Raw genomic sequence first — 57,671 nt, 5'->3', positions numbered from 1 at the left:
ACGTACCTCAAATATCAACGCTTATTAATTATTATGATAAAGATGGCAATAATGAATTAACTGAAATTGATGGTCAATTGAGCTGGACTGTACCAGAAGAAGTTAATAACACGGAAAAGAATAAGCTATTTTTAATCGTTGGATTTGAGCATATATTAGGTGGGTTTGATCATATATTATTTATTGTTTGTTTATTAATAATAGTTCAATCCAAAAAGAAATTGATTCAAACCATTACTGGATTCACCATTGCACACTCCATAACATTACTCTTAGTCAGTACCGGCGTCATAAAACCGGCGATAGAGCCTATTGAGCTTATCGTTGCAATGAGTGTGCTGTTATTAGCGTATGAAATAGCGACGAATGAGAATAGTTTGACTCACCGCTACCCTATTACCATCTCTATTTTTTGTGGGTTATTACACGGCATAGGGTTTTCATCAGTGCTATCTGGAGTTAATACTACTGATTTAATTAACCTATCTAGTATTTTGTTTTTCAATCTAGGTATAGAGCTTGGTCAACTATTAATTGTTTCATTGTGGCTAACAATGGCATTTATAGCGAAAAAACTGTCTTTCGATAAAAGTGAAATGTTTAAAGCAAAAATTATATCTGTTTATTTAACAGGGGGCCTGTCTCTATTTTGGGTCTTAGATCGTCTTTTTATTTGGCTCAACGCTCGAGCCATTCATTTATTTGTTTAATTTACATAATAGGAAATAGCATGAATAAGTCGCTTATCTATAGCGCAATAGTCGCTTTACCGCTTCTAGCAGGCTGTAACTCTTCATCTGATGATACGCCAGATGAACCATCTGATGGTATTTTTGGCCGTGAAGGTAGCATCATTGAATTTTTAGCAACACCATACCTGCAAAACCCAGCAACAGACGGTATGACAGTTATGCTGGAGCCAACAGTTGAAGGTGGTCGTTCACCTGAATCAACCGTTTTCTACCGTGAACAAGGGAATACTGGCCCATATACGCCAGTAACCTCTATGGGGTCTGAGTTCGATGAACTTGGACTCGTACAGCGTGCACGTATTAACGGGCTAAAAAGTGATACCAAATACGATTACTTTGTTCGTACATCATACGGTGACTCTAAAGTATATAACTTCCGTACTTGGCCAACAGATGCAGATATTAACAACAACAATGAGTATACCTTTGTTGCAATGTCTGACACCCATGCAAGTGATCGTGATCGGTTTGGTGAAGGGTTAACTGGCCTTAGAGATATCTACGAACACGGCATTATTAAACATGAGTGTTTAGACGATATAACCACATGTAATGATTTAGTTGCAGGTATCATCGTTGCCGGTGATCTTGTGTACGCATCTAACGCGCGCAAAGCATACCGTGACTTTTTCAATTCTTCACATGAATTGGCCGCTTATATCCCGGTACTTCCAACACCGGGTAACCATGAGCACGATGGCGGAAACATCGAAGCATACGATATTTACCTAGATTGGCCAGAACAGATGGGCTGGCACAAAGCTCGCTATACGTATTCGCTGGACTTTTTGAACCTACGCCTCTTCTTCTTCGATAGCTTTGTTAAAACAGACGGCGGCCAAGAGTATCAATATGACTGGACCATGGAAGAGCTAGAAAAAACAACTAATGACGCTAGCATTGACTACGTACTGGGTGTTACTCATGCGCCATGTAAATCTTCAATGTGGCTATCCGGTGAGTCATGGAAGTCTTGTGACTTCGTTGGTCTACTACATGATTATTCTGAGCAGTCAGGAAAAATTTCAGGCCATATGTTTGGCCACACGCATGCATATACTCGTGGTAACGATAAAAATGTACCACACGTCGCGCTGAACGTTGCAACGTCTGTGGGCCGAATTGACCACTTCGCCGAGTTTGCTCAGAAAGATTATGATAGCGTGGCTGTGTCTAACGACAGCAATGGCTACAACATCTTTACGCTAAAGGCGGCGGGTGAAAAGCAAATGACCATGACGCGCCGTACTGGTGGTAGCTTCTACCGCGGTATCGACCTTAGCTTCCCTGTCTATGAAACCCAAGTTTATAAAATGAACAATGGCCCAGATCAGCCTATATTCGAGCGCTTTGAGTTCACAGGGCCGGGGGTCATTAGCTTAGCCGCAACTGATTTCCAAGGCCTTGACGGCACAGAGCACTACGAAACCCACTGGCAGGTATCTACCTCTCCAGAGTTTGAAGATGATGTGTCAGATATTTGGGGGAACACTACTCGAGCCTATAACTGGTGGTATAACGAAACAGATTTCTTAGATGAAGATGGCAACCGCATTCACAATGAATGTAACCCGTATGCAGATAAGGATGAAGAGTGTGAAGGACTCCTGCATACATTCGCCGTCGACACACAAGAAGGCGTCGATATTACTCAATATGAAACAACCACGACCACCGCTCCAGGTAGCACTATCTATGCGCGTGTACGTTACCGTGACAACAATCTAAACTGGTCTGAATGGTCGACAAGCGAGTCGTTATTTTACGCTGGGGTTGCGACAGATAACGTAGTTATCAATGGCGATGCAGAAGCCGGTGATGAAGACAGTTGGACTCATCGCGCAAAAACAGATACTGGTGCTGAAAACGCGCTTCGTTCTTTACCACTCGGCGCTTGTGGAATTCCTGATGCCCGTGGCGAGCGTGTGTTTCAGCTAGGCAACTTAGGGGGAGAAGACTGTAACGGCTATGGATATGGCTTTGGTGGTGTGGCGTATCAAGACGTCAATGTCTTCGATGCCCTCGAAGACTATACCGGTAATGAGCCACTTTATGCGACGTACTCAGCCTATATGATGAACTGGGGCAGCGCCAACGATGATCCTATCTGGCTATATGTGGCATTCCTTGATGAAGGTGGAAACATTATTGGTGAGAGTGAGCATATTAAAGCTAACTCACCAAAAGTACTGACTAAGTACATGGGGAGCACCCTAGCACCAGAAGGTACGCATTCAGTCCGCGTTGTACTTGAATCTGACCACCAGTCAGGCACGGATACAGATGCGCAATTTGATGACGTTGAGCTAATTCTGAGTATGCCAAAGTAACTTAGATAAACGGAAGCGCTTTTGGTTATTAGCCTCAAGCGCTTCTTCTATCAAACACGGTTATATAAAACCGAGATTCATAACGTCATATGTAAGATTGGAAAGGGTTTCCCCATATCATCTAACGGTGAACGTGACGCAACCGTAAAGCCCATATGTTGGTAGAAACCAACGGCTTGTGGGTTTTGTTCATTCACATCAACCGCTTTGGCATCAAGTTCAGCTAAAGCATATTGCAATAGCACTTTGCCGACACCTTGTCCTCTTACTTCATTGAGTACAAACAACATTTCAATTTTTTGTTCATGCACACCAATAAAGCCAGTAATAGCCCCTGCATCATTTTTAATGCAACGAAGCGATACCGCAGGAAAAGCTTGTTCAATGATAATCGGTTTAAAAAACGCAATATCCTCATCAGTGATGAAGTCATGGGTTGCTCGGACTGAATTTTCCCAAACAATTAGCATTTCTGCATAATCGCTAGGAAGCACATTTTCTACAATCATAATAATCTCTAATGATAATAAGTTGCTGTATGTGCAGCCGCGAACAGGGATTATATCGAAATAAGGCTGATTATGGCAGCCTTAGAATTGCTCCAATTGCTCGTTTTATGGGGTGACATAAAATTTAGCTTTATTCTTTTTTCTTGAAAACCCAAGACCGGCTAACCCAAGTCCAAATAATGCAAATGAGGCTGGCTCTGGTACATAACTGGCATTAAGAGAAATATCGTCAACAAGATAATGCCCTCCAAAGCCTAGTTTGAGCTGATCAATGCCTCCTGATTGAGCTCCATAGTATTCATAACTGCCATTTAAACCGGTAGTCACACTCCACACTAAACTCCCATCATTATACCCTTCTAGTACTCCCGTTAATGTATCAGGGCCACCTGACTCTTTTGCCGTTCCCCATTTTTTAGCCCACAAACCATCGAAGGTAAAATCCGCATTATTCTCATCAGTGATTGTAACAACAGTGCCATAGCCCGAATTAAAAAAACTAAACTCCCCGCTATGTGCTCCATAATTCCAAGGCGAGCCATCAAGATCAATCCACCTAGTATTATTCGAAAAATCAAATCCTTTATAATTAGCCACATAACCATGTCTATTTTGAATACTGCCGCCGGGGATATCATCAAATGTTAAAAAAGTGGCATTCGCTTGGCTGGCCAAAAAAAGTAAGGTAAGTGAGCATATAGTTTTCTTCATATCGTATGACCTAAAATGAAATATATTTAAGTTAATTAAGAACAGCAAAAAGCAAACCAACAATTAAGACCTTGATTTTTAAGCAAATTCAATATCGTATAGGACGTAAAATGCAAACCAACATGCAACAAATACACACCAAGTTGCACATTGCTAATAAAATAATCATTTTCGATTCATAAAACTTACTGTGAGAGTTTTGTGATAAATCTACGATTGATTTATGAAAACAGTGAGAGAGCTCTGCAACATTTGTCCGCCATAGTAATTACATGGTTCATTACTAAACGGATAGAACAATGAAAAAGACCTTAGCTTCAATCGCTGTTGCCAGCGCATTCCTAGGCTCAATCGCTGTAAGCAGTGTCTCCGCTGCCGAAATTGATGTCACTATTACCAATGCAACCAAAAACATTTACTTCACCCCTTTATTGGTGGCGGCACACAGTAGCGATGTTTATTTATTCCGCTCGGGTGAAAGCGCATCTCCAGAAGTTGAAGCCATGGCGGAAGGTGGTGATATCTCAGGCCTATCATCCGTAGCAACCAATGCTGGCGCTATCGTTGCCGAAGACCCAGCTGGCGGCATTCTTGATCCTGGCGTCTCAGCCACTGCCAGTATAAATACGGGTGATGCTGACCGCCTTTCAATCAGCGCAATGCTACTCCCAACCAATGATGGTTTTGTTGGCCTAGATAGCTGGGCGATCCCATCAGAGCCGGGGACTTATACGATATCGCTTAACAGTTACGACGCAGGGACAGAAGCCAATGATGAGCTTGCTGCTAGCATGCCGAACCCGCCTTTCATTAATTTCGGCACGGGGGGGACTGGTGTCGAAACTGTTGTGACCAACGACAAAGTACACATTCATCCCGGTAACTTAGGCGATAGTGACCCCATAGGCGGTCTCAGTGACATCAACAGTGCCACTTATCGTTGGTTAAACCCTGTGGCGATTGTCACTGTGACGGTTAAGTAAGGAGGCGATATGAAATACCGTTTATTACTGATAGCGACCAGTGCCACCTTACTTGCTGGCTGCCCTATTCTTGATGATGACGATGACACACCACCAGCAGACACCTTGGTGAGTTACACCGTTGAAGTAAAAAACCTTACGCCTAATCAGCCTCTGTCACCACTTGCGGTACTTGCACACAATGCAGATTATCAGTTATTCGAAATCGGCCAGCCTGCATCAGCCGCTCTTGAGCTTCTGGCAGAAAGTGGCGACAACAGTGAAGTGCTTAACGATGGTAGTGTAGCTTATAGCTTTTCTGGCGCAGGAGTGATCCTTCCCTCCTCTAGTGACACCGTCACCATTACGGTTGACCCACAGGAAGCACAGTACCTTTCAATTAGCAGTATGCTAGTCAATACCAATGATGGCTTTGTCGGTGAAACCCAAATTTCATTGGCTAATTTAGGTATTGGAGACAACATGAGCATCAATATGGCGGTTTGGGATTCAGGCACCGAAGCCAATGATGAAGCAGCTGCAACTATCCCCGGCCCAGCCGCGGGTGGTGAAGGGTTTAACAGCAATCGTGATGACAACGATAGGGTGTCATTTCATGCGGGAGTGATCAGCCAAGATGACGGGTTAGAAAGCTCTGTTTTAACGGCAAGCCACCGCTTTCTCAACCCCGGTGCGCGGTTAACCATTACTCGTACAGAGTAGAATTAATTGCTCATCAAAATGAAAGAAATATCAGTACATCCGGTCGTTAGCTAGGGAGTGTGTAATTTAGCTTATCAATGATCGGGATGTACTGATGACAACACAAACAAAACAGGTTGATCCTGCCATGATCCTCATTGTGGAAGACGATAATGATTTAGCCGATCTCATCTCCATGCACTTGAGCTTTCAAGGGCATGAAGTCACTCGCGTTATAACGCTGGAGCAAGCAAGGTGCTCTATCGAAAATAGTAAAACGGCAGAAAACCCGTTTGACCTCTTGGTACTCGATAGAGGGCTTGAAGATGGGGATGGCCTAACACTGTGCCAAGAACTCCGCCAACAAGATAACTGGCTACCAGTACTGATGCTCACTGCTCGCGATACCGAAAAAGATAAAGTTGATGGCCTTGAGTCTGGTGCAGACGATTACCTCACCAAACCGTTTAGCGTATTGGAGTTCCAAGCTCGGGTACGATCTATTCTAAGACGTAAAGTCCACCCTCTGCAGCCCCATAACAATGATAACACTGAAAGTAAGCAATCACTTACCATTCAAGCGAATGAAGAAAAGATTCTTTCTTTTGAAGGATTAACTATCCGGCCTCAGTCACATCAGGTCGAGCTGGGTGACCAACCTATCTCCCTGACAGCTACCGAGTTTACCTTACTCCATTTTCTTGCGAGTAAACCTGGTCGCGTTTACAGCAAAGACGAACTGTTAGACCGAGTATGGCAAACCAACTTCAGCGGTTATCATCATACGGTTTGCAGCACCATCAATCGACTACGAACCAAATTAGAGCTCCCTTACACCCAACATAAATACATCCACACGGTATGGGGCGTTGGCTATAAATTCCAAGCTCGGCCAAGTGCAGCATAAGGAGCAGCTATGAACTTTAAACACCGATTACTGTTATTAACAGGCTTTTGGTTTTTTATTTCTGCGCTATTGCTTGGCAGCTTGTTTGCCTACCAGCAACAATTGGTCGAACAGCGAACTCAACAGACCCTGCATAAAGAACTAGCAGCCCATATGCGAGATGATAGCCCACTAATGCAAGGCACCGACTATAACCCCGTCGCATTGAAGTCTATCTTCCATACCTTGATGTTACTTGGGCCAGACTTTGAGATTTATTTTCTCGACCAACAAGGCAATATTCGCGCTCACGCGGCCCCTGAAGGAAAAGTATTTCTCGACAATGTCAGCCTTTCACCCATTCAGCGTTTTCTCGATAATCAACGCTTTCCAGTTCTCGGGGATGACCCACGTAACCCAAACATTCAGAAAGTCTTTTCCGTCGCGCCGATCACCGAATTTGGTTCAATCGTTGGATACTTATACGTTGTTATAGGCAGTGAACAACGTGCACTGCTTGCCGCACAAGAACAGCTCCCTCCCCTACTCTATTTCACGGGTCTCTCGTTACTGCTGATCATTGGCTTTAGTCTTCTTACTTACCGATTGGTTAAACGCACTTTGCTCAAGCCCATTGAACATGTCACCGGCGATCTCCAAGCTCAAGCAGGTAATGATTTCCGCCTCAAGCCTGACTTTGTTAATCAAGTACCGGAGTTAAAACCTGCTGCCAAGCAACTCTATTTAATGGCACAACACATTCAGCAGCAGTTTTTACAACTACAACAAGAAGAGGCAAAACGCCGCGAATTGCTCATGCAATTAAGCCATGATCTTAAAACCCCGCTTTCAAGTATTTTGGGGTACCTCGAGACATGGAAGATTCAAAACCAAGGCCACGACCCACTCATCGATACTGCACATAGAAACGCAGAGAAATTGGCCAATCAGTTAAGCGAGCAACTTGCCTTAGCGCGAAACCAGCAGCAAGCGCCGCAACCTAAATTTGAACAAGTAAAGTTATATGATGTTATTCGGGAAACACAGGAAAGCCTTGCGCCAGAAGCCAATAAAAAAGGGCTCTTATTCGCCCTTTCTACGCCACAACAAGAAATTGTATATGGTGATCGGCAGTTGCTAATGCGCCTGTTTGCCAACCTATTTGAAAATGCTATTCGTCATGCACCAAGTAACAGCCGTATCTCATTAGACGTTACTCACCATCAGTCTAATTTAACCATCACGCTACGAAATGACATCGATCCCAACGCCCCATCAGGTTCGATGGGGCTAGGTACCAAGATCATTCACTCCATTCTTATGCTTCACCATAGCCAACTAGTCACAGAGCAAGATGACACGCACTTCTTGCAGCAATTTCACTTACCTGCAACCTCTAGCTAAAGCAGTGGCTTTACTCTTCCAATAGCAAGCTGCCCAAACGACGGGCAGCAGCATCATCAACCACAGGCTGTATAGAGATATCCATTTCTGAATTCCAAGCCAGCGCATAGGCAGTCACGGCTTCAGCGTTATCTGACTCTATAATTGCAACGCCACTCCCGCTGACTAAATCATGCCATCGCCCAAGCATTGTCATCTCATCGCCCATCATCTCTTTATCCATCCCTTCGTTCATCTGGGCGAAATGTGCTAATACTGGGTGTAATCTGCCTTCATGAAACTGCCAAGATACTAGGAATAACATGCTATATACCTCGCTAATAAACTCACGGTTAAATCGGATCATTTAAGAACACAATGAATCGCTTAGAGTATAGGTAATTAAACGATCCCTAGCTGCTGGAGCATGCCCATTTGATCCCACTGCTCCCAGCGTTCAACCACTTGTCCATCAACCACGGTATCTAATATTAGTCCATCGAATTGGGCTTGGTTTCCTGTTGGCTCGTTATCCCCAAGCATGCCACTATGCGTCCCTTTTGCCGACCACCGTGTCGCCACTTGATTTCCCGCGACTATTTGATCTTCAACCGTAAGCTTCAGGTCTGGAAATGCTGTTAGCAGCCCACTCACCAGTCCTTTAAATTCCTCAACCGAAAGACTGGGGGCTGGTGCCCCAGCGATATGAATAACGCAGTTAGGTGAAAAAGCTTCATCTGCCCCTGAAACATCCCCACGGTTCAATCCATCAATCCAAACTTGTTCATACTTGGTGACGACTAAGCTCATGTTTACCTCCCCATAAAGTAATGGCTATACGTTAAATAGGTAGATGGTAAGAATAACGGAACCACAGTGTATACGGTTCACGACACTCTAAAGGTATAGACGATGAACTGGAGATGCGGGCAGATAACAGTTATTTAATCTGCCAAGTGACGTCAAGATAAACACCTGAGGAACGCAATCACTTGGATGTAGAACGCTTCGATTTCTTCCGCTTACGCATTTTATACAACGTGAGGATAAGCACCGAACTAATAACAACGGTTAATACGACGAATATGTAAATCAAATTGTTACTTACTGTATAGTATTTAAAAGTATGAACAATCGCGATAAACGCTACAAGATACATCGCGATAACAGAAAACAGTTTATAGAATTCAAACTCACTGACCTTCCTAAGCATCATTTACCCCCTGTCGACTACAAGATAATGATTTACTAAAGTATGGTATTGCTTATATGACCTTGCTTGCTCCGTACAGAATAATCTATATGCAATAAATATTTTGCGCCTCAAGTAGATAGAATACAATTTAGAACAAACCGTTATATTTCAACACAGTGTGAATAGGTATTGCACATATTTACATCTATTTCTAAACGTAAAATTTAAAGTACAATTAGACAACAGCCATAACAGATTACATTGGTGCCCCTTCAAATGAAGGTTAAAGGAAGAAACCATGGATTATATGTATGATTACGTCATTGTTGGTGGGGGAATCGTTGGAATTTCAACCGCTTGGCAACTTAAACAACGGTGTCCTGATAAGTCAGTACTCGTGGTTGAAAAAGAAGATAACCTTGCAGCGCATCAAACAGGCCATAACAGCGGAGTTATCCATGCGGGCGTTTACTATGCGCCTGGCAGCTTGAAGGCGGATTTTTGTAAAGCTGGTGTAGAAGCGACACTCTCGTTTTGTAAACAACATCGTATTCCGGTTGAAAACTGCGGCAAACTTTTAGTCGCAACAAATGAAATCGAGCTTGAAAGAATGCATGCGCTATTTGAACGTTGTCAGCGCAATGGCATTGACGTTGAACGGCTTGATCAAGCCGCACTGCAAGCCAAAGAACCCAACATCACCGGTTTAGGGGCAATCTTAGTATCTGCTACCAGCATTGTGGACTACAAACTAGTCACGGAGAAAATGGCCGAATCTTTTCTTTCTGTGGGGGGGGAAATTGCTAAGCGAACTGAAGTTACTGCAATGACGGAAAATGCTGAAAGCATTGCTATTCATTGTAAAAGTGATGGCCAGCCTGTCCATTTATCAGCGCGTTATGTCATTAGCTGCTCAGGACTAATGGCAGATCGCTTGACGAGAATGCTGGGAATCAAAACAGATTTCCAAATCATTCCATACCGCGGTGAGTATTATCGCCTTAAACCCCAGCATAACCAGATTGTAAATCATTTGATTTACCCTATCCCCGATCCTGAACTGCCATTTTTAGGTGTTCACTTAACGCGAATGATCGATGGTTCTGTAACTGTTGGCCCCAACGCTGTTCAGGGCTGGAAACGTGAAGGTTATGGTTCTCTTAATTTCAGTCTGCAAGACACTGCCGACATGCTGACCTTCAAAGGGTTCTGGAAGGTAACAGCGAATAACTTAAAAACCGGTTTAATCGAGACTAAAAACTCATGGTGGAAACCTGGTTACCTGAAACTAGTCAATAAATACTGCCCACAATTAACAGCAAAAGACTTAACACCCTACCCAGCAGGAGTTCGGGCACAAGCTGTTTTGAATGACGGTACGCTGGTTCACGATTTTTTATTCGCTGAGAGCCCACGTAGCTTGCATGTTTGCAACGCACCTTCTCCGGCTGCTACCTCAGCAATCCCCATCGGTCACTATATCTGTGACAAAGTCATCGCATCGGGGACAAAAGAAAGCTGTTGTAAAACACGACGAGAAGAAATACAGATACCAGACACAATAAGCTCGTAATTTATCTGGTCTATCTTATTTCCCCTCAACAAAAACTTGCCACCTTACAGATAGGTTCTAAGGTGGTATTTTTTGCTTATGGCCAAGTCATGTTCAAAGTCTTGCTTTGATTGATAACCTAATGCCTGCCATGCCGATTGATAGTCTGTACTAAAATCAACGACTAGTCTCGCAACCCATTGTCTGCGGGTATTTACACTCATTTGCTTAATCGTTGCAATTACTGTTTTCATAACGGTTACCTCTTGCGTTGGAATACCGTCACTATAAGTAAGCAGCGATGGCAAACTAACAGTAAGCCACCAACTAGTAATACTTTTCCATCAACCGCTATTCTTCAATACTAAAATCAGTACTATATCGCTACATAATAATAGTTTTTTATCACCATCAAGAGACTCAAATGGCCATGATGCAAAGCCATATAGAAAAAGTGCCACAACGACAAGGTATGTCCTGGCGATACAAAAAAATCGATGGCGAATTTAAGCCTAGTGACTGGCACCATCATCAAGAATTTGAGCTGGTTATCAACCGTAATATTTCAGGCAAAGTCAGTATTGGCCATTACCATGGTGAATTTTCGCATAACAGCATGATGCTAATTGCGCCCAATTTACCACACGCATTTGAAACAACCACGGTCCATAATCCGCAACACGAAACACATATCATCTGGTTTAAGAAAGAATGGATAGCAAACATGATGTTCGCCTGTCCAGAGCTAAGAAAATTAGATGTCGTATTAAAACGCGCAGAAAAAGGTCTGAGCTTTTCACCACAAGCCGCAGATTTAGCCGTCGAATTGCTAAAAGGTTTAGTCCAACACACTGCCATTTGTCAGCTAGGTGTTCTATTGCAAGTACTTGACGTTATTGCTTCGGACAAAGAAACCACAACGTTACTTTCATATTCGCCACAGCCGTCTATGACAGATAAATCCAGCAATAAAGAAAAAGTTGAAAGGCTCAGTCAATATATCGAAGCGCATTACCACCTACCTCTTACTCTCGCCAGTCTCGCTGATCACATGAATACCAGCGAAAGTACCATTCACCGCTGGTTCGATCTTCATTTCAGAGAGAGCTTTAGCCAACACCTTAAAAAAGTCAGGCTGAACCATGCTGCAGAGCTGTTACAAAGCACAAACCAGCCGGTTTCTCTAATTTGTGAAAATGTAGGGTACCGAAACCAAGCTAACTTCAACCGACAATTTAAGCAGTACAAATTGATGACACCCAGAGAGTTTCGTAGCACCCACAAAGCAACACTCAAAATATAAAACTAAGCCAAATAGCCAAATAAAAAAGTAGACTCATTCAATATGGGTTGATTTTTTAGGCATAGTACAAAGATTTTTATGGATAGATTGTCAATAATGAACTCGCCCAGTTGTGGTCGTGAGATTGAACTGGGTCACCACGATAAAGATAGTTACACGTAGTTTCTTATGAAACAGAACCTGATAGATTTTCTATCAGGTTTTTTTGTCTGAATAAAAATAAAGCTACTTCACCCAATGTGAGGCGATTTTTTTAGGACTATACCTCACCATTCAATTGATAAAACTATTACTATGGATTCCGGCAGCTAATCTCATAACTGTCGATCCTTTTGCTTTTTTAGTTTCAATGAAACTTCAGCCTGATGGGTTTTCCATCAGGCTTTTTTATGTAAAATCAAACAGATACTGAACTATCGATGTCTTGTCTGTTAACCTTCTAAATTGACATAAACCCAAAGCGACACCTCCTACGTAGCAATGAACAGTTAGTGGGAATCATCAAACTAAGTTGCATATACCTAGATGCTTATTGCAGAGAGGTAACTATCAATTTTTTAGGTCAACATTGCAGTCAGTAATTGATAGATCCATTATTATAGACTGGTCATTTCAGACAATCGGAAGCATAACAGTTACTCCCTTCCATAAAATAACAACTGCTCCTACTGACTAATGTTTATTTCGGCCCTGATGTCCTAGCCTCAGGGCTTTTTATATGCATGGAAATAACCACCTACACCTTGCCCATTTTCAGAAGAACATCAGTATTGATCTTGACGTTATCTTTTTGGAACAAAATCTCAACTTATAATAAAAAAATCTTTTATTATGACTACGTCAGAATAGACATTTTTGGGAGTGTTGGTCGCACCCCAGATTATAATAATTTAGTTCCGAGCTAATGTAGTTGCAGCCCTGATTTCCTCCTTTCAGGGCTTTTTTTCTCTTTTAAATCCATACTACCCAAAATGTGGCATCTAATTAGGCAGATTTGTTAGGTTTTCAGGTAGTCTAAAAAGACGAGCAGTGGCAATACGAGCAATTTAAATTCATATGCTGGAGCTAAAAATACACAACGCCTAATATAGGGAAAGGCAACTTAATTCAATGGTGTTGCTTTTTTTGGGACAAACTATCAGTTTTATATCTAATTGGGGACTAATCTTGCTCTGGTAAACTTCTATAACTTATGTGTTGAAAAAGCAGACTATGGCACAAAACCTGATAGATTTTCTATCAGGTTTTTTTATGTCTGAAAAAGGGGGTTAACGCAAAAGCTGTTTCATAACCTCGATAAACGGGTTGCAATTTTAGAGAGCAATCAAGGAGAGACACCATGTCGAAATCAAAAGTTGGATTAAAAAGAAATGAGACGTTAAAAATAGGCTATCGGTTTGCCAAAGGAGGCAAAATTGTTAAGGCCAAGAACACGACCACCCGAAAAAAGAAAAAGTAAGCATGTTGATAGCGCATATAGTTAGACACAAAACCAAAGCAATCAAATGAAGTTGATTTTTTGGGATAATACATCAGTTTCATATGTTAAAGGGTGCTATTTTTATCTTTCCATAATTAGTCGTAACTATGTACTGGAAAAGCAGGTTGGTACAAACCCTGATAGGTTTTCTATCAGGGTTTTTTTATGCTTTAAAATCGTACTTTAAGTTTTCTCGCTGGACATTAAAGGGTCACAATAATTAATACCGATGATTAAACCGTTGTTTTTAATGCCTTATGTTTTTCATTTAAAGCACCTTTCGGGGCGTCTGATTTTAAACAAAAAGGAATTTAGAAATTAGCTGTCATACCTAAGTACCAGCTACGAGGTTCAATAGAGTAACCTCGCTGGGTGACATCAACTTCGTCAAGCTGCTCATCGGTGATATTGCGAACACCTGCACGTAAACGCCAATCAGCATTAATCAGGTAGTTCATACCTAAATCAGCGGTGGTGTATGATGGACGGTAGATATCGTCAGATTCTGAAATCAGTGCTTCGCCATTATAGTTAACACGTACAAACGTATCTAACCCGTCAGTCGCGTACCAAGTCATACGTACGTTTGCTTGGTGATCTGGGCGATCTTCTAGCGCTGAGCCTGTCGTCTTATCTTCTGTATCTAGGTAGGTGTAGGCACCATTCACTAACAATGTTGGCATCAGTTCATAATGCGCTGTTAATTCAAGCCCCTGAGTCATCGCTTTGTTGATATTTTTGTAGGTGAAAATGTCTCTACCATCGGGTGCAATACCCACAGCGTTATCTCGATCTTGAGCGATTAAGTTTTTAATCTCGTTACGGAATAGACCAGCTTCAATTCCCCACGTCGACTCATTATAAATGGCTGATACTTCATAGCTCACACTAGTTTCTGGATCAAGATCTGGGTTACCAACAACCTGGCAATCACCTTTACAGCTATTAATAATATTTTCTTCAGAAGTCTGCAATAACGTTGGTGCATTAAACGCTGAGCCTACGCCCCCTTTCAACGTTAGTTTATCAGTTACTGAGTTAACCAAATAAGCACGCGGGCTCCAATGGCTACCATATGACTCGTGAAAATCTAAACGAGTACCGTAAGTTAATGTATTCGAATCATTAATTTCCCACTGATCCTGAACAAACAATGCTTGCTCATGAACATCCGCTTTGCCCGTTTTTGTCAGGCTTTCAGGGTTGTTAAGTTCTGAGTAACTCCACTCCCCCCCAACGGTTAGAATATGATCGCCGACATAGGTCGTCGCATGCCCGTATGCCTGCTGGTTCGTTTCATCAACATCAGAAACACCATTATCAATTTCTGCTGCATCTACACTACTTACCGCATCACGATTATAACGTAACTGAGCTTCACCCCAGTTAAAGGCACCATTATAAGTTAGTGCCTGCATATCACGTTTAACGCGAGTATCTGACTCTGTTAGGCCCGCCGTAGATTCAAGCACACCTTCACGATCGTCATCATTGTACGAGAAGTCAAACGCAAGATCATGATCATCATTGATATACCAAAGGAGGCTACTGCTTAGTGCCAATGTATCACGCTCTTCTAACGTGGTCGCCTGCGAGCGATCGTACTCATTACCTTTATTATCTTCTGCTGTACCAGAGAAAGCATTGTATGCATCACGCCCACTCTTGTTGACTGAAAACGACAGGTATAACTCATCATCAATCAACGCACCAGAGGTGTTAAAACCGGTTGAGTATTCACCACCATTGTCAGCATCCCGGTAGCTGTAATCACCACTAACTTGTGACTGCCACTCATTGGTTGGCTGCTTTGTGATCACGTTGATCACACCACCTAGCGCTTCAGATCCATACAATGCAGACATTGGGCCGCGGATAACTTCAATACGCTCAATACTCTCTTTTGGAATAGTCGATAAATCAAAATCATTTCCACGGAAAATGGCATTAGACGAGCTAAGTTTGCGGCCATTTACCAAGATCATCGTAAACTTCGAATCCATACCTCGGATAGAAATCATTTCACGCCCCGCTCGACCACCATCCATCTGGCTGTCGACACCAGCAACATTTCTCACGAGATCATTCAAAGCTAAACTCGGTTCAGAAAGAATGTCTTCTTCGGTGATCACTGCAATAGAAGCCGGTGCTTTAGCCTGCACCATTTCGGTACGAGTTGCAGTGATAACCATCTGCTCATCAGTCGTGATTTCATTTGACTCGGCAACAACGGATGATGAAAACAACGCAGTGATAACTGCTAGGCTAATAGATGAGAGCGCAATTTTGTTATTTGATGGCATGGTATGTTTTCCATAACGCAAAGGGTAATGATAATTCTTATTATTAGCATCCTCTTGCACGACATCTAGGTCAACAATATTATCTATACACCTTCCGCATACCGACTATTCAATTTATTAATATAGATATTTATCCGGCACTTAATAATTAACACTACCGTTTTTTACCTTTTGAAACATATTCCAGTTTGCTTTTTATTTTATTTATAAATGGATTTAAATTGTTCTCTAACCCAAATACACATTTCATCGGTATGGTGTCTTTGGTGCCAATATAAGTAAATTTCTTTTAAATCTGGCTTTATTTCCGGAATAGCATCACGAAGTACAATATCCCGACCTTTTGCTAAATCAGTCGCAATTTGAGCTGGAAGCAAAAATATGACATCACTGACCTCGCTAAAGTTCGCAGCGGCAGTACAACAGTTTAATTTTATCGGTGAGTGTAACGACTCCCCACGCTTTAAATGGCCGTTTGCTTTTAGCCTTTTCTCTATTCGGTTTTGAGTAAAACCCATAATGGAAACGCTACCTAAACTCGATTTTAAAAAGTTCTCTAGTGTTATTTCTTCGTTAGCTAACGGGTGGTTGGCACTCATCAGCAACTTAAAGTCGAGTTCTGCAATTGCTAGCCGATACAATTGGTGGGAACTAGAGGTCGGCGTAAAAGCAGAGATAACAAAGTGAACATCCCCAGCCTCCAAAGGCTCAAAGTGATCACCAGAAGAACTATCGACACTTAGCGTCATATTGGGCGCCATCGAACGTAAATGAGAAAAGAACGGCGGCAACAACCAATTGATTTCCGGCAATAAGCCGAAAAACTTAATCATTTTATCACTTTCCAAAGGATTAAATTGCTTACCTTGAAATAGGCGTTCAACCCCATCAAGTACATGATCTAATTCAACCTTTAACGCCTGAGCTCTTTCCGTTAAGTTATAGCCAGTTGGCGTTCGAATTAATAGCTCATCATTAAACATATTCCTCAAGCGCTGCAAAGAGCGGCTCACCGAAGGTTGGCTTATACCTAAGCATTCAGCTGTTTGAGAAACATGTCTTTCATTAAGCAATACCCTTAAAACAGTCAATAAGTTTAAATCTAAATCACGAATATTCATTATCTGTATAGCGACTATAGCCAATATGTATTTGAGGGCGTGGAGTATATATCCTATTTTTTATCCCCTCAATTTGTACGTAAATATAATTTACTGAACACGGTATCGAGTAAAGAACGTAAATTTCCTGATGCTTTTTCAATTTTCATGCGTAATATCAATAAAAACAATTCTCATTTGTGATTAGATTGCATTTATCAGCTTTTAATCAGCTTCCAATTTACAAGGTTAGTTATGACACGCTTTTCCACGGCTTTAAAATCAGCACTGATCATGGGTGCATTATCATTCAATGTACCGGCAATGGCAGAAACCGTTTCCGTTGAACACCCTCTTGGCACTGCGTCTTTTGAACAAACACCACAACGTGTTGTTGTTGTTGGCGGCCATGGCAGCCTTGATACTCTAAATCGCCTAGGTGTTGAACCTGTCGGTACAGTAACGACAATGCTGCCTGACTACCTTGCTGATTACAGTGAAAAAGCCACCTCAATTGGTAGCATGAAAGAAGCTAACTTCGAGCAAATTTTCACCCTTAAGCCAGATGTCATTATTGCTGAAAGCCGCATGGTTGATGCTTACCCAACCCTTTCATCGATCGCGCCAACAGTAATGCACGTGGTTGAGAATGGTAACTACTGGGAAGATACTAAGAGCAACTGGCGTATGCTTGGCAAGATTTTCGATAAAAACACAGAAGCCGAAGCACTTATCAAAGAAACTGAAGCACAATTCGCCGAAGTTCGTGAGTTAGTACAAGCTGAAGGCCTGAAAACACTGGCTGTAATGAATAGCGGTAATAATATATCCATGTTCGGTGAAACAAGTCGTTTCTCTGTACTATTTGACGAGTTTGGTTTCGAGCCAGCACGTACATCTGATACTCAGAATCCACACGGTAACCTCATTTCATTTGAATTCATTGCTGATGCAGCACCCGATGTACTCTTCATTCTTGACCGTGAAAGTGCAATTGGCCAAAGTTCAGGCAAAGCACAGCAGCTATTTGATAACCCATTGGTTCAAAGCACACCTGCGTACAAGAACAACCGTATTGTCTTTCTTAACCCGAGCGCATGGTATCTGACCATTGCTGGCGTTAATGCAACAGAAATCATGATTGAAGATGCTAGAAAAGCCGTAACTTCAACTCAATAACTTCCTAATAGCCCGGTTTAGCCGGGCTTATCTATGATTATCATGCGTAATAATAAATTACTTTTGGCTGTTATCGCCCTACTCCCCTTAGCTGCTGTCTCCCTGTTTATCGGTGTTGCCAATATCAGTTTAAATAGCCTGCTAGCTGGTGATGAACACACCCTTTCAATTCTTTTTAACAGTAGACTGCCACGACTTCTTGCAATCTGCTTAGCGGGTGCAGGGTTAAGTGTCGCAGGCTTGATCATGCAGCAAGTCTGCCAAAACCGCTTTGCTTCCCCTTCAACAACAGGCACCATCGACTGTGCCATGCTGGGGTACGTACTGGGCATTGTCTTCTTTGCTGGTGCCAACCAATGGGTCAGCTTAGGCGTTATCCTCATTTTTGCATTGGCAGGTACACTGCTATTTGTTCAGTTTTTACAACGGCTTCAGTTTAAGAATGCTGTTTTGGTACCACTTATCGGTATTATGTACGGTAATGTCGTCTCTGCAATGACAACCTTCATTGCCTACCGGTATGATCTGGTTCAATCCATGTCAGCCTGGACAGTCGCCAACTTTGCCTCTGTTCTACAGGGCAACTACGAGTTTTTATACCTTGCCCTACCCGCTTGTATTATCGCGTACTATTACGCGAGCCAATTCAGCGCAGCAAGTGTCGGTGAAAGTTTTGCCAAAAATATCGGCTTAGACTTTAAGAAAATCGTCTTTATCGGCGTATTGATTGTCGCGATTTTATCTTCAACTGTCGTAATGATTGTTGGGGTTATTCCATTTCTTGGACTCATTGTTCCTAACCTCGTTGCAATCTTCATGGGCGACAACATGCGCCGTAATCTACCTTGGACTGCGTACTGGGGCATGGTGTTGGTACTGGCATGCGATATCCTTGGTCGCTTGATTATCTTCCCTTATGAAATGCCAATCTCGATGATCATCAGTATTTTCGGTGGTGCTGTCTTTATTACCCTTGTTCTTAAGGATAAAACGAATGCGTGACAGTATTAAAGTTTCCCTACTTGCCATACTGGGATTACTCATTACTGGCTACTTTATCGGCCAAGGGCTTAATGCCCAGAACTACCAGTTTTTCCTCTCATTACGTTTACCAAAAGTAATGGCGATCATACTGGCAGCCATTGCAATCTCGACGTCATCGCTGGTATTCCAAACTATTACCAATAACCGTATATTAACGCCGTCTATACTGGGTTTTGATTCACTCTACGTGATGATTCAGGTCATTATTGTGGTGATGTTCGGCAGCATGAGCGTGTGGTTTGCCGATCCGAAGGTAAACTTCCTGCTTACGACAATTGCCATGAGTGCCTTCGCTATGGGGTTGTTCTCGCTTTACTTTCGTCGTGCCAATAGCAACGTATTCACTTTGTTATTGATTGGTATTGTTTGTGGCAGCCTATTTAGCAGTGTTACCAACTTCTTCACGATGATCCTTGATCCAAATGAATTCGCCAACCTGCAAAACACCATGTTCGCGAGCTTCAATAACGTGAATGGTGAATTAGTCTACTGGTCGATCATTCCGCTGGGTATCTGCCTAGCGTACTTATACACTTTATCCAACAAACTCGATGTTTTTTGGTTAGGTACAGACAACGCCAAAAGCTTGGGTGTTGATACCCAAAAAGTCACTATGCAAGTCATGATGGTGATCACTGTAATGGTCTCGATCTCAACTGCATTGGTTGGCCCAGTACTGTTCTTTGGCTTGATCGTCGTTAGCCTGACCCGCCAACTCTTCCGCAGCTATCACCATCGCTTCTTGATGTTAGCATCAAGCACAATGTCTGTTGTGCTACTGGTTGGCGGTCAATGGCTTATTGAAACAGTCTTCGCTTTCGATACAACCATCAGTGTCATCATCAACTTTGTTGGTGGTAGCTACTTCCTTTATCTTCTAATGCGTAACAAGTTTTGATTTATCATGATTAAATTAACAGGCTTATCTAAAAAATATAACGACACCTTGGTGGTTAGCGAGGCGAGTGCCCTGTTCCCATTAGGAGAAGTCACATCCATTATCGGCCCGAATGGTGCAGGTAAAAGTACCCTGCTTTCGATGGCGAGCCGACTGACAGAAAGTGATGCTGGTGAAGTACTTATCGCTGATAAGCCGCTCTCACAGTGGGATACTCAAGAGCTATCAAAACGCTTGGCAGTATTGCGTCAATCTAACAATATCAATATGCGTTTCACTATTCGTGAATTAGTTGCTTTTGGCCGTTTCCCGCACAGTAAAGGCCGACTGACAGATGAAGACAATCGTGTGATTGATCAAGCACTGGCGCATTTAGATATCACTCATATCCAAGATAAGTTTTTGGATCAGTTAAGTGGCGGCCAACGCCAAATGGCGTTCATTGCCATGGTCGTTGCACAAGATACTGATTACATCTTCCTTGATGAACCTTTAAATAACTTGGATATCAAACACTCAGTAGAAATCATGCAAACTATTCGCCGCCTTGCTCATGAGATGAACAAAGCCGTTGTAATTGTAATCCACGATATTAACTTTGCTTCTTGTTATTCAGATAACATCGTTGCGATGCGTAAAGGTGAAGTGATTAAAAGTGGCAAAGTGGATGATGTGATCCAAAAAGCCATTATGGAAGATATCTACAGCATTGAGTTCAACATCCAAGAGGTGAATGGTAGCCGTATCTGCATGTATTACGGCGGTTAGTCACTATCGAAATGAGGCTTGGTTTGTTGTAGTAAAGCGCCAAGCCTCATGTAAGATCGATCACGCAACTTGCACAGGTGGTTCCGATTTAAACCCGCGATGAATATTGATGCTAGTGATCAAAGCAAATACTCCAATTACTACACCTAAATGCCACGCTTGAGATAAACCCAACTTAAGTAATGCCATACTCATTAATGATGAGATAATCATTTGTCCACCACCCGCTAGTGCAGCAACGGTGCCCGCTTTATTTTTAAATGGCATCATCAGTTTTGATTGCGCACAAGGTAGCGCAATACCATTTCCCATCGCCATTAAGAACTGCCCTATCATCACGAAAAGCGGATCTAATGGCATCATAATCAGCCAAATAGCCGACAACACATGTATGGCTGGAGCACTCGCTAACATGCGGTGAATGCCTATTTTAGGCCTCACTTTGTTGCACAAAAAACTACCCAATAACATGCCACAAGCTGGGATCAGGGCCCATAAAGCGTACTCATCAGATTCCATCCCGATTTGATTTTGCATAACAAATGGCATCAATGAAATCGCGGTCACCACCAAACTGAAGTTCAGCCAACTGACAGATGCAAAGCTCAAAAAATACGATGAACTCAGCAGAGACTTATAGTCACCCAATACCTTTTTAATTGATGGTACTGCTGACTTGTTCAGCATGGTTTCACCGAAAGAAAAATACAAAATCATCCAAATGATGCCAATGTACGAAAGTAAAACAATGAATACCGCTAACCATCCAAAATAATGGTTAATAAACCCGCCGATTACTGGAGCAAAGATAGGGGTAAAAGAGGCCACCATCGTGATGTATGACAACGCATGGGGAAGCTGTCCCCCTGAATACGAGTCACGTACCGACGCCCTTGCAAGCACAGCACAACAACCTGTCCCTATACCCTGAATAAACCGCCCAAAGACTAGCCATTCAAAGCTGCTGCTACCCAATACCGTCACGGTCAGGCCAACCAAAGCCAGAATAAGGCCCGATAGCAAGATAGTTCGACGCCCAAGCGCATCTGAAAGCGGGCCGTAAAGAAACTGGGATGGCCCAAAACCCAATAAATACACGGCAATCAATAGCTGGGCTTCATCAATCGATATAGAGAATGATTCCGAAATCATCGGTAGCGATGGGAACACTAACCCCATGCTCAACTGCCCAATACTAATGATCAAACAAGCAAGCAGTATTGGCCTCCAATTTAACCGCTCATTCATGATTTAGAGCCAGTTGATGCATTTACTTTTAAGCTTTCTGCATCTTGACGCTTAATGACTTTATGGCCATCTTCCGTCACGCCTTCTTTCCAATAGCTACTGAAATAACAATTTTTTCTGGCTACGCCTTTATCAGAATTCACATAGCTTCTAAGTTCACGCATCATGCTAAATTCACACGCGCACCACACTGAAACATCACCTTCAAGCCACTCCAACGCTTTCACGTTTTGTGCGAGTGAAATGTCACTATCGGCTACAGAATTGACCACCAGCTTCATACCTTCTGGCACTGGAAGTATTTGCATGTCATCCGTTGTCGTTACATTCACCACAACATAACCTTTCGCTTGTTTTGGCAATGCACTAAGTTTGGCCTTCAGGGCTGTCAGCGATGTCATATCACCAATCATCAAAAACCATTCACCTTGCTCTAAATAGCTTTGAATCGGCTTTGGCCCATCAATCGTTATAATGTCACCTTCCGCAGCAGTTTGAGCCCAGCGAGCAGCATACCCACCAGCATCAGGGTTTAGTGGTGCTTGGTTGTCACTATCATGGCGAACTAAATCAAGAGTAATTGATTGATTCTGCTGGTCGAAACTGCCCACCGTAAAGGTACGTAATACGGCCTTTTCACCTTCAGCTAACAAGCTAAGGTTGGTCTCTCCTTTCGCTGTAAACATCAATTTGACATACTGGCCAGCACTATCAGCAGGAAAGAGACTGATATCATTCCCCCCCAAAGTGATACGCTGCATGTTAGGAGTTACTGTTGTATTTGATAACACTGTAAGTGTTTTAGGTTGCGGCTTCTTATTCATTATTTAATCTCTTCTATTTATTTTCATCGCCATCAGCCTGATGATGCTTATGCCGACGACGTAACTCTCCGGCCTCACCCATTTCAGACAATTTAGCTTTTACACGTTTCACCGTAGACACGCTCGTTTGTGCGCCTTCTGCCGCTTCTTGTAAGGTTTTACCTTCGAGCAACAATGAAGCAATCAAGCGATGTAATTCTTTATTTGCTCTACGCCCTCGAAACTTTTGTTTCCATTCATCGGGATCATCACGTAATGCCTCGCGGCCAAATTTAGCAGCTGCTAACCGATGACGACTATCAGCTTCTGCATAACCGGTAAGTAATTTCATCATCATTCCTGTCATTTCACAGTTAGGACGAAATAACAGGTTTTGGTTGATCGTTTGAATGCAAACGCCTTTATTGAGAATGCCATTTATCGCATCACGACAGCGTTCGAAATCACGTCCAAGTGCCCCTATCCACCAAACGACCAAAGTATCGCCTTCCTGCATCTGCTCATACATAATTTGGTACACAGGTCGCTCTTCAACAGGTACGTAACCTTTCACACCAGTTTCTTGAAATAACTGGGCAGAAGGGTATGCCGCCTTGATCTCCGCAACATGTGCTTCGAAATCTTGGTATTTGGGTGACAAGCGAACATAAGCATAAGTGCTGGACATACTTATCTCTCTATTCTCACTAATGGCTCATTAAGATATATAGACCATAATATAGGTTCAAAATGAAATTTCAACACTAAATGAACCATTTTAATGAAAATAATTATCATTTCACCATGGGAGCATGAGAGCATGAGAGCATGAGAGCATGGGAGCATGGGAGCATGAGAGCATGAGAGCATGAGAGCATGAGAGCATGAGCATTACTAAGGTAGGCTGTTGGAAAGTAACAAAATATCTAACGTAGAGAACAACGATTTTAACCAGTAAGACTGATCAAGTACTTATATCGCTTGGTATCAGCTAAAAAATTGGCCTGATTATTATCAGGCCAATTTTAGAAAAGTAATGAGTTTATAAGGGTTTAACGGGGATTGGCTGGATAGCAGTAAGTTCAAAGCTAATTGCTCCCATCGGGCATGACATCCGACATTGGCCACAGCCGGTACATTTATCTTTCAGTACCGCGGGTCGTTTATCGCTTAGATCAATGGCCTGTTTAGGGCAATCTTCTGCACACATCTCGCAATAACCGTGGAGTAAGCGACGACAAGAGCCGCTAAAGGTGGGGATCATGCCAGTCGATGCAACGTTATTCGATAGGGCTTTTGTTGGGCAAGCTTTTTGGCATTCTCCACAATCAGTGCAGTAATTACAGTCAAGATGAAGCTCTGGCTTACCAGCAATCATACTGATCACCTGTTGTGGGCAGGCTTTTTCACACTCGCCACAGCCATCGCAAAACTTATCAAGTAATGCTTCGTCAACGGCTTGAGGAGGGCGAGCTACTTTACGAGTAAATGATTCGACCACAGCTTCTTGCTGCGTTTTCTTTACACCTGAGAACAAGCCTCGGAACAGACCTCTCCGACTAACGTGCTTATGTTCTAATACCGCTTTGTAGTACTTTTCACTTTTTTCTGCCACAACCTTGCCCTATTTCATTAGCGATGCAAACGAACGATACGGTAATCAGCCTTCACTAACTGAGCAAACTGGCGTAGCGTGCCTTCAGCAGCAAAACTAATTCCTTTATAAAAATCAGTTTCAGCTTCATCACGCATGATATGCAGCATTCGTGGTGCCCATGTTAGTACATGTTCAGTTAGGAACTTTTCCAGTGCACATAATAATGGTGATGGCTTATCTTCATCAAGATCTTGCTGCAGTGCCATCTCGGAAAGATGAGCAAGAAAAGTGAAAATTAAACCAATATGATCTTCTGGCTCACGTTCACCCGTGTCAATTTCGATACCGAATTGAGCATAGAACGCTTTAATATCTAATGTTGGCTGACCAAAGATAGTCTGCTCTTCGGTCAAATATACCGATGCCCAAGGCGCAGCCTTCAATGCATCAGGGCCAATGAACAAAGTCTGAAAATCCACTGATAAGCTTTTAATATCTGGTTGTTGCTTCAGTAATTCAAGCCCTTGCGCTAACGAGTCGTTATCAGCATCTAACGGCCACTGCTCAATCAATGATTCTTGGTAAATTGCATCAACAAACTCAGCGGTTGGTGCTTGATGAAAAGCCTGATAAAAGAATCGGCTTACCAGCGACAAGCCTGCTAATGTTTGAAATTGTTGCTCAGTCATATTTCTTCCAAAAAAGAAGGCTGAATAATCAGCCTTCCTTGCTTAATCAAATAGAGTAAATAGTTCTCAACGTGTTTTACATACCAGCACTTGCACTGATGTAAACATCATAGAAGAAAGCACGTCCCATAAACTCAGACACGAGTACCAACATAAAGCTCGCAATCGTAATATGCTTGGCACTGTGCGTACCTTTCATTGCACTCACTAACCAGAATAATACACCAGCCAGCAGCAAACCAACACGCATCATTGCTAGACGGAACGAGTAGTCCACAACCTCGAATGGGTTAACGTGAAGGTCTAACTGACCAAGCCATACCAAGTAGGCGGCATAACCCATTAACGCTACTAACCCAAATACAGATGCTGAAACCGCTAGAGTACGATCTGCTTTTTCACCCAGTTCACCCATGCCAGTAGACTGAACACGTAGCATCACTGCTGCCGCAATCGGCCCCAATACGGCTGCCGTCATTAAGAACTGGAATGAAGTAAATGGTGTATTCCACGTTGGTACTGTCACCAACGTATAAACGTTAGCAATGGCTAGAATGAATACCACACCTAGTACCATTGCAACAGGCAGTAAACGTTGGCGAATTTCAGGCTTTATATTGAACAATCGCATACCTGTGTACGCTGCACCAGCGCCACCAAATAGGCTTAAGCCAACGATTTCAAGACTAAGAGCACTGCCATGAGCAAGACCAAACATCACATTGAACATGCGAAGTGGATGACCAAGGTGAGTGACCGATGCGATAGCACCAACACCCAGCAATACGAACACAGCAATAAAACTACGTGTCATTACTTTTTCGTTTGGCTTAAATAACATTTCAACCAAGCCGAGCGCAATGAACATACCGACGGCACCTTGTGCCAACACAGTAAAGAAGACTAACGATAACTGGCTCATGCACCCACCTCCGTTGGGTTCTGGATACTACCCTTCTTATCACCCGTTAGCTTGCTACTCGAACAAGTGCTAATGATCAAGTTAGGGCTCGTTAAACGTGGATCAGGTAGAGGAGCAATATCAGCACGGACGCCGTATTTCTCGCGTAATTCATTAATAGGACCAAAATCTAGTGCACGTAGCGGACAAGATTCAATACAAACAGGCTTTTGACCAGTGCCGATTCGCTCGTAGCAACCGTCACACTTAGTCATGTTTTTCTTTTCTGGGTTGTACTGTGGTGCACCGTAAGGACATGCCATTTCACAGTAACGACAGCCTACACAGACCTCTTCGTTAACCACAACCAAGCCGTCTTCTTTACGCTTATGCATCGCGCCTGTTGGACATGCCTTAGTACAAGCAGGGTTACTACAGTGGTTACAGCTAATTGACATGTAATAAGCGAACACATCATTGCTGAATGTGCCATCTTCATGTTTTACCCAATCACCACCAGCATATTCATAAACACGACGCCAGTTAACGCCGACCGGTAGATCACTTTTGTCTTTACAAGATACTTGGCACGTTTTGCAGCCAGTACATTTACTGGTATCAACGTGGAAACCATATTGAGTCATTTACGCTTCTCCTTAGGCCTTGGCTACTTCAACTAGAATGGTGTGCTGCGCGTTACCTTTTGATAACGGGGTCGCACGTGGTGACGTTAGCGAGTTGATACAACCGCCTTGGTCAACCCCTTTCTTGTCTGGGCTATACCATGCACCTTGGCCCATGGCTGCTACACCCGGCATGATACGAGGCGTTACTTTTATTGCGATACGGATTTCACCACGGTCATTCCATACTTTAACGAAGTCACCGCTCTTCAAGTTACGCTTCGCCGCATCCATTGGGTTCATCCAGATGCCATCAAATACCGCTTCACGTAGCCACGGGATATTATGATAGGTGGAGTGGGTACGGCCTTTGGTGTGGTAGCCAAATAGTTGCAGTGGAAATTCTTGGGTCTTCGGATCCAAGTGGCTTTCCCATGTCGTCACGTACTTAGGCAGCGGTGTGATCACATCACCGTCTTTTAGATCCCACTCTTTGGCAATCGTCTCTAGCTTGGTTGAGTAAATCTCAATACGGCCAGATGGTGTGCCTACAGGGTTAGCTTCTGGATCATTACGGAATTCTTCCAGAGCGATACGGCCTTCTTTCGGCGCAACAATTGTGTATGGGCCTTCTTTACGAAGTTGCTCCAGCGAAGGAATGTTTGGATCTTGCTTCATTCGCTCTGCATACAAGTATTCCAGCCACTCATCACGAGTACGGCCTTCAGTATATTGCTCATATAAGCCAAAGCGCTTAGAAAGCTCTGCACACATCTGGTAGGCACTGCGTGTTTCATACAATGGCTCAATAGCACGAACCAACGGCCATAGACCGGCCATCGAACCTGATGCGTAGCCGTCTGAGCTCACTTCGTTGTTTTCAATTGTGGTGACATCTGGCAACAGTAGATCTGCATAGCGAGCTGAAGCAGTCATGTGGTTATCACACACAACAATAAACTCTGCTAATGACTCATCTTTGATGATTTCAGCGTGACGATTAAGGTCTGAGTGCTGGTTCATCAACATATTGCCAGAGTATGAAAGGATGAACTTGATAGGCGTACGCAAACGCTCGCCACCTTGAATACCATCAGTCTTGTCTGTCATTTCTTCGTGTCGCCAAATAGCATCACTCCACTTGAAGAACGGCACTTTTACTTTTACTGGGTTTGGATCGACAGGAATAACTGGCGCAGGATAGCCATAGTTCGCTGGCATATCACCGGTGTTAGTCCCCGGCAGGCCGATATTACCTGTTAGGATTGGCAGCATAACAATGGCACGAGACGCTTGCTCACCATTAGCCTGACGCTGGATACCTGAACCTTGAGTAATAAAACAAGGTTTTGCCGTACCAATTTCACGCGCTAATTGAATGATCTTCTTCTCAGGAATACCTGTAACTTCAGCCGCCCACTTTGGTGTCTTTTCGATACCATCAGCGCCTTGGCCCAGAATGTGAGCTTTGTAATGACCATTTGCAGGCGCACTTGCAGGCAATGTTTTCTCATCAAAGCCCTGACAGTACTTATCTAGGAATGCTTGATCGACAAGGTTCTCTGTGATCAGCACATGAGCAATACCTTCAACCAAAGCGGCATCGGTACCTGGACGAATCGCTAACCACTCATCCTCTTTACCCAGCATGGTATCAGTGTATCGTGGGTCAATAATGATAGTACGAACATTTCTCTTACGCTGAGCAGCGATGTGCTCATGTATTTCGCCGCCGCCACTCATACGGGTTTCTGCCGGGTTGTAACCAAACATCACCAGTAATTCAGCATTTTCGATTTCGGAAGTATAAGAGCCGAATGCCGATGCCTTCTTATCACCATAAGTAAATGGCAGCGCAAACTGGATTTGTCCCCAGCTGTAGTTTCCGTAATATTCGAGGAAACCACCCATCATATTAAATAGTCGCGTGAAACAACCTTTACCGTCAGTACGGTAGCCCTGCGTTCCTGAACCATAGGTAACAAAAATGGAGTCGTTACCGTATTCTTTGATGGTGTACTTCAACTTATCTGCCATCAGATCAAGTGCTTCGTCCCAGCTGATACGCTCGAAACGGCCTTCACCACGTTCACCTACACGCTTCATTGGGTATTTAAGACGGTCAGGGTTATAGACGCGGTGCTTGATTGAACGACCACGCAGGCATGCACGGATTTGGTGTTGACCAAATTCACTATCGTCACCACGGTTATCGGTTTCAATCTGCGTGATCACGCCAGCTTGGGTATGCACTCTTAAAGCACAACGACTACCACAGTTAACCATGCATGCAGACCACACGGTTTTGGTCTCACTCGCGGCTTCCTCTGTTTTAGCGACAGCTTTTAGAGGAAGACCCGATCCAACAGCTACCGTAGCGCCACCGACAGCTGCACTCCATTTAATGAAGGTACGACGCTTTATCGGGGATAGAATTGCTTCATTTATCCAATTTTTCATATTGCGACCATTATGAATGTGAGGGGTTAAACTCACACAGATGCAATCAACCTTGCGTTGATAGACAACAGAGTAAGTTCTTAAACCTATTATTTATTGATGATACTAAAGTAGTAATCGCTGAAGATTAATGATCGGAATCAAATTAAGAAGTTATGTGTTAATAAATTACATAAAGCTTAACTTATTTTAAGAGTAAAAATTAACCGTGAAAAATCAATATTTAAACAACAACAATAACAACAACCGAACCACAATGTAAGTGATTGTTTTATATCTTATTTTCTATTGGCATTAATTCCCAATTAAGAAATGAAATCACCATTAACTTGCTGTTAATAATCTTTAATAAAGATATATATAATTAAATAAATCGCGCAGCGCCTATAATTTACACATTCAACTCAACATATAATAAGCATGGTAAAAGCCTAAACTCAATATTTAGGCTTCATAGAAGCATCAGTTAGCCTTTAATAATTTTAACTGTAAAAGATTTATGATTACTGTCTTCCCCCCGCCCCTGCGGTACAAACTCAACAAAGTTGGTAATACTTGGTAAAGCATCTTCCTGATGATGTGATACATAGAGCAATTGGCTTAAGTTTTCCTTTGCGACCATTTCTAACGCGTTATACACCAATCGACGACTGAGGAAATCTAAGCCTTGGTACGGCTCATCTAAAATCAACAACAAAGGCTGTTTAATTAAGGCACGGGCAATAAGCAGTAGCCGCTGTTGACCATATTCAAGTTGACGAAATGAAACCGATGCCAAGTCAGACATATGGAATATTGCTAACCATTCTTTCGCTTGGTTGATCTCATTTTGGCTCGGCTGTTGGTACAGACCAATCGAATCGTAAAAGCCAGAAAGTACGACATCAAGAGCACTGCACGATACCCGGTATTGCAAATGTAAAGCCGATGACACCATGCCAATATGCTGTTTTATGTCCCACACGGTTTCACCGCTACCACGCTGCATACCGAATATAGAAATATCATTACTATAACACTGTGGGTGATCACCAAAAATCAAACCCAGTAAGGTACTTTTGCCGCAACCATTTGGGCCTCTAACCTGCCAGTGCTCGCCGTTATTAACTCGCCAATTCACATTCTGAAAAATCAGTTTATCTATGTACTCTACCTTGCCATTTGTTAACTCCACTAACGGATCTGGCATAGCCGCTTGATGACGTTTTTTACGAATTAATGTAAGTACTTCCTCACTGCGTTCAGCCGATTGGGCTTTTAGTTGCTGCAGTACAGGGTGTTGTAGCCATTCATCGTAAGTCATTGTTTGGGAAAGATTACCACCATCAAATAGTGCGATATGGCTAATACAATCGGGTAACTCGTCCTCTCGTGAAGTCACAATCAGTAATTGCACTGAATCAGACAGTTCATCAAGTAACTCAGACAGATCCTGTTGATGTTTAATATCTAACCCTGAATACGGGTCATCCAGTATTAGCATCTGCGGCTTCGCCACCAAAGCTCTCGCTAACATCAACCGACGCGTTTCACCCGTTGATAACAGACGAAAACCTTGATGACGCAAAGCCAATAAATCCGTTTGTGCTAATACCAACTCAAGGTCATCGACATTAATGCAACACTCTCGCACGAGTTGCTCAACACTTGTCCCCGCATCAATGCGGTCGAGAAAATCAGTGTCATCATTATCGATTTCTAACTCAAGCAAAGCTTGCTGATGAGCTAATGAAACAACACCAATATTGTCAGGTAACCCCGAAACAGATCCCCCGTCGGCAATAATATCGCCAACCATGAGTTCAACCAATATTGAACCTGCTTGGCCATGACTAGAAAAGATAGCCCAATGCTGGTTAGGCAATAGTTGCCACTGTGGAATCAAAAATGCTGTTGCTTGGTTTTTATAAGTAAGTTGAGTAAAACTGATTGTCATGGAGTCGCATTCCTTGCTCTAAATAAATTCTTTTACCGATATCAAATAATACAGACTAATAAGCCCTATGATAGACATAGCTAACATAGGGCTTAATATTCCATCGTACCTAACTGTTTAGTTAGGTTATTAACTGCACTTAGTTGATTTTAAAGCTCCCCACCATGCCATTAAGCTGGCTATTGGTCACAGCAAGTTTCTCGCTGCTTGCAACGGTATCTTCTGCATTATTGTTTAGCTCACGGATCATGTCATGGATGGCTATCATGTTCTGATTCACATCTTCCGTAACGACACTCTGCTCTTTGGCTGATTCTGCGATTTGAGCGGTCAAGTCGTTAATCTGGCGAATAGATCCCGTCATAACATCTAATGAACCCATCACATTTGCTGTGTGCTCGACGGTTTGGCTGCAACTGCCTTTTGTGGTTTCCATTGACTGTACAACAACAGATGTAGCCTTACGTAAGTCAGCCAACATAGCATCAATTTCAGAGGTACTTTGCTGAGTTCTCGCTGCCAACGCACGTACCTCATCAGCGACCACGGCAAAGCCACGCCCTTGCTCCCCAGCTCTTGCCGCTTCAATAGCTGCATTTAGGGCGAGTAAATTAGTTTGAGCGGCTATTTCACCAATGACATGAAGTACACCATCAATTTTTTCAAAATCATCACTCATTGTTTGGATTGAGGATGACATGCCATCGACCTCTTCAGCCAAAGCATTAACACTGAGTGAAGCAACACGAACCACTTCTTTTGATTTTTCCGCTTCGATATTCGTTTGCTGGGTAAACTCAGAGGCTTGAATACCACTTTGCGCAACAGAATCAGCTGTCGCACTCATCTCATTGATTGCGGTTACCACTTTTTCTGTTTCTTGGGTATGACGGTTAAGCAGTGATTTATTCGACTCTGCTTTGGTTTTAAGCTCAACCACTTCTTTCTGTATCTCGTTGTTTGATTGTGCAACGTCCTGCATCATCCGTTGAAGGTTTGCTATAAAACTATTAATGCCTATCGCAATTTTGCCTAAATCATCGTTGCTATACACATCAAGACGGCGCGTTAAATCAGCATCCCCGCTCGACAAACCAACAATAATATTACGAAGCGAACTCAGGTGCTTAAAGATGCTGTTAATGATCACAATACTCAGTGGGATTATGATCATAGAAACAAGTAACAGAGCAAAGGTAATATTTTGACTTAATGCATTAGTATTTTTCTGGATAAACCCTCTATCGATATAACCAGTTAACTGCCACTCCTTACCACCAATGCTTAATGAGTTCGTATATGGGATCAGATCACCCTCAATACGGTTTGAGAAAATTAGCGTCCCTTGCGGATCGCGTAGCTCCATGTAGCTACCTTCAACCGCTGACTGTGCTAATAACTGCTGAATGTTTCTTAAATCAACATAGAAAATATCACCACTATTGTTACCTCTTGGTATCGTGATACTAATCAGTGGTGTATCGTTTTCAAAAAACACATTACTTATTTCGACACCGCTTGCCGCTGAAATTTGAGAAATACGCTGCTGTGCTAATTTATCATCGTCAATACGACCTTCATCGCTAACGACAATATCTGAGATAACCTTGGTTACTGAATAAAATCCACTGCGTTGTTTTATTTCAGGTAGACCCGTCAAACTCAGTGATAAATTTTCTGCTAGTAGTACATTGTTATTAAAATCTTCTACTAACTTATCATTAACCAAACTTATTTGTGCATTTATATTTTTCGCATCACTGTCAAAAATATAACGGCTTACATAGTAATTAACACTAAAAAATGACGTTAATACCGTTGTTATTAATATTAGTATTAAAATGGATAGGATCTTTATCTTAAAGGATATTTTGCTGGCCATCTTTATTCCCTGTTAACAGAATGGTTTTTATATTTTTATTAGAATAGCCGTATACATTACAGGTATAGCGGTTAAATAAATATAGTTCAGATCGACAAAAACAAAAAAGGCTCAAAGAATTGAGCCTTTAATTAAGGAGAGTTTTGCTATTTATTTTTTAAAGAATGCGCGTTTCAACGCCATTTCCAAGCCACGAACTTCAGCAAGACCTTTTAAGCGGCCAATGGCTGAATAACCTGGGTTGGTTTTTTTCTTTAGATCATCAAGCATCTGATGGCCATGATCAGGACGCATTGGGATTAAGCGCATATCGCCTTTTTCATCACGACGCTGCTCTTCTTCCAAAATAGCCATTACAACATTGTACATATCAACGTCACCATCAAGGTGAGCAGCTTCGTGGAAGCTCATTTGGTTCTCTTCACGTTGTGTCGAACGCAAATGCGTGAAGTAGATACGATCACCATGCTGTTTGATCATGTTAACCAAATCATTGTCACCACGTACACCGTAAGAGCCGGTACACATTGTGATACCATTCATCTGGCTTGGTACTTCTTTAGTCAGCCAATCAATATCTTCAATGGTTGACACAATACGTGGTAAACCAAGAATTGGACGTGGTGGATCATCTGGGTGAACCGCCATTTTTAAGCCGTTCGCATCACAAATTGGCATTAACTCTTTTAAGAAATGTGCCATGTGCTGGCGAAGATCGTCTTTGCTAATACCCGCATAGCGGTCAAGCTGAGCTTGAAATTCTTCCAGTGTATAACCTTCTTCCGCGCCAGGAAGACCAGCAATAATATTGCCCGTTAATTTAGCAATATCAGCTTCAGACATATTATTAAAATAGTCCTGAGCTTGAGTTTGCTCTTCTGCTGAATAATCGTTTTCAGCACCAGGGCGCTTAAGAATATGTAATTCAAATGCGGCAAAAGCAATCTGATCAAAACGCAGTGCTTTTGAACCATCTGCCATTTCAAATTCTAAATCGGTACGTGTCCAATCTAAAACAGGCATAAAGTTATAACAAACCGTATCAATGCCACATTCAGCAAGGTTACGTAATGTTTGCTTGTAATTATCAATCCATTCTTGGTAGTTACCTGTTTGCGTTTTAATTTCTTCGTGTACAGGCACACTTTCAACAACAGACCAAGTTAATCCTTTCGCTTCAATAATTTCTTTACGCTTAAGAATTTCTTCTTTAGTCCACACTTCACCATTAGGGATATGGTGTAATGCGTTTACTATACCTGTTGCACCAGCCTGACGAATATCATCAAGGGAAACAGGATCATTAGGGCCATACCAGCGCCAGGTTTGTTCCATGACAATCACCTTTTTACAGACATACTTAACCCGCTTGAACACTTTCAAGTTAAGTACTTTTTGACTTTAAAATAACAGTTAAGAATTAACTGTCAGAAATAGAGGCCAATAACAATTGGCCTGCACCATTAATAGTTATTGATGTTTATTCACCACTAAGGAGAACAACCGGATTAGAGCTAAATAAATAACCATCAAAATTCGGGTCATCAATATCAGAAAGTTCTAATAATCGTTGCTTTACATTTTCAAGGTGTTGCCACATGGCGTTTTTAGCAGCGATAGGATCTTTACGCTGCATTGCAGCAAGGATCTTAGCGTGATCTTCAAGCCACTCTTCGCGGTAAGCCATATCATTAATATGAGTATGAAGCTTTTTCCACATAGGGCTTTGCTCACGTCGCTCCCAAGAATGCTTGAGCATGTCTACCAGCACTGAATTTTGCGTTGCTTCTGCAATACACAGGTGAAACTGCTCATCACCCGTACAATTTACAGAACCACTTGCAATCTCGTTTCGTTCCAATTCAAGTGCGGCACGCATTTTTACGACATCGCTCGGTGTTACTTGAATCGCGGCAAACTCAGCAATATTGCTTTCCAGCAACTGCCTTGCTTGCAGCATTTCAAATGGCCCGGCATCATCGCTAATCACATTCTCGCGGCTGTTAGAATGACTAGGTATATTTAAAACATATACCCCAGAGCCTTTCTTTACCTCAACAAGGTTTTCCAGCTCAAGCATGATAATCGCTTCACGTACAACCGTACGACTAACATCAAGCCTTTCTGCAATGTCACGCTCAGGTGGTAAACGATCGCCTATTTGGTAATGACCGTCTATTAACTCTTGTCTTAGTACTAGCCCTAACTCTTGATAGGGCCGTTTCGGTTCAAAAGGCATCATGATGATATTGTCACTATTTTCCATTGCACTATTACGCCATCATAATGACCAAATAAAATTGGTCAACCTCTTTATATGAAAGTGTGGCAACACTCTGTATTTATGTATATTTAATTTGCTTTTTAAGCATTATTGAACCGCTTGGATGCGCTCAACAATTTCGTTTAGCTCAGGGTTAGATGTTTCTAGTGCATCATACATTGGCTGTACCGCTTCTACGAAAGCAGCTTTATTAGGCGTAATGAATTTAACACCCAGTTTTTCTGCATTTGCACGCTCTTCAGCTTCAGATTCAGCCCATAGCTTCTTCATCAGTTCCATAGAGTTGTTAGCAGCAGTTTTCAGCGCGTCACGGTGCTCATCAGAAAGGCCATCGTACGCTTTAGTCGAGATAACCAATACATCTGGAACCATGGTGTGCTCGTCAAGGCTGAAGTATTTAGAAACTTCACCATGGCGGCTTAGGCTAAATGATGGAATGTTATTTTCCGCTGCATCAACAACACCTTGCTGAAGTGCAGTATACAACTCGCCGTATGCAAGTGGTGTTGCGCTTCCGCCAAGTGCATTAACCATCGCGATTGCAGATGGGCTTGGTTGCACACGGATTTTCATGCCTTTCAGATCTTCAGGAGTGTTAATTGGCTTCGATGTATAGAAGCTACGTGCACCTGCATCATAGTAAGTTACACCAACAAAGCCGCTGTCACGTGAAGAAGCAAGAATCTCTTCACCTACTTCACCTTCCTTAACGTTGTAATAGTGTGATTTATCACGGAAAAGGTACGGAAGGTTAAAGGCAGCGTAAGCTGGTGCGAAAGCTTCAAGCTCAGCAGCGTTCGTTTTCACCATTTCTAGTGCACCGTTTTGCATCAACTCCATAGACTCACGCTGTGTGCCTAACTGTGCATCTGGGTAAATACGGATTCGAACTTCGCCGTCAGTTAATGAACGAACCTCTTTCGCCATCGCGTCCATTGCTTGGTGTACTGCATGGTCACGTGGGTGGTTGTGGCTTAATTTAAATGTTGTTGTTGCATAAGCAGATGCAGTTGCGCCGAAAGTTAATGCTGCGCCAATTACTGCTGTTAACACATTTTTACGTGTCATCATTATTGTTATCTCCGTAAGATTGGTAATCCATTTGTGTAGGGTAATCTTGGTTACGGGGCTCATATTGTCGTTAAAATAGAAAATCGTCAAAACAAAAAGTTGAATTGGTTGACCCAAATCACAATAAACACCCAAAAATTGGTCAACCAATGCTAAGTGTGACGCCCTTCACATGACTTTCTTACTCCCTTACCTATAATCTCAGCCAGAAATGAGCATGCCACTTAGAGACGTGATTAACACTCGCTTACATTGGTTAACCAAACCTTAAGGCATGCATCCCCATTGAAAGGAACTGAAGATGAATAAACTGGTTGGTTATATAAATAGAGGATTAGCGATGTTTACTGTATCGCTTTCTTCTTTTTTGGTTTTCTGCGTTATTTGGCAAGTAATTTCACGCTACGTTATTGGTAAACCAAGCACGATTACAGATGAGCTTGCCCGCTATCTCTTTATGTGGGTTGCCTTAATTGGTGCAGCCTACACAACAGGCCAAAAACGCCACCTTGCTATCGACCTCCTGACAATGAAGCTCACTGGTAAGCGCAAACTCATCAATGAGATTTTCATTCAATTTGCCATTGCCGCTTTTGCTTTCATTGTTCTGGTATATGGCGGAACCAACCTTGCACTAAAAACGCTATCAACAGGGCAAGTAACACCTGCGCTAGGGCTTGAAATGGGCTATATCTATTTCTGCTTGCCAATCAGTGGCGCATTAATGATTTTCTATTCAGCCGTTTTTGGTTCCGAAAAAGTCAAACAATTGTTTTCTAATCAACCATCTGCCGTTGAAACTCAACAGAATTAATTAAATAAAGGATTACCACTATGGAATGGCAAGTCATTCTCACACTTTTTGGTAGCTTTGCAGTTCTCCTTACTTTCGGGATCCCTGTTTCTTTCGCTATCGGTTTATCGTCGCTTGCAACAATCATGATGAGCTTACCGCTTGAACCAGCGATTGCGGTTGTCGCGCAGCGTATGGCAGCAGGTCTTGATAACTTTGCACTATTAGCTATCCCGTTCTTTATTTTAGCGGGTAACATCATGAACCAAGGCGGTATCGCTATTCGCCTAATTAACTTTGCTAAAGTACTCGGTGGCCGACTACCAGGTTCGCTGGCGCACGTAAACGTGATGGCAAACATGATGTTTGGTTCTATTTCTGGTTCTGCGGTTGCTTCTGCAGCAGCGGTTGGTGGCACCATGGCACCACTACAGAAGAAAGACGGCTATGACGAACACTTCTCAGCAGCTGTTAACATTACTTCGTGCCCAACAGGCTTGCTTATTCCACCAAGTAATACATTAATTGTATTCTCGTTGGTATCTGGCGGTACATCGATTGCAGCCCTGTTCTTAGCAGGCTACATCCCTGGTCTCATTATGGGCCTTAGCTTAATGTGCGTTGCTGGCTTTATTGCTAAGCGCCGTGGTTATCCAGTTGCACCAAAGCCATCATTGGCAGAAGTTTGGGATACGTTACTTAAAGCAATACCTTCGTTGATGCTTATCGTTATTATCATGGGTGGTATCATCGGTGGTATCTTCACGGCGACAGAAGCCTCTGCCATTGCCGTGGTGTACACCTTCATACTCGCAGTTTTGATTTATCGTGAAGTGAAGTTCCGTGATTTACCGAAAATCATCCTAGAATCAGCAGTAACAACCTCTATCGTACTGCTACTAGTCGGTGCTTCAATGGGTATGTCGTGGGCAATGGCCAACGCCGATATTCCTTACATGATTGCTGACGCATTGCTCGCTGTATCTGAGAACCCATTGGTTGTCCTATTGATCATCAACTTAATTCTGTTGATTGTAGGTATCTTCATGGATATGACACCAGCGGTTCTTATCTTTACACCAATCTTCCTACCGATTGCATTGGACCTAGGTATTGACCCAGTTCACTTCGGTATCATGATGACCTTTAACCTAGCAATTGGTATTTGTACCCCGCCTGTAGGTAGCGCATTGTTTATAGGTTGTTCGGTAGCAAAAGTGTCTATCGATAAGATCATCAAACCTCTGTTGCCATTCTATGCCGCGCTGATTATCGCGCTAATGGCTGTAACCTTTATTCCTCAACTAAGCCTATTCCTTCCTGGTTTAGTACTGGGTTACTAATCAAAGAATAAAAGCACTTCAACACCCACATTAAATATTCCGCCAGCATCGCTGGCGGAATCAAGGACAAGACAATGGATAATATTGCAAACACAAACGTTAATACTCAGGTTATTCGCCCTAATTTCGATCGCTCTGCACTAAAAAGTCGTATCGTTCATCTTGGCTTTGGTGCTTTTCACCGAGCACACCAGGCGTTGTTCACCAACGAAATGTTAGAAAAAACAGGTAGTGATTGGGGTATTTGTGAAGTTAACCTGTTTGGCGGTGAAGACCTTATTACTCAGCTACGTGAACAAGACCACTTGTACACAGTGGCAGAAAAAGGCGCAGACTCTACAACGGTCAAAATGATTGGCTCAGTCACTGAATCATTGCACCCGAACTTCGATGGCCAACAAGCGGTACTCGCCAAAATGGCAGAGGAGCAAGTTGCCATTGTTTCAATGACCATTACAGAAAAAGGCTACTGTGCAGATCCGGCAACAGGTCGCCTAGACAAAAATAATGGCCTGATCAAAGCTGACCTCGAAAACCCTCGTGAGCCAAAGTCTGCAATCGGCTACATTGTTGAAGCGTTGCGTATTCGCCGCGAATTGAACCTGAAGCCATTTACTGTCATGTCTTGTGATAACGTTCAAGAAAATGGTCATGTTGCGCGTGCTGCTGTTTTAGACTTCGCAAGCCTTGTTGATCAAGAACTAGCAGGTTGGATTGAAGCAAATGTAACCTTCCCTTGCACCATGGTTGACCGTATCGTTCCAGCAGCGACAGCGGAAACATTAACAGAAATTACCGAGCTGGTTGGCGTTGCAGATCCTTGTGGTATCGCTTGTGAACCATTCCGTCAATGGGTAATTGAGGATAACTTCGTGAACGGTCGTCCAGAGTGGGATGTTGCCGGTGCCGAGTTTGTTGCTGACGTCGTTCCATTTGAAGAAATGAAGCTGCGCATGCTAAACGGTAGCCACTCATTCCTTGCTTACCTTGGCTACCTTGGCGGCTACCAACATATTTCAGATACCATGACTAACGAAAGCTACCGCAAAGCCGCTTTCGACATGATGATGAAAGCACAAGCCCCAACTCTGACCATGCCTGAAGGTACTGACTTAGAAGGCTACGCTAAACTACTGATCGAACGATTTACCAACCCAAGCTTGAAGCATCAAACATGGCAGATCGCTATGGATGGTAGCCAAAAAATCCCTCAGCGTATGGGTGGTTCACTGCGTCACCATTTAGCGAATGGTACAGACTACAAATGGCTAGCAATGGGTATTGCGGGCTGGATGACATACATCAGTGCTGTTGACGAGAAAACAAACCCAATTGATGTTCGTGACCCTATGGCTGAACAATTCAAAGCTATCTACGCCGAACACGGTATTAACACCTCTGTCGTGACAGCCATTTTGAGTATCGAAGCAATTTTTGGTACCGACTTAATTCAGAACGAAGCATTCGTTACTGAAGTCACTAAAGCATACCAGTTAATCATCACCAAAGGCGCTCGCGCTGCTGTAGCTTCTCTTTAATCACCTTTCAGCGCTATTCCTGCCATAAATACGATTAGGAATAGCGCTTTTCTTCGGAGACCGATATGAAAAATTTCCTTTGTGATGACTTTCTTCTATCTAATGAGACAGCTCGCCGCCTATATCATGAATTCGCGAAAGACATGCCGATTTATGATTATCACTGTCACCTAAATCCACAAGAAGTCGCTGAAGATCGCCGCTTTGATAATCTTGGCCAAATTTGGTTAGAAGGCGATCACTACAAATGGCGTGGTATGCGCTCTGCAGGTATTCAGGAATCACTAATCACAGGTAAAGATAGCTCTGATTTTGACAAATACATGGCGTGGGCAAAAACAGTTCCACAAACCATTGGTAACCCACTTTACCACTGGAGCCACCTTGAGCTTCGTCGTCCATTTGGTATTACGGGCAAACTGTTTGGGCCTGAAACAGCTGAAGGCATTTGGCACGAATGTAATGAAATGCTTGCTACCCCTGAATTTTCAGCTCGCGGTATTATGAAGCAAATGAACGTGGTGATGGCAGGTACAACGGATGATCCTATCCACACGCTAGAGCACCATAAAGCCATTGCTGAAGACGAAAGCTTCGATGTAGAAGTTGCACCAAGCTGGCGTCCAGACCGTGCCTATAAAGTAGAGCTTGATGGTTTTGCGGAATACATGCAGCTACTGGGTGAAGTCGCTGATATCAATATTAGCCGTTTCTCTGATTTATTAACGGCACTTGACCGTCGCCTTGACCACTTCGCCGCTCACGGTTGCCGTGCCGCTGACCATGGTATTGAAATTCTCCGCTATGCGGCAATTCCATCAGAAGCTGATCTTGATAACATGCTGACTCGCCGCTTAAATGGCGAATCATTAGAAGAAAAACAAGTCGACCAATTCACCACCGCTGTTCAAGTTTGGCTTGGTCAACAATATGCGAAACGTGGTTGGGTGATGCAGCTTCACCTTGGAGCGCAACGAAACAACAGCACACGCATGTTCAAACTATTAGGTGCTGATGCAGGCTTTGATTCAATGGCTGACCGCCCGTTTGCCCTTGAGCTAGCGTCTTTGCTTAATGCGATGGATCTGACTGACGAACTACCAAAAACTATCTTATATTGCCTAAACCCACGTGATAACGAAATGATGGCAACCATGATTGGTAACTTCCAAGGTGGCGGTATCGCCGGTAAGGTTCAGTTCGGCTCAGGTTGGTGGTTCAATGACCAAAAAGATGGCATGGAACGCCAAATGCAGCAGTTGTCTCAATTGGGCTTACTGAGCCAGTTTGTCGGTATGCTAACCGATTCACGCAGCTTCCTGTCCTACACTCGCCACGAATACTTCCGTCGTATTCTATGTAACATGATCGGCCAATGGGTTGAGAATGGCGAAGCACCAAATGATATGAACTTACTGGGTCAGATGATTAAAGATATTTGCTTTAATAACGCAAAATCTTACTTCCGTCTACCTGGAGAGCAAGCATGAAACGTATAGCCATCATCGGCGAATGCATGATTGAGCTTAATGGCGCCCCGTTTGGCGCCATGCACCAAACCTATGGTGGCGATTCTCTCAATACTGCTGTGTACATGGCCCGTACAGCGGGTAAATCGGTGAATATTGATTACATCTCAGCGCTTGGCTGTGATGCAATCAGTGACGGTATGCTACAGCGCTGGCAACAGGAAGGTATCAATACTGATCACGTACTGCGCGATGAATCACGTCAACCGGGTTTGTATCTCATTCAATTAGATGAGCAGGGGGAGCGAACATTCCTGTACTGGCGTAACCAGTCAGCGGCACGCTACCTTGTTCGTCATCCTGATTTTGAAAAAGTGGARAGCCATTTAAAGACCGTGGATATGGTTTACGTCAGTGGCATCAGCTTAGCGATTTTACCTGCGGAAGATCGTCAGCAGTTAGTCTCGTTGCTTGGCCAACTGGCTAACAATGGCGTAGAGGTTGCTTTCGATTCCAACTATCGCCCTGCATTATGGGAAAGTGCTGATGAGGCACGTGAGTGCTACACACAAATATTATCCTTTACCGATCTAGCACTCGTCACTGATGACGATGAAGAAGCTTTGTGGGGAGACATCTCAACACAAGCCACGTTCGATCGTTTACAGCAGGCGGGAGTGAAACAAGCGGTACTGAAATTAGGACCAAAAGGTTGCCTGTATAACGACTTCAGTGCAGGTACGCCTGAGCTGATTGCCACGACCCCAGTAGAAACCGTTGTTGATACAACCTCTGCTGGCGACTCATTTAATGCGGGTTTCTTATCGGGTTACCTGACTGATAAAACACCACGAGAAGCCGCACTACAAGGCCACAAGCTCGCAGGTACGGTGATCCAGCATAAAGGTGCGATTATCCCAAGTAGCGCGACAGCAGAGATGGACTTTAATCTCTCCAAGTAACACTAGCGCGAACCATCGTAGAAAATAAATTCATAGGAAAGGAAGTAATACAATGACTACCATTGCACAACAATTGGCTGAAATTAAAATTATCCCAGTTATTGCTATCGACCGTGCTGAAGACATTATTCCACTAGGCAAAGCCTTGTCTGAAAATGGCCTGCCAGCCGCTGAAATCACGTTCCGATCAGATGCTGCGGCAGAAGCTATTCGCCTACTTCGCGATGCTCAACCAGACATGCTAATTGGTGCAGGTACCGTCCTTAACCGCGAGCAAGCTATTGCAGCAAAAGAAGCCGGCGCAACATTTGTTGTATCCCCAGGCCTTAATCCAACGACCGTTAAAGCCTGTCAGGAAATTGGCATTGATATCGTACCGGGTGTTAATAACCCAAGTGCAATTGAAGCAGCATTAGAGCTTGGCTTAACCACATTGAAGTTCTTCCCAGCAGAAGCGTCTGGCGGTATTAATATGTTGAAATCACTTCTTGCGCCATATACCGATATTCAACTCATGCCTACAGGTGGCGTTAACACTAAAAACGTTAAAGACTACCTCGCTATTGACCGTGTTTACGCATGTGGTGGTACATGGATGGTAGACAGAAAAATGATCAACGAAGGTCGTTGGGATGAAATTGGTCGTCTAGCACGTGAAGCCGCTGATCTTGTAAAATAAAACAACACTTTTCATCATAAAGGCTTCCACATATGGAAGCCTTTCTTTTACCCCGAATAAAACTAGCATGGAGCATTAGAAACATGAAAATTGCCTTCCTATACACACTAGAAGCCAATATTGCCCTGTTTAAACCCTATATTACGCAATACCTTGGGGATAAAAACGTCACGGTTACACATAATGTCAATGAGCCGCTTCTTCAACAAGCAATGAAAAACGGCCTAACACGAAATGTGTCAAATGCCGTTCATCAGGCTATTGTCGATATCGACAAAGCGGGTGCCGACTACATTATCTGTACCTGTTCAACCATTGGCGATCTTGCTGAAAGTACCCCCAATGTTTCAGCAAAGGTCATTCGCGTAGACCGCCCAATGACTAATAAAGCAATTACGCATGACCGTATTTTAGTACTCGCGGCTTTAGCAAGTACATTAGAGCCAACCCTTGAATTACTTACAGCTTGCGCATCACAAAAAAACAAAGAGCCAAGTATTACAACGCAAGTGATCCCTGATGTATGGGCTTATTATTCTGCTGGTGACACAGAACGTTATGTTAAAGGGATTGCAAATTACATAAATCATCAAGACTCATGTACCGATATTGTCGTGCTAGCGCAAGCATCAATGGCACCGGCAATGACGTTCATTCACCCCGCCAATAGTAACGTACTCACGAGTCCTAAATTATGCCTACAACAAATTGCGGCAGACGTTGATGCGGCACTAGGTAAAGAAGTAACCCCATGCCTGAATTAGACTTTGCTCAAACCGTTGGCATTATTGCTTTTATGGTTGGTGCCAGTGCCTTCTTGCATCAGGACGGGAATAAATTCCGCCTTCACCTGACCGTTTTCCAAATCATACTATGTAGTCACTTTATATTGATGGGCGCTGTTACTGCAGCATTTGGTTGTGGTATTAGTGCATTACGCAGCTATGCATCCACCAAAACACAGTCTAGCTATGTAATGTGGTTCTTCATTGGTTTGCTTTGGGTTATGGGGTTACCCAATATTCAGCACTACTATGAGATTTTAACTATCTTTGGTGCGTCAGTAGCAACGTGGGGGTTATTTAAGTCTGATGGGTTAAAATTACGCTATTTAATTTTATTTAATTCATTTTGTTGGCTAACAAATAACATACTGTTAGGGTCGATAGGAGGAACCATGATGGAATCAACTTTTATAATGGTAAACCTTTATACAATTTCCAACATGATTAAAAAAGAAAAAGTAGCATAAAAAAACACCAAGCAGTTGCTTGGTGTTTGCATTAGCACAGTTTTCATTTAAAGAAGTAAAATTGAATATAACCAAACTTCCGAGTAAATATTATCACCTTAACACTCAATTATCAACGAGATTAGATATAAAAATTAAAGTGCGAAATATAATTAGTGATGTTTACTAAAAATATAAAATATAGGAAAATTGTTTATTTTACATTATTTTGTGACTAATGATCCTGTTACTTGAGTCATATTAGGAATTAAAGCCAATTTATCTGCAGACATTTTTCGACCATCTGGCAGCTGAATATGATTGACCATCCAGACTACACAGCCTTCATTCAAGTTAAAAAGGCTTCTTACTTGAGAATAAAGTGTGCCATCATTAAATTCATCAGACACCGCAAAAGCCTTACCCTGCCAAGCGCCGAGCACATTTTCCTGACGAACAGGTAAATCGAGGTAAAGCAACTCAGGCTCTACATCTTTAATGATTTTCATACAAAGACGGGTCTCCGTATCACTTTGTTTTTCAACCCATAAACGATGGGGAATATCACTATCATTCCACTCTAATGTATTCATATAAGCGTTCATATTAATCCTTATTTAACACATATTTTATTGACTAAAGACTTATCAATTTTTACAACGGCTTTTTTTACTGCAGTAGATTCGTTGACAGCAATAAGAGGGCGATGCGGCTGAAGAGTATCAAAAATCACAAAATCACCTGATTGTAATATAATAAATTTTTCATCTATAATATCTTCGCTGAATGCAACATCCTTTTCTAAAAGAAAATCTTCTTTAATCGATTGAAAAGGATGCTCACTATAACCAAAGCACTCTTGACCTTCTAATATTATTTGAACATCAATGTATTTACGATGTATTTCACAACGTCTTTCTGTTATTAACTGAGTATGGTCATCAACAATGAAGAAAAATGCTTTATCTCCCGTGATTGTGTAGTGGCCAATCTCTGAATTCTCGTTCAAGCGTCGTTTAACTATTCGTAAAATATTCATGATTGCTTCATCAATATTACGATAATTATCAATATTATTTAAGTTGCCTTTTATCATTGTAATATTTTCAACTATAATTATAACTTACAGTTATTATACACAAAACCAATAATTGGTTGACCAGTTATTTTGGAATTATTGATCTTGCTCATAAATATAAGACAAAAAGGCCAGATAATTATCTGGCCTTTTTTATTTTTAAATAATTAAACTTAATATTCTACTTGTATGTTTCACCATACCCGAATGGGTATAATTCATCTCCATCCTTATAACCAGGGGCATCTGAGTCTTGGTTAATAATTGCTTCTGCACTGTTAGCCAATGCGAATGGCAGTTTACCCGTAGGTTTGAACTCACCGCTCACCACATCCATCACTGCACGGTCATCCGAGCCGAACGTTGCGAGAATTGCACCAGCGTCTTTCAGGCCACTAGCGTCATCAAGGACATATGGCTGACGGAAGTAGACAGAGAGAACAGTATTTTCGGCACCAACTTCATCCATCACTTCTTGGATATCTTCAAGAGAAGGCGTAATTACCCAAGAATTAGACTCTGCCATACCAGTGAAATCGAGAACTGACAGTTCATCGAAGTCAGAGCCACCAAATACTAAAGCACGATTTGTTGAAGGATCGCTTCCTATTACAGCCGGAATATTATCAACACGTACACGAATCATTGCATAATCATGGCCTTTCGCATCTTCTATTTTATCCCCGTCATCGTCATCACCAATCGTCACATCGTAGCCATACTCTTTAGCGATTTCTCCATCCATCCCCATGGTAAAGAGGCTAGATGTAGTCGGTAGTGGCAAAGTTGCATTGGTATTTTCAAGCATTACAACGGCTTTACGCTGAGCTAACTGCGCTTTTTCTTGGAAATCAGCGTTACCAACAATCGAGTTAGCTTTCTCAGCATCAACATAGGCGTTTTCAAACAACCCTAAGTCAAATTGCACTTTCAATAGGCGTTTTACCGACTCATCAATACGTTCTTCAGACACTAAGCCCTGCTCAACAACAGAGCGAATGTCTTCATTACGATTAAAGCCTGAGAATACATCAGTGCCAGCTTCAATTGCGATAACAAATTGTTCAGTCTTATCTTTGTCTTGTAGTCCCCAAGCTCGGTTGTTGTGCATCATCTCGTAATCAGTATGCACGTTATTCTGATCATTGATGATGCCTGTATCAGAGTTAATCACACCGCTAAAGCCCAGCTCCTGACGTAAAAGATCATCCAAAATACCTTTTGAAAAAGCAACGCCAACATTACCAGCCGGAGAACCTACGCTTGTAGAATAATCATTATTTGGTACACGCACGGTATCTTTCACACGATCATGTAAGAGATCACCAAGAAATACACCACCCGCATCCATCTCAGTCTCATTATCAGGGTTGTTAATTGACCACTCGCCACCACCAACGATTCCGTAATAAGGCATCATTGCCGCGACACCAGCATCAATTGCCGCAACAAAAGGCTTAACGTGATAATCAAAATTACCTGCAGGGTAGCTTTGATGCTGGCCTGCTATATAGTGCGGGTCCGAGCCAAGGAACTGCGGGCCACCACCAGGGAAGTGTTTCATAGTCAGCACGATACTGTCGGAGCTAACCTCTTTACCTTGTAGATTTCCAACCAAAGACGTCATAATTTCGGAAGCTAGATCTGCATCCTCGGTAAAGGTTTCGTGCACACGGTACCAACGTGGTTCTGTCGCCAAGTCCGCCATATAACCATACATGCCGCGCAAACCAATAGCGTTCCACTCAGCACGCATCACTTCACCAAACTCAGCAATAAGTTCCATGTCACCCGTTGCAGCAAGCCCGCCCTCTTTTGGCCACGCCGAGAAAGCACCTGAATCGACGTTAATTCCCGCTTTCGCATTTGGGTCTATATGGTTACGTGCATTCGATTTAAACAGTGCAGGGATACCCAAACGTGTACGCTCGGTCATCTCTTGCATAGTATTCATATACTGAGCCGCTTCCATTGGGCTAATTACATAATTCGGACCGCCAGGACCACCACCAGCCCCTCCATCTTGGCGCTCTTCATCTGTAAGCGCATCAATTTCGTCTTGAGTAAGAATATTATTTCGGAAGATAAAACGATTCATCTTCTGACGATTAACAAAGTCTTGGTGCTGACCACCAATATACCCATAAGCTTCGGCATTAAGAGTATCGATCAGCATCATGCCGACCTTTTCTTCGAGAGTCATACGGCTGACTAGATCAGCTGCACGCTCTTCAGAGGTTAAACGCCAGTCTTCATATGGGTTAAGCTCACCATCACCATTGGCATCACGGAATTGGTAACCATCAACGCTTAAAATGTCATGTACTTTAGATTGGACAACCGGTTGTATTAAATCGTCATTAGAACTTGATGACGAATTACATCCCGCTAAAAGGAGTGCTACTGCTATTGGTGCTAGGGTAAAGAGTCTGCTGCTCATAGTGTGCCTTTAATATTATATTTAGTTTAAACAACAGCTTTATCATAGTCCCCACCTAAATTTGGTTAACCAAAAGACTCTAAAAATCAGACAGAGATCTACCAATTTAAACATTTGGTTAACACTGCTCACAAAACAAAACTTATGACCAATGTTTCATCGGTATTCATTATGTGAATCACAGAAAATAAAATGAAATATTGATAGTTAACCAATCAACATTCCATTTATTTGCGATATATTGGGGGTAGTTTTAAGTAAATTTATCCACTAAATAATAAGTAAGGAGCGTATGTGGAGATCATTCCAGCCGACAAGAGTCATGCAGAAAAAATAGCTCAACTTCATGCCACCAGCTGGCAAACCATTTACAAGGGTTTACTCAAAGCAGATTACCTAGAACATGGTCTGCTTTCAGAAAGAACGCAGCTATGGCAAAACCGTTTCTCGTCGCCACCAGCAAATCAACGGGTCTTTATTGCCGTTCAAAACGATAAGCTATGTGGGTTTATCTGCTGCTACATTGATGAAGACGATAGCTGGGGGACACTAATAGAAAACCTTCATGTAAACCCGCAGTTCAAAGGGCAAGGTATTGGTCGGCTACTACTACAATATGCAGCAAAGCAAGCCGCCATCGAAGCCAATTTAGATGGACTATACCTTGAGGTACTTGCAGAAAACACCAGCGCACAGGCTTTCTATCATTACCTTGGGGCTGACAAAGCTAAAGCTCAACAATGGCAAGCACCTGAAGGTAGCACGGTTGACGAATTTGTTTATCGTTGGGGGACATTAAGTACGCTAACCAAGTTGAGTAACCAGCTTTAACGCTCTAGCTTTATGAATAAAATATCACATGGCATTTTTCTCAGCAGAGGTTCACTCGGTGACATCGTCAACTGCTGGAAAAGTGTTGATTCATGATGGCCTATAATCAATAAATCAACATCATATTGGTCTATCGCTTTTATGATTTGATCCTCAACATATCCTGCATAAAAAACATGCTTGTAAATGGGGTAGTTCGCCCCTTTGAGTAACTTCGTCATTGCTACCACAGAATGACTATGTACATTTTCATCAAACCGTTCTGGATTAAATTCGCGTACGCCCTCATAAATTTTTGAAAAATCTGGATCGATATGGATAACGCTGAACAGGGCGTGATTGACTCTTGCTTGCTGTGCAGCCTTCATCACTAACATTTCAGCATCTTGATTAAAATTCACGGCTAGCATCACATGTTTATAATTCATGGTTTGAATCCGAAATTACTCTGAATACCTCTTTCACTATAAATCATCCGGTAATATTGCGTTGTCTTTTACAGTAAGAAAACGTCGCATATCCAAGCCGCTATACTGTTATCAGCAACCGAATAACCATAACCATAACCAATAATCAAGGTCGTTGTATGTATCAAGAGTCCTTTTTAGATTCTCTCTCTATCTACACAATTCTCGCCCTGATCTTTGCTGTCATTGCGTTGATGTTTGAGTTTGGGTACCGATTAGCCCTTGGTTTTCCTTCGAAACAAATTAGCCACTCGATAAGCCCGATGGCGACTGGCTTAGCGAGTTTATTGGCATTTATCCTAGCGATTACATTTAGTATGGCAGCGGCTAAATCTGCAGAAAGAAAAGAGCTGGTACTCCAAGAAGCCAATGCCGTAGGCACTACAATCCTCCGCACATCCTTGCTCGATGAACCTTACCGCTCACGAAGCCGCGAACTACTAAGAGAGTATGTCACCATAAGGGTTGTTGAAGATCCTAAGCAAACAAAGAAGCTTGTAAATTCAATCATTAAACAAAGTGAAGAACTACAGCTAAAGCTTTGGCACGAAGCCATGGCTGCTCATTCATCAACATCGCCCCAGCAATTGCTGCTTTATATCAACTCACTAAATGAAGTCTTTGATCTCCATACAGAACGTGCCAATAAAGGCATTCGTGGCCGTATTCCCTTGAGTATCTGGTTGACACTCGGCTTACTCACTTTCCTGACCGTTGGGCTTAATGGTCTACAGGTTGGTGCGCAAAATAAAGGACGAGCATTAGTCGCCGCTATCCCGTTTGCGTTGGCTTTTTCAATTGTACTGACACTCATCGTTGAGCTCGACAGGCCTGCAAGAAGTATTATCGACATTAGCCAGCAACCTCTCATAGATCTACGTGACAGCTTAGACAATATGCTAAATACAAATAAAATATGACACTTTCTCACAAAAAAGCAGTTGCGTAGCAAAATTATATGCCTATACCAACAATTAAATGTATGACAAATCTATCTATTTTTTGATTTAGCTCGTATAAACAAACCATTCATACAATCGTAAGCATATTGCTATACAAATAACTGATTGAATCGTGTATATTCATATCGATAAGTGGGACTAACATCACACAGAGTTGGAATTACCATACAGCACTGTGCTGTATACGATGCATAAAAAGAGATTTACAGGCATGGATTACCTAGGACGATTACAATGAGTACGGATACCAAATTGGTTAGACAAAAAGTTAAAAATAAAAGTCAAACAGTGATCAATAAAGTAAGGCTTTCTTTCTTGAAAAACTACAAGAAGGATTAATGCCAAGCTCTCCTTAGATAAGTTGGCACTTTTCAAGACCCATAAATAACCACTTAATAATTTGCGGGAACAATCAGGTTTCCCAATACAACGTGTTTTATTGCCGGTTGCATGCTTTGCTCATAATAATTAGCCAACTTTTTCTGATTTTCAGTCATTATCTTTTCGGCCTCAACCCCTTTTTCATTGGGGCTGGGGCTATCAGATAAAATAATGGATGGTTCGTTGCGCGGGGCATTAACATACTCTTCGATACCATCATCAAACCACGAAAATTTATCAACGGCCAAGAACCCTAGGGTAATAATCATTACGATAATATTAACTTGCATGGCGCCTCCTTTTGCAATGCACTGTTATCATTGATAGACCAGAAACAAAACATGATCAAGATCACATTGACTAACCTAAGGCTGGTTCAATATGGTTTAGTTAATCACGAATAACGACATGAACTCGTTCACAGGGGTAGATTCAAGTTTGCCTTGGTCACTACACAAATCAAAAATTAGCTGACTAGTACCCACAGGAAAGCGGGTCTGTAAATTACGCATGAACTTCTGTTCAAGTACTGGAATACCTTCTTCACGGCGGCGACGATGACCAATTGGGTACTCTACGATCACCTTTTCGGTCGATGTTCCATCAGAAAAATAAACTTGAATCGCATTCGCAATCGAACGCTTGTCTGACTCTAGGTACTCTTGGCTATAACGCTTGTCTTCGATGATTTCCATTTTATTTCGTAGGGCATCAATACGAGGGTCATCATTATGGAAATCATCCTCATAGTGCTCTGCTATCAAATTACCATGAAGCAGTGGTACGGCAATCATGTATTGAAGACAGTGGTCTCGATCCGCGGGGTTTGCTAAGTCGCCTACCTTCGAAATAATACGAATGGCCGATTCATGTGTTGTCACTTCTATCCTTTCAATTTGATCAATCTTATCTTTGACTTGATCATGCAATGTCACTGCACACTCTACCGCTGTTTGTGCATGGAATTCCGCAGGAAAAGATATTTTAAACAGTATATTTTCCATCACATAGCTGCTAAACACTTGATTCACTTTGAACGGTTCACCATTAAACAACACATCGTAATACCCCCATTGTGGGGCTGTTAATACCGACGGTAAACCCATCTCACCTTTCATGGTGATCATTGCAAGGCGCACTGCACGTGAAGTTGCATCACCAGCCGCCCACGATTTGCGCGACCCTGCATTAGGCGCATGGCGATAAGTACGCAACGCGCAGCCATCAACCCAAGCTTGTGAAACGGCATCGATAATTTGTTCTCGATTTCCACCCAACATTTTGGTCACTACTGCTGTTGAAGCAACACGTACCAAGAGAACATGATCAAGCCCTACACGGTTATAGCTATTTTCAAGCGCCAACACCCCTTGGATTTCATGCGCTTTAATCATAGCCGTAAGCACATCACGCATGGTTAAGGGCTTTTTTCCCTGCGATACAGCAACGCGGCTTAAATAGTCTGCAGTGGCAAGAATACCGCCGAGATTGTCTGAAGGGTGCCCCCACTCTGCCGCAAGCCAAGTATCATTAAAATCTAACCACCGAATAACACAGCCAATATTAAATGCCGCTGCAACGGGATCAAGCTCATGAGACGTCCCCGGTACACGTGCACCGTTTTGCACCGTTGTACCGGGAACTATTGGACCTAAATGCTTAGTACACTCAGGAAAACGTAAAGCCAATAAACCACAACCTAAGGTGTCGATTAAGCAATTTCTTGCGGTGTTGTATGCTTCAAATGATTGAATTTCCGTATTCGCAACATACTCGGCAATTTGAACCAGTAACTTATCTGGTTGTGGGCGTTCATTAATATCAACGTTCATACTCATGACCTATTCATCCTTAATATTATTAATCACTTAATGCAGGCATATTCTGAAGACTGTATCTAACCGTCTAAATCACTAACGTCGCTGTTCAATGGGTAACCAGTCTTGGTGTTCAGGTCCTTGATAGTCGGCACTCGGACGAATAATGCGGTTATTCTCGCGTTGCTCATAAACATGTGCTGCCCAGCCAGTTAGTCTACTCATCACAAAAATGGGGGTGAATAGTTTCGTCGGGATCCCCATAAAGTGATAGGCAGAAGCATGGAAAAAGTCAGCGTTACAGAATAGTCCTTTTTCGCGTTTCATTACCTGCTCAACACGCTCTGACACTGCATACAAGTGCTTGTCACCGACATCTTCTGAGAGTTTTTGAGCCCACGCTTTAATTAATGCATTTCGTGGATCGGACTCACGATAAATGGCATGACCAAACCCCATGATTTTTTCCTTTATATCCAGCATTTGCATAATGCCATCATCTGCTTCATCGGGCGTTTTCCATTGCTCAATCATCGCCATTGCCGCCTCATTGGCACCACCATGCAATGGTCCTCGTAAGCTTCCAATTGCCGCTGTAATACACGAATGCAAATCAGATAATGTTGATGCACAGACACGGGCTGTAAATGTTGAAGCATTGAATTCATGCTCGGCATACAGCACCAATGAACAGTGCATTACCTGTTTATGTAATGCCGAAGGGGCTTTGTCGGTGAGCATTTCTAAGAAATAGCCACCAATACTGTCTTGTGTACTCCTCGCGGTATCAATGCGGACACCATGGTGACTATAGCGATACCAATAACAAATGATGGCCGGTAGCATCGCTAGTAGCGTATCTGTTTTCTCACCTTGCTCGGAAAAGTCCATTTCCTGATCAAGGTTCCCCAACATCGAGCACCCCGTGCGCATAACATCCATTGGGTGGGCATCTGCTGGAATGGCTTCTAGCACTTGGCATAATGCAGCAGGTAAACCGCGTGATTTTATTAATGTTTGTTTATATTCATTTAATTCAACTTGAGTCGGTAATTTTCCGCGCAATAATAAATGTGCGACTTCTTCAAATTCAGCGTTATTGGCTAAATCCGTAATATCGTAACCACGGTATGTTAATCCAGTCCCTGTTTTACCAACGGTGCACAAGGCGGTTGTACCAGCGCTTTGACCTCGTAGGCCAGCTCCAGTTACTGCATTGCTATTATCTAACTCATCCTTCTTCACATCAGCTACGGCTATCGCAGTCATAGCAGACTCCTTATTATCACGTTATGGAATGTTGTTTAATTTTTATTCTTTGCATTTTCTAGGTTGCAGAAGGCCCTTCTAACAACCGTTAGAATTTAATTTTTTATTATTTAATGAAGCTTACACTGCGAGTCTAATTATCTTTTAGGCTTAAACAGCGCATCTAATTTCTGTTCGTATTCATGGTAGCTAAGATAGTGGTAAAGCTGTTCACGGGTTTGCATTGTATCGACCACATTACGCTGGTGACCATCACTCAATAAGTGCTGGTAGACATTGAGAGCGGCTTGATTCATCGCCCTAAATGCCGATAGCGGATACAACACCATATCAACACCACACTCAGATAATTCGTCACAACTAAACAATGGAGTTTGTCCAAACTCCGTAATGTTGGCAAGAATAGGCACATCGACCGCAGCAGAAAATTGTTTATATTGATCTAGCGTATTAATGGCTTCTGGAAAAATCATGTCAGCACCGGCATCTACACAGGCTATTGCTCGCTCAATCGCAGCGTCCATACCCTCAACGGCTAGCGCATCGGTACGTGCCATAATCACAAAATCGTGGTTGTCTCTGGCATCTACCGCCGCTTTTATCCGATCAACCATTTCATTTTGGCTAACGATGGCTTTATTAGGTCTATGACCACAGCGTTTTTGCGCGACTTGATCTTCCATATGAATGGCCGCGGCCCCTGCCCGCTCCACTTCTTTAATGGTACGCGCAATATTAAACGCGCCACCAAACCCGGTATCGATATCGACCAGTAACGGAAGTCTTGTTGCCGCAGTGATCCTTCGGACATCTTCCAAAACGTCATTGAGTGTCGTGATCCCCAAATCAGGCAACCCATAGGATGCATTGGCAATACCTCCACCTGATAGGTAAACAGCCTGGTGGCCCACTTGTTCAGCCATCATTGCACAATAAGGGTTCACTGCTCCTACAATTTGCAATGGATGATTGTTTGCAACGGCTTGGCGAAAGCGTTTACCTGGGCTCATGACACGATCTCCTTATCGGTATGTAGTTGCTGTTCTATTAACTGCCGGCTACGCATGATATGTCGCCGCATTAACATCTCGGCTAATTCACCATCTCGCTCTTTAAGTGCAGAAAGTAAATGAAAATGCTCTTTAATTGCTTGCTCTGGACGAGAGTGAGAGCGCTGTGACTGGTAGCGGTACATGCGAAGTAAATGATAAAGCTCATCGCACAATAAGCTAATAAGCTTACTGTTTCGACTGGCTTTAATAATACGGTAATGAAAATCGAAGTCCCCTTGCTGGTGAAAATACGAGGCGCCATCGACGTCATCAATGTGTTGTTGGTGGGTCGTTAATAATGCTTCCAATCCTGCGAGTTCATCTTCATTAATATGAATGCAAGCGAGTCTTGCGGCCATTCCTTCCAATGCCTCTCGCACAGCATAAATCTCAATCAGTTTTTCGTGCGTTAAGGCTACCACTCGCGCTCCAACATGCGGTACGCGTTCAACTAAACCAAATGACTCCATTTTCATTAAGGCTTCACGCAAAGGGCCGCGACTCACACCGAAACGCTTAGCTAATTCAGGCTCTGAGATTTTACTTCCGGCAGGACACTCTCCACTGACAATCAAGTCCACCAGTAACTCAGTCAAGTTCTCCGTTTTAGTCGACTCTTTCACATCAGAAAGATTGTCGACACTTTTAAGCATTACGTTTTTCTCAATCATCTATATTGTCAACAATTTGATAACTTAATAGCTAATATAGACATTGAATATGCAAATACCAAATAAATTGTTAACACCTTGTGTTAGACCTTAGTCTAAATTGTCGACAGTATTGGTTTCTAACCCTTCTAATCCGGCATATTCAATCAATTCAATAACGTTATTATCATCATCGCGGAAAAACACAGAAATACCTGTAGGGTGTCTCGTTGGCCCGCTGCTTGGGATCAATTCGAGAAGCGTTAATTGCTCCAGTACTGAGGCCATATTAGTGACTTCTAGTGCAACATGGGTATAACCCGTGTATTTGATTGGGTCATCCATCAGAACGTTGTGACTAGGTCGATCGCTTGCATTGAGGATCAAGTTGATATTAATACCAGATGGGTGCAATAGAATCGCGACAGGCTCTGGTCCTGAAGGGCCCGTAATAAAGTCGAAACCTAGCTTTTGGTAAAAATCCTTCGCTTTCTTTAAGCTACTCACCCGAATACCAATATGATTCACTTTGGTAATTTCTTGCATAGTCTCTCTCCTTGGTATGCGCGACGATTTATTGTTTACAATACAAAAACGGCAGCAACTATTAAGTTACTGCCGTTTAATGTTAAGTAATATAATGCCGCTATACAAATAAGTACTAGGCTGTCACCGCTCTATCGACTTCCAGCTTAGGTTTACGCTGTGCTAAATACACACCAGCCAGTACCATACCACCGCCTATATAATGATATATCGCTAGCTGCTCCCCTAGCGTGATGCTAGCAATAATGGCTGTTATTACAGGCATTAGGTTCATGAACATTGCCGTTCTGTCTGCTCCTAAGATCTCAATTCCTTTTAGCCAACACCAAGGTGCAATGACAGAAGCAGGGATAGCAGCATAGGCAATCAAAGGAAGCGACTCGCTGGTAATCGCCATACGCTCACTGGTCAGGAGCATTGGTAAAAGCATAATGACGGCAAACACACCCTGCACATATACAGATTGCCAATTACTCAGCGGCATTCTCCAACGCTTAAGTAATACACAATACAATGCGTAAACAGAAGCTGCGATTAATAGCAGACCATCACCTTGAGTGATTCCCTGAGACACCAAGTTTGCAATATTGCCATGACTTAACATTAAGACTAAACCACAAAATGAAATAACGGCACCAATGGTAGCGATTGGTGTCATACGCTTTCCAAGCAATGGCACACTTAAAAACATGCTCAATAAAGGCACAAGCGACATGATCAGCGCCATATTCGTGGCTGTTGTGGTAATTGCAGCAAAATAACCCAACGATTGGTTAAGCACCATTCCCAGCAAAGCAAGAAATGCAAGCTTAGAAAGATGAGGCTTTATTTTTTCACGATTGCGCCAAACTGAAGGAAGCACAAAAGGAGTAAGCACAGCCATAGCAAAAAACCAGCGGTAAAATGATATCGCTCCTGGGTCAATAACGCTGTAAGACAGCTTATTGACAATGGCATTCCCTGCCCAAATACAAACGGTCAATAAAGGAAATAAGTAAAACATGGCGTGCCTTTTCTTTTGAATATGATGATGAATTATTCATCTACTGCATATTCTGGCAGGTCAGTTTTAAAATAAATATCTCTAAAAAGACATCCTGACTTTATTGTCAGACATTTATTTTACTCACCAGCTAAAATCAGCTTGCCTACATGATAAGAATCAACACAAATAAGTCACATAACATTGATTTATAACAATAAAATATCAAGCTGCGAACTATTAACCTCATTCATTCCCAATAAGAAAGAGTGATCTACCTCAAAGGAAATCGTCCGCACAACACTTGCTAGAATTTAGTTTCGCAGATATTGCCTTTATTCATTTCCGCTCAAATATATGCCACACGAGCATCAAAAATAATAAAAACACAATCATCAATGACAATAAAACGCTTTTAAGTGGATTTTTATTCACGCCTCACACTTAAATGGAAACATTCACTTACACTTATACTTGCTTTTCAAAAGTCTAAAATAAAACATTTTTCCAACTATAAGTTAACTTGGAAAACCTTCAAAATTAAGCTTTCCATTGACTTTCTATAGTTATTTTTTGTAAAGAAATTAAGTTCAATATCATTCCGTTAGTCATTTTTAATGTATTACAGCC

The 57,671-nt window shown here is 42.6% G+C and carries 53 protein-coding genes (1 of these 53 running past the window's edge); 22 read left to right on the top strand and 31 right to left on the bottom strand.

Annotated features, from left to right (window positions below; all coding sequences use genetic code 11):
- Positions 1-710 carry the 3' portion of a HupE/UreJ family protein gene (locus L4D78_RS23465; protein WP_428469171.1) on the top strand. 289 nt of this gene lie to the left of the window's left edge, so only the last 710 of its 999 coding nucleotides appear in the window; the start codon falls outside the window, past its left edge; the stop codon is at positions 708-710.
- A 20-nt stretch (positions 711-730) separates the two neighbouring features.
- Entirely contained in the window at positions 731-3,082 is a 2,352-nt protein-coding gene (locus L4D78_RS23460; protein WP_428469170.1) for a purple acid phosphatase family protein, read from the top strand.
- A 77-nt stretch (positions 3,083-3,159) separates the two neighbouring features.
- Here L4D78_RS23460 and L4D78_RS23455 read toward each other — a convergent pair whose 3' ends face one another.
- Together L4D78_RS23455 and L4D78_RS23450 are read right to left on the bottom strand one after the other, a co-directional pair.
- Entirely contained in the window at positions 3,160-3,591 is a 432-nt protein-coding gene (locus tag L4D78_RS23455) for a GNAT family N-acetyltransferase (RefSeq protein WP_428469169.1), read from the bottom strand.
- 105 nt (positions 3,592-3,696) lie between these two features.
- Complete coding sequence (locus L4D78_RS23450; protein WP_428469168.1) at positions 3,697-4,302, bottom strand: PEP-CTERM sorting domain-containing protein; 606 nt, start codon at positions 4,300-4,302, stop codon at positions 3,697-3,699.
- Between the two features lie 299 nt (positions 4,303-4,601).
- Between L4D78_RS23450 and L4D78_RS23445 the strand changes: the two genes are divergently transcribed.
- The 4 genes from L4D78_RS23445 (at position 4,602) to L4D78_RS23430 (ending at position 8,256) form a co-directional block, all read left to right on the top strand.
- Positions 4,602-5,285, top strand: a complete 684-nt coding sequence (locus L4D78_RS23445; RefSeq protein ID WP_428469167.1) for a spondin domain-containing protein — start codon at positions 4,602-4,604, stop codon at positions 5,283-5,285.
- Between the two features lie 9 nt (positions 5,286-5,294).
- Positions 5,295-5,987, top strand: coding sequence for a spondin domain-containing protein (locus L4D78_RS23440; RefSeq protein ID WP_428469166.1), 693 nt, complete (start codon positions 5,295-5,297; stop codon positions 5,985-5,987).
- Between the two features lie 94 nt (positions 5,988-6,081).
- Positions 6,082-6,873: a response regulator transcription factor gene (locus tag L4D78_RS23435; RefSeq protein ID WP_428469165.1), complete on the top strand. Its 792-nt coding sequence runs from the start codon at positions 6,082-6,084 to the stop codon at positions 6,871-6,873.
- A gap of 9 nt (positions 6,874-6,882) precedes the next feature.
- A complete protein-coding gene (locus L4D78_RS23430; protein WP_428469164.1) occupies positions 6,883-8,256 on the top strand; it encodes a sensor histidine kinase in 1,374 nt (457 codons plus the stop codon).
- Positions 8,257-8,266: 10 nt separating this feature from the next.
- Here L4D78_RS23430 and L4D78_RS23425 read toward each other — a convergent pair whose 3' ends face one another.
- Together L4D78_RS23425 and L4D78_RS23420 are read right to left on the bottom strand one after the other, a co-directional pair.
- Positions 8,267-8,560 (bottom strand): DUF3303 domain-containing protein, encoded by a 294-nt coding sequence (locus L4D78_RS23425; RefSeq protein ID WP_428458825.1) that lies wholly within the window; start codon positions 8,558-8,560, stop codon positions 8,267-8,269.
- Positions 8,561-8,637: 77 nt separating this feature from the next.
- Positions 8,638-9,045 (bottom strand): ester cyclase, encoded by a 408-nt coding sequence (locus L4D78_RS23420; RefSeq protein WP_428469163.1) that lies wholly within the window; start codon positions 9,043-9,045, stop codon positions 8,638-8,640.
- A 683-nt stretch (positions 9,046-9,728) separates the two neighbouring features.
- Between L4D78_RS23420 and lhgO the strand changes: the two genes are divergently transcribed.
- A complete protein-coding gene (gene lhgO, locus L4D78_RS23415) occupies positions 9,729-11,003 on the top strand; it encodes an L-2-hydroxyglutarate oxidase (RefSeq protein ID WP_428469162.1) in 1,275 nt (424 codons plus the stop codon).
- A gap of 44 nt (positions 11,004-11,047) precedes the next feature.
- Here the strand turns inward: lhgO and L4D78_RS23410 are convergent, their stop codons facing one another.
- Positions 11,048-11,236 (bottom strand): hypothetical protein, encoded by a 189-nt coding sequence (locus L4D78_RS23410; RefSeq protein ID WP_428469161.1) that lies wholly within the window; start codon positions 11,234-11,236, stop codon positions 11,048-11,050.
- A gap of 170 nt (positions 11,237-11,406) precedes the next feature.
- Between L4D78_RS23410 and L4D78_RS23405 the strand changes: the two genes are divergently transcribed.
- Positions 11,407-12,285 carry a helix-turn-helix transcriptional regulator gene (locus L4D78_RS23405; protein WP_428469160.1) on the top strand — a complete coding sequence of 293 codons (879 nt, stop codon included), beginning with the start codon at positions 11,407-11,409 and terminating at the stop codon, positions 12,283-12,285.
- Positions 12,286-14,076: 1,791 nt separating this feature from the next.
- Here the strand turns inward: L4D78_RS23405 and L4D78_RS23400 are convergent.
- A complete protein-coding gene (locus L4D78_RS23400; RefSeq protein ID WP_428469159.1) occupies positions 14,077-16,068 on the bottom strand; it encodes a TonB-dependent receptor domain-containing protein in 1,992 nt (663 codons plus the stop codon).
- Between the two features lie 200 nt (positions 16,069-16,268).
- A complete protein-coding gene (locus L4D78_RS23395) occupies positions 16,269-17,189 on the bottom strand; it encodes a LysR family transcriptional regulator (protein ID WP_428458832.1) in 921 nt (306 codons plus the stop codon).
- A 234-nt stretch (positions 17,190-17,423) separates the two neighbouring features.
- Here L4D78_RS23395 and L4D78_RS23390 point away from each other — a divergent pair, with 234 nt between their 5' ends.
- Genes L4D78_RS23390 through L4D78_RS23375 form a run of 4 tightly spaced genes read left to right on the top strand, consistent with a single transcriptional unit; the run spans position 17,424 to position 21,057 of the window.
- A complete protein-coding gene (locus L4D78_RS23390) occupies positions 17,424-18,347 on the top strand; it encodes a siderophore ABC transporter substrate-binding protein (RefSeq protein ID WP_428469158.1) in 924 nt (307 codons plus the stop codon).
- Positions 18,348-18,389: 42 nt separating this feature from the next.
- Positions 18,390-19,349 (top strand): ABC transporter permease, encoded by a 960-nt coding sequence (locus L4D78_RS23385; protein ID WP_428469157.1) that lies wholly within the window; start codon positions 18,390-18,392, stop codon positions 19,347-19,349.
- Positions 19,342-20,289, top strand: coding sequence for an iron chelate uptake ABC transporter family permease subunit (locus tag L4D78_RS23380; RefSeq protein ID WP_428458835.1), 948 nt, complete (start codon positions 19,342-19,344; stop codon positions 20,287-20,289). Before L4D78_RS23385 ends, L4D78_RS23380 begins: the two co-directional genes overlap by 8 nt.
- Positions 20,290-20,295: 6 nt before the next feature.
- A complete protein-coding gene (locus L4D78_RS23375) occupies positions 20,296-21,057 on the top strand; it encodes an iron ABC transporter ATP-binding protein (protein WP_428458836.1) in 762 nt (253 codons plus the stop codon).
- Positions 21,058-21,117: 60 nt separating this feature from the next.
- On the opposite strand, the gene L4D78_RS23370 is transcribed toward L4D78_RS23375, so the two are convergent.
- From L4D78_RS23370 to L4D78_RS23310, 13 genes are all read right to left on the bottom strand, one after another.
- Entirely contained in the window at positions 21,118-22,305 is a 1,188-nt protein-coding gene (locus L4D78_RS23370) for a multidrug effflux MFS transporter (RefSeq protein WP_428469156.1), read from the bottom strand.
- Positions 22,302-23,129: a siderophore-interacting protein gene (locus tag L4D78_RS23365; RefSeq protein ID WP_428469155.1), complete on the bottom strand. Its 828-nt coding sequence runs from the start codon at positions 23,127-23,129 to the stop codon at positions 22,302-22,304. The genes L4D78_RS23370 and L4D78_RS23365 overlap by 4 nt, the downstream gene beginning before the upstream one ends.
- Positions 23,130-23,142: 13 nt before the next feature.
- Complete coding sequence (locus tag L4D78_RS23360; RefSeq protein ID WP_428458839.1) at positions 23,143-23,796, bottom strand: recombinase family protein; 654 nt, start codon at positions 23,794-23,796, stop codon at positions 23,143-23,145.
- Between the two features lie 354 nt (positions 23,797-24,150).
- Complete coding sequence (locus tag L4D78_RS23355; protein WP_428458840.1) at positions 24,151-24,723, bottom strand: 4Fe-4S binding protein; 573 nt, start codon at positions 24,721-24,723, stop codon at positions 24,151-24,153.
- Positions 24,724-24,740: 17 nt separating this feature from the next.
- Positions 24,741-25,394 (bottom strand): TorD/DmsD family molecular chaperone, encoded by a 654-nt coding sequence (locus L4D78_RS23350; protein WP_428458841.1) that lies wholly within the window; start codon positions 25,392-25,394, stop codon positions 24,741-24,743.
- A gap of 76 nt (positions 25,395-25,470) precedes the next feature.
- A complete protein-coding gene (locus L4D78_RS23345; RefSeq protein WP_428469154.1) occupies positions 25,471-26,316 on the bottom strand; it encodes a dimethyl sulfoxide reductase anchor subunit family protein in 846 nt (281 codons plus the stop codon).
- Positions 26,313-26,939 (bottom strand): DMSO/selenate family reductase complex B subunit, encoded by a 627-nt coding sequence (locus L4D78_RS23340; protein ID WP_428469153.1) that lies wholly within the window; start codon positions 26,937-26,939, stop codon positions 26,313-26,315. Before L4D78_RS23340 ends, L4D78_RS23345 begins: the two co-directional genes overlap by 4 nt.
- A gap of 12 nt (positions 26,940-26,951) precedes the next feature.
- Entirely contained in the window at positions 26,952-29,378 is a 2,427-nt protein-coding gene (locus L4D78_RS23335) for a DMSO/selenate family reductase complex A subunit (RefSeq protein ID WP_428469152.1), read from the bottom strand.
- A gap of 466 nt (positions 29,379-29,844) precedes the next feature.
- Positions 29,845-31,314, bottom strand: a complete 1,470-nt coding sequence (locus L4D78_RS23330; protein ID WP_428469151.1) for an ATP-binding cassette domain-containing protein — start codon at positions 31,312-31,314, stop codon at positions 29,845-29,847.
- A 139-nt stretch (positions 31,315-31,453) separates the two neighbouring features.
- Complete coding sequence (locus tag L4D78_RS23325) at positions 31,454-33,196, bottom strand: methyl-accepting chemotaxis protein (protein WP_428469150.1); 1,743 nt, start codon at positions 33,194-33,196, stop codon at positions 31,454-31,456.
- Between the two features lie 150 nt (positions 33,197-33,346).
- On the bottom strand, positions 33,347-34,531 hold the full coding sequence (uxuA, locus tag L4D78_RS23320; RefSeq protein WP_428469149.1) for a mannonate dehydratase: 1,185 nt from the start codon (positions 34,529-34,531) through the stop codon (positions 33,347-33,349).
- A gap of 145 nt (positions 34,532-34,676) precedes the next feature.
- Positions 34,677-35,462 (bottom strand): FCD domain-containing protein, encoded by a 786-nt coding sequence (locus L4D78_RS23315; protein WP_428469148.1) that lies wholly within the window; start codon positions 35,460-35,462, stop codon positions 34,677-34,679.
- 105 nt (positions 35,463-35,567) lie between these two features.
- On the bottom strand, positions 35,568-36,551 hold the full coding sequence (locus tag L4D78_RS23310) for a TRAP transporter substrate-binding protein (RefSeq protein ID WP_428458850.1): 984 nt from the start codon (positions 36,549-36,551) through the stop codon (positions 35,568-35,570).
- 301 nt (positions 36,552-36,852) lie between these two features.
- Here L4D78_RS23310 and L4D78_RS23305 point away from each other — a divergent pair, with 301 nt between their 5' ends.
- From L4D78_RS23305 to L4D78_RS23270, 8 genes are all read left to right on the top strand, one after another.
- Positions 36,853-37,365: a TRAP transporter small permease gene (locus tag L4D78_RS23305; protein WP_428469147.1), complete on the top strand. Its 513-nt coding sequence runs from the start codon at positions 36,853-36,855 to the stop codon at positions 37,363-37,365.
- 20 nt (positions 37,366-37,385) lie between these two features.
- Positions 37,386-38,687 (top strand): TRAP transporter large permease, encoded by a 1,302-nt coding sequence (locus tag L4D78_RS23300; protein WP_428469146.1) that lies wholly within the window; start codon positions 37,386-37,388, stop codon positions 38,685-38,687.
- Positions 38,688-38,761: 74 nt separating this feature from the next.
- A complete protein-coding gene (locus tag L4D78_RS23295) occupies positions 38,762-40,225 on the top strand; it encodes a fructuronate reductase (RefSeq protein WP_428469145.1) in 1,464 nt (487 codons plus the stop codon).
- Positions 40,226-40,290: 65 nt separating this feature from the next.
- Complete coding sequence (gene uxaC, locus L4D78_RS23290) at positions 40,291-41,715, top strand: glucuronate isomerase (RefSeq protein ID WP_428469144.1); 1,425 nt, start codon at positions 40,291-40,293, stop codon at positions 41,713-41,715.
- Positions 41,712-42,656: a sugar kinase gene (locus L4D78_RS23285; RefSeq protein WP_428469143.1), complete on the top strand. Its 945-nt coding sequence runs from the start codon at positions 41,712-41,714 to the stop codon at positions 42,654-42,656. Before uxaC ends, L4D78_RS23285 begins: the two co-directional genes overlap by 4 nt.
- A gap of 52 nt (positions 42,657-42,708) precedes the next feature.
- Positions 42,709-43,335 carry a bifunctional 4-hydroxy-2-oxoglutarate aldolase/2-dehydro-3-deoxy-phosphogluconate aldolase gene (locus L4D78_RS23280; RefSeq protein ID WP_428469142.1) on the top strand — a complete coding sequence of 209 codons (627 nt, stop codon included), beginning with the start codon at positions 42,709-42,711 and terminating at the stop codon, positions 43,333-43,335.
- 83 nt (positions 43,336-43,418) lie between these two features.
- Positions 43,419-44,099: a hypothetical protein gene (locus L4D78_RS23275; RefSeq protein WP_428469141.1), complete on the top strand. Its 681-nt coding sequence runs from the start codon at positions 43,419-43,421 to the stop codon at positions 44,097-44,099.
- Positions 44,087-44,587, top strand: a complete 501-nt coding sequence (locus L4D78_RS23270) for a YgjV family protein (RefSeq protein WP_428469140.1) — start codon at positions 44,087-44,089, stop codon at positions 44,585-44,587. The genes L4D78_RS23275 and L4D78_RS23270 overlap by 13 nt, the downstream gene beginning before the upstream one ends.
- A 203-nt stretch (positions 44,588-44,790) precedes the next feature.
- On the opposite strand, the gene L4D78_RS23265 is transcribed toward L4D78_RS23270, so the two are convergent.
- From L4D78_RS23265 to L4D78_RS23255, 3 genes are all read right to left on the bottom strand, one after another.
- The gene (locus L4D78_RS23265; RefSeq protein ID WP_428469139.1) at positions 44,791-45,171 is read right to left on the bottom strand and encodes a hypothetical protein; all 381 of its coding nucleotides are present in this window, start codon (positions 45,169-45,171) and stop codon (positions 44,791-44,793) included.
- Between the two features lie 8 nt (positions 45,172-45,179).
- On the bottom strand, positions 45,180-45,662 hold the full coding sequence (locus L4D78_RS23260; RefSeq protein WP_428469138.1) for a NanQ anomerase/TabA/YiaL family protein: 483 nt from the start codon (positions 45,660-45,662) through the stop codon (positions 45,180-45,182).
- A gap of 163 nt (positions 45,663-45,825) precedes the next feature.
- Complete coding sequence (locus tag L4D78_RS23255; protein ID WP_428469137.1) at positions 45,826-48,084, bottom strand: glycoside hydrolase family 3 protein; 2,259 nt, start codon at positions 48,082-48,084, stop codon at positions 45,826-45,828.
- 294 nt (positions 48,085-48,378) lie between these two features.
- Here L4D78_RS23255 and L4D78_RS23250 point away from each other — a divergent pair, with 294 nt between their 5' ends.
- Positions 48,379-48,915 (top strand): GNAT family N-acetyltransferase, encoded by a 537-nt coding sequence (locus tag L4D78_RS23250; protein WP_428469136.1) that lies wholly within the window; start codon positions 48,379-48,381, stop codon positions 48,913-48,915.
- Here the strand turns inward: L4D78_RS23250 and L4D78_RS23245 are convergent.
- Positions 48,912-49,343, bottom strand: coding sequence for a universal stress protein (locus L4D78_RS23245; RefSeq protein ID WP_428469135.1), 432 nt, complete (start codon positions 49,341-49,343; stop codon positions 48,912-48,914). The genes L4D78_RS23250 and L4D78_RS23245 overlap by 4 nt on opposite strands.
- Before the next feature lie 158 nt (positions 49,344-49,501).
- On the opposite strand from L4D78_RS23245, the gene L4D78_RS23240 reads away from it, so the two are divergent.
- Positions 49,502-50,302, top strand: a complete 801-nt coding sequence (locus L4D78_RS23240; RefSeq protein ID WP_428469134.1) for a bestrophin-like domain — start codon at positions 49,502-49,504, stop codon at positions 50,300-50,302.
- A gap of 434 nt (positions 50,303-50,736) precedes the next feature.
- On the opposite strand, the gene L4D78_RS23235 is transcribed toward L4D78_RS23240, so the two are convergent.
- The 7 genes from L4D78_RS23235 to L4D78_RS23205 form a co-directional block, all read right to left on the bottom strand.
- Complete coding sequence (locus L4D78_RS23235; protein ID WP_428469133.1) at positions 50,737-51,015, bottom strand: hypothetical protein; 279 nt, start codon at positions 51,013-51,015, stop codon at positions 50,737-50,739.
- Positions 51,016-51,111: 96 nt separating this feature from the next.
- On the bottom strand, positions 51,112-52,563 hold the full coding sequence (locus L4D78_RS23230; protein WP_428469132.1) for a bifunctional 2-methylcitrate dehydratase/aconitate hydratase: 1,452 nt from the start codon (positions 52,561-52,563) through the stop codon (positions 51,112-51,114).
- A gap of 75 nt (positions 52,564-52,638) precedes the next feature.
- Complete coding sequence (gene prpC, locus L4D78_RS23225; protein ID WP_428469131.1) at positions 52,639-53,811, bottom strand: bifunctional 2-methylcitrate synthase/citrate synthase; 1,173 nt, start codon at positions 53,809-53,811, stop codon at positions 52,639-52,641.
- A 137-nt stretch (positions 53,812-53,948) separates the two neighbouring features.
- Positions 53,949-54,821, bottom strand: a complete 873-nt coding sequence (gene prpB, locus L4D78_RS23220) for a methylisocitrate lyase (RefSeq protein WP_428469130.1) — start codon at positions 54,819-54,821, stop codon at positions 53,949-53,951.
- Positions 54,818-55,516 carry a GntR family transcriptional regulator gene (locus L4D78_RS23215; protein WP_428469129.1) on the bottom strand — a complete coding sequence of 233 codons (699 nt, stop codon included), beginning with the start codon at positions 55,514-55,516 and terminating at the stop codon, positions 54,818-54,820. The genes prpB and L4D78_RS23215 overlap by 4 nt, the downstream gene beginning before the upstream one ends.
- 108 nt (positions 55,517-55,624) lie before the next feature.
- Entirely contained in the window at positions 55,625-56,059 is a 435-nt protein-coding gene (locus L4D78_RS23210; RefSeq protein WP_428469128.1) for a VOC family protein, read from the bottom strand.
- 115 nt (positions 56,060-56,174) lie between these two features.
- Positions 56,175-57,062, bottom strand: coding sequence for a DMT family transporter (locus L4D78_RS23205; protein ID WP_428469127.1), 888 nt, complete (start codon positions 57,060-57,062; stop codon positions 56,175-56,177).
- Positions 57,063-57,671: the final 609 nt, after the last annotated feature.

Source organism: Photobacterium minamisatsumaniensis, assembly GCF_050336695.1.
In the GTDB taxonomy this organism is placed as follows: Bacteria; Pseudomonadota; Gammaproteobacteria; order Enterobacterales; family Vibrionaceae; genus Photobacterium; species Photobacterium minamisatsumaniensis.
The sequence above is the reverse complement of the archived record's forward strand: the minus strand, read 5'-3'. Positions and strand labels throughout refer to the sequence as shown.

What these genes read in the sequence shown, in the direction of transcription:
- L4D78_RS23460 (WP_428469170.1), top strand. Translation starts at nt 731, where the DNA reads ATGAATAAGTCGCTTATCTATAGCGCAATAGTCGCTTTACCGCTTCTA.
- L4D78_RS23455 (WP_428469169.1), bottom strand. Translation starts at nt 3,591, where the DNA reads ATGATTGTAGAAAATGTGCTTCCTAGCGATTATGCAGAAATGCTAATT.
- L4D78_RS23450 (WP_428469168.1), bottom strand. Translation starts at nt 4,302, where the DNA reads ATGAAGAAAACTATATGCTCACTTACCTTACTTTTTTTGGCCAGCCAA.
- L4D78_RS23445 (WP_428469167.1), top strand. Translation starts at nt 4,602, where the DNA reads ATGAAAAAGACCTTAGCTTCAATCGCTGTTGCCAGCGCATTCCTAGGC.
- L4D78_RS23440 (WP_428469166.1), top strand. Translation starts at nt 5,295, where the DNA reads ATGAAATACCGTTTATTACTGATAGCGACCAGTGCCACCTTACTTGCT.
- L4D78_RS23435 (WP_428469165.1), top strand. Translation starts at nt 6,082, where the DNA reads ATGACAACACAAACAAAACAGGTTGATCCTGCCATGATCCTCATTGTG.
- L4D78_RS23430 (WP_428469164.1), top strand. Translation starts at nt 6,883, where the DNA reads ATGAACTTTAAACACCGATTACTGTTATTAACAGGCTTTTGGTTTTTT.
- L4D78_RS23425 (WP_428458825.1), bottom strand. Translation starts at nt 8,560, where the DNA reads ATGTTATTCCTAGTATCTTGGCAGTTTCATGAAGGCAGATTACACCCA.
- L4D78_RS23420 (WP_428469163.1), bottom strand. Translation starts at nt 9,045, where the DNA reads ATGAGCTTAGTCGTCACCAAGTATGAACAAGTTTGGATTGATGGATTG.
- lhgO (WP_428469162.1), top strand. Translation starts at nt 9,729, where the DNA reads ATGGATTATATGTATGATTACGTCATTGTTGGTGGGGGAATCGTTGGA.
- L4D78_RS23410 (WP_428469161.1), bottom strand. Translation starts at nt 11,236, where the DNA reads ATGAAAACAGTAATTGCAACGATTAAGCAAATGAGTGTAAATACCCGC.
- L4D78_RS23405 (WP_428469160.1), top strand. Translation starts at nt 11,407, where the DNA reads ATGGCCATGATGCAAAGCCATATAGAAAAAGTGCCACAACGACAAGGT.
- L4D78_RS23400 (WP_428469159.1), bottom strand. Translation starts at nt 16,068, where the DNA reads ATGCCATCAAATAACAAAATTGCGCTCTCATCTATTAGCCTAGCAGTT.
- L4D78_RS23395 (WP_428458832.1), bottom strand. Translation starts at nt 17,189, where the DNA reads ATGAATATTCGTGATTTAGATTTAAACTTATTGACTGTTTTAAGGGTA.
- L4D78_RS23390 (WP_428469158.1), top strand. Translation starts at nt 17,424, where the DNA reads ATGACACGCTTTTCCACGGCTTTAAAATCAGCACTGATCATGGGTGCA.
- L4D78_RS23385 (WP_428469157.1), top strand. Translation starts at nt 18,390, where the DNA reads ATGCGTAATAATAAATTACTTTTGGCTGTTATCGCCCTACTCCCCTTA.
- L4D78_RS23380 (WP_428458835.1), top strand. Translation starts at nt 19,342, where the DNA reads ATGCGTGACAGTATTAAAGTTTCCCTACTTGCCATACTGGGATTACTC.
- L4D78_RS23375 (WP_428458836.1), top strand. Translation starts at nt 20,296, where the DNA reads ATGATTAAATTAACAGGCTTATCTAAAAAATATAACGACACCTTGGTG.
- L4D78_RS23370 (WP_428469156.1), bottom strand. Translation starts at nt 22,305, where the DNA reads ATGAATGAGCGGTTAAATTGGAGGCCAATACTGCTTGCTTGTTTGATC.
- L4D78_RS23365 (WP_428469155.1), bottom strand. Translation starts at nt 23,129, where the DNA reads ATGAATAAGAAGCCGCAACCTAAAACACTTACAGTGTTATCAAATACA.
- L4D78_RS23360 (WP_428458839.1), bottom strand. Translation starts at nt 23,796, where the DNA reads ATGTCCAGCACTTATGCTTATGTTCGCTTGTCACCCAAATACCAAGAT.
- L4D78_RS23350 (WP_428458841.1), bottom strand. Translation starts at nt 25,394, where the DNA reads ATGACTGAGCAACAATTTCAAACATTAGCAGGCTTGTCGCTGGTAAGC.
- L4D78_RS23345 (WP_428469154.1), bottom strand. Translation starts at nt 26,316, where the DNA reads ATGAGCCAGTTATCGTTAGTCTTCTTTACTGTGTTGGCACAAGGTGCC.
- L4D78_RS23340 (WP_428469153.1), bottom strand. Translation starts at nt 26,939, where the DNA reads ATGACTCAATATGGTTTCCACGTTGATACCAGTAAATGTACTGGCTGC.
- L4D78_RS23335 (WP_428469152.1), bottom strand. Translation starts at nt 29,378, where the DNA reads ATGAAAAATTGGATAAATGAAGCAATTCTATCCCCGATAAAGCGTCGT.
- L4D78_RS23330 (WP_428469151.1), bottom strand. Translation starts at nt 31,314, where the DNA reads ATGACAATCAGTTTTACTCAACTTACTTATAAAAACCAAGCAACAGCA.
- L4D78_RS23325 (WP_428469150.1), bottom strand. Translation starts at nt 33,196, where the DNA reads ATGGCCAGCAAAATATCCTTTAAGATAAAGATCCTATCCATTTTAATA.
- uxuA (WP_428469149.1), bottom strand. Translation starts at nt 34,531, where the DNA reads ATGGAACAAACCTGGCGCTGGTATGGCCCTAATGATCCTGTTTCCCTT.
- L4D78_RS23315 (WP_428469148.1), bottom strand. Translation starts at nt 35,462, where the DNA reads ATGGAAAATAGTGACAATATCATCATGATGCCTTTTGAACCGAAACGG.
- L4D78_RS23310 (WP_428458850.1), bottom strand. Translation starts at nt 36,551, where the DNA reads ATGATGACACGTAAAAATGTGTTAACAGCAGTAATTGGCGCAGCATTA.
- L4D78_RS23305 (WP_428469147.1), top strand. Translation starts at nt 36,853, where the DNA reads ATGAATAAACTGGTTGGTTATATAAATAGAGGATTAGCGATGTTTACT.
- L4D78_RS23300 (WP_428469146.1), top strand. Translation starts at nt 37,386, where the DNA reads ATGGAATGGCAAGTCATTCTCACACTTTTTGGTAGCTTTGCAGTTCTC.
- L4D78_RS23295 (WP_428469145.1), top strand. Translation starts at nt 38,762, where the DNA reads ATGGATAATATTGCAAACACAAACGTTAATACTCAGGTTATTCGCCCT.
- uxaC (WP_428469144.1), top strand. Translation starts at nt 40,291, where the DNA reads ATGAAAAATTTCCTTTGTGATGACTTTCTTCTATCTAATGAGACAGCT.
- L4D78_RS23280 (WP_428469142.1), top strand. Translation starts at nt 42,709, where the DNA reads ATGACTACCATTGCACAACAATTGGCTGAAATTAAAATTATCCCAGTT.
- L4D78_RS23275 (WP_428469141.1), top strand. Translation starts at nt 43,419, where the DNA reads ATGAAAATTGCCTTCCTATACACACTAGAAGCCAATATTGCCCTGTTT.
- L4D78_RS23270 (WP_428469140.1), top strand. Translation starts at nt 44,087, where the DNA reads ATGCCTGAATTAGACTTTGCTCAAACCGTTGGCATTATTGCTTTTATG.
- L4D78_RS23265 (WP_428469139.1), bottom strand. Translation starts at nt 45,171, where the DNA reads ATGAACGCTTATATGAATACATTAGAGTGGAATGATAGTGATATTCCC.
- L4D78_RS23260 (WP_428469138.1), bottom strand. Translation starts at nt 45,662, where the DNA reads ATGATAAAAGGCAACTTAAATAATATTGATAATTATCGTAATATTGAT.
- L4D78_RS23255 (WP_428469137.1), bottom strand. Translation starts at nt 48,084, where the DNA reads ATGAGCAGCAGACTCTTTACCCTAGCACCAATAGCAGTAGCACTCCTT.
- L4D78_RS23245 (WP_428469135.1), bottom strand. Translation starts at nt 49,343, where the DNA reads ATGAATTATAAACATGTGATGCTAGCCGTGAATTTTAATCAAGATGCT.
- L4D78_RS23240 (WP_428469134.1), top strand. Translation starts at nt 49,502, where the DNA reads ATGTATCAAGAGTCCTTTTTAGATTCTCTCTCTATCTACACAATTCTC.
- L4D78_RS23235 (WP_428469133.1), bottom strand. Translation starts at nt 51,015, where the DNA reads ATGCAAGTTAATATTATCGTAATGATTATTACCCTAGGGTTCTTGGCC.
- L4D78_RS23230 (WP_428469132.1), bottom strand. Translation starts at nt 52,563, where the DNA reads ATGAGTATGAACGTTGATATTAATGAACGCCCACAACCAGATAAGTTA.
- prpC (WP_428469131.1), bottom strand. Translation starts at nt 53,811, where the DNA reads ATGACTGCGATAGCCGTAGCTGATGTGAAGAAGGATGAGTTAGATAAT.
- prpB (WP_428469130.1), bottom strand. Translation starts at nt 54,821, where the DNA reads ATGAGCCCAGGTAAACGCTTTCGCCAAGCCGTTGCAAACAATCATCCA.
- L4D78_RS23215 (WP_428469129.1), bottom strand. Translation starts at nt 55,516, where the DNA reads ATGCTTAAAAGTGTCGACAATCTTTCTGATGTGAAAGAGTCGACTAAA.
- L4D78_RS23210 (WP_428469128.1), bottom strand. Translation starts at nt 56,059, where the DNA reads ATGCAAGAAATTACCAAAGTGAATCATATTGGTATTCGGGTGAGTAGC.
- L4D78_RS23205 (WP_428469127.1), bottom strand. Translation starts at nt 57,062, where the DNA reads ATGTTTTACTTATTTCCTTTATTGACCGTTTGTATTTGGGCAGGGAAT.